The following is a 51,448-nucleotide window of genomic DNA, read 5'->3' as shown; positions in this document are numbered from 1 at the left end:
CTGTGAGTCGTTGTCTGCTCGGTTGCAACATCAAGAGGCAATAGGTTCCTCACTGACCTTTACTCTGCTCCCGAAAGCACATGTTCCGTCAACATCTTTGCAAACTGATTAAACTGGCCACTGATGCACAATGCGGGCTGATATTCGCATCTTTATTCAGTGCCTGTTAATAAATATATAGAACCTATGGCTCAGACGCAAAAAACGAAGGGGAGTAAAAGAGGCTTTTTTGTCACAAAATACAATGTGCAGCGGTGCGGGGAAAGCATTCGCCCGCAGGGTGCGGGCGAGTCAGGCACTGGTTTAGTTGCGGTGGTCAGTCAATCAAAAGCTTTAGCGGCGACGTAGCAGCAGGCCCGCCAACAGGCTCACGCCGGCAAAAATCGCTACCGTAGTGAGGGGTTTCTTCTTGACCAGATCGCTGACGCAGCTGACAGCATCGCCATATTTTTCTTGTAACGCACCGGCAACATAGCGGGTAGATCCCTCAGCCTGCAAACGCTCATCGCCGGTAACATCACCGGCCACTTCCTGCGCCTTGCCTACCACTTTATCCATCACGCCGTTGATTTTATCGCTGTTCATTCTGCACTCCTGTGTGAGGTTTGTTTCGGCACTTGCCTGGTGCAAATGCCTGCCTTGTCTCTCGATAGTAAGCCGTTGACGAACCGCTCATAAGGTCAATTTGCAGGGGATTGACCAGTGCATTTGCACCCTACTTTCCATTTTTGGACGATCGTTCACCGGCAAACAGCCCCCGCTCTCTGGCCCAGACGATGGCTTCGCTACGGCTGTGGACATCGAGTTTGGAATAGACCGTAGCCACATGATTACGCACCGTATTCGGGGCAAGATTGAGGCGCGCGGCGATCTTTTTGTCCGGCAGCCCCTCACAAATCAACCCCAATACGTCGCGCTCGCGGGCGGTAAGATCGGTGAAGGAAAAACCCGCCAGGTTAGGCTTATTGATACTTTTTACATTGGCCAGTTTTTCGAGCAATGTCTGGCTGAACCAGGAAGCGTCTTGCATCACTTCTTCGATGGCAGCCACCAGATCAAGCTCAGAACGTTTGCGTTCGGTAATATCCATCAATACCAGGAGATAACAGCGGGCATCCTGAAGGCTCACGGCATCCGCTGACGCCACGCAGTCTATGATTTCATTGCCCTTTTTGCGTATTTTGACATCCTGATTCTCGACGTTGCCGTTTTTTTCCAACGTGGCAAACAAGCGCCGGCATTCCCCTTGCCCATCGATAACATTGATCTCTTCGACCGTCTTGCCGATTAACTCCTCGGCGGCGTAGCCGGTGGTCTTCATAAAGGCTTCATTGACATCCAGCACCCGCTGCTTGTCCGCCGTGCACACCAGCGTGGGCACCGGACTTAGACGAAAGGACTTGGCAAATCGCTCTTCACTCTCGCGCAACGCCGACTCTGCCTTGCGACGAGGTTCGAGATCGGTAAAGGTAAACAGCATGCAATCTTCTTCATTGATGTCCAGCGGCTGGCCGGCGACGATCACCAGCTTGGTTCCGCCGGCCGGCAGTTTCAGTTCGGCCTGCATCTGCGGAATGGTCGCCCCTTCGCTCAGCAATTGCACCGCCTGCTCCTTGCGTTCCGCCTGTTCCAGAACATCCAGCGCATACACCGAAGTGCCCATCACCTGATCGCGAGTGTAGCCCGTCATATCGAGGAACCCCTGATTGACTTTGATATAGCGCAGGTCGCTCAGGCTACAGATCACCGCCGGTGCCGGGTTGGCGTTGAAGGTCTTTTCGAAGCGCTGCTCGGCACTGGCCCACTCGGTGGCGTCGCTCAGGATCAAAACCAGCAATTCAGGCTGCCCTTGACCATCGGTGATCACCAGGCTGCGTAAACGGTGAACCCACAGGTATTCCGATTCATTGACCGGCCGAACCTCGACCAGCACGTCGCTGAAGGTTTCACCGTTGGCGACCCGGTTAATCGGATACTGTTCCGGCGTCAAAGGGTGATTGTTGCGATAACGCAAGGCAAAGCGCTCGCCATACTCACGACCAGTCGCCCCCAATTGACTCAGTTTACTCAGCCCATGCATGCTCAGTGCCGCCTCGTTAGCCCACAGAATGGTCTGGTCGACCTCGGCCAGGATCACCCCTTCGGACAACCCTGAGATGATCTGTTGTAGCTGGCTACGGTTAGTTTCGTTGGCAAGGATGGACTGACTCATGTTTTCTCCAAAAGACGAAGTGGCCTGGCCGCCTGACGGCGATCGCAGTGCCAAATAGTGGCGCTGTTCCCAACAGCATAGTGCGTAACAGGTGCATTCGCGGGGTGTGAATGCACTAGCTTTATCGGTGCAAATGAACCGGGACGGTCAGTGGTGCCAAGCGGCAGACTGATTCTGTCGGCGCGGCCCTGTGCTGTGCGTACAACCACTTGTTTAGTCAATATAAGGAATAACAATGACCACTGTCTATGAATCCAATCGCTTTGCGTTTCACGTTTCATGGGGTTCGGTATTGGCCGGGAGTGCCATGGCGTTGGTGACCTATCTGATACTTAGCGTGCTGGGCACGGCCATCGGCGCTTCGCCCGTGGATCCGCTGCATGAGGGCAATCCTCTTAGTGGCTTTGGCATGGGCACCGGGATCTGGTTGTTTGTCACTACCCTGGTCTCGCTGGCGGCTGGTGCATTTGTCGCCGGCAGAACGGCGCCAAACCGTGGCGGTTTGCATGGTCTGTTGAGCTGGGCAGTGACCACATTACTGACAACCTGGCTGGTGATTTCGGTCGCGAGCGGCGTGGTCGGTCTGGCCGGTACCGCCGTCGGCAAGGGGCTCTCTCTGGCTGGCAACGGTATTGCGGCCGCAGCGCCGGGCATTGGCGAAAACGTCAAACAGCAGTTGGACAAGAATGGCATCAGCCTGGACTGGGGGAATTTGGAAAACCAGTTAACCACCACTCTTAAGCAAACCGGCAAGGCCGAACTGGACCCGTCCAAGCTGGAACAAAAGAGCGATAACGTCACTGCTGATGGTAAGCAAACCGCTACGGATGCAGCCACTGACCCAACCCAGGCGGCGGCAGAGCTCAAGCAATGGTTTGAACGCGTCAAGCAATCCGGTGAACCAACCCTGAATGCGGCAGATAAGGATGCGCTGGTGAATATCGTGGCGGCCCGTACAGGCAAGAGCCGTGCAGAAGCGACCCAGATCGTAGACAACTATGCCCAGGCTTATCAGCAGGCCGTTCAAAAGGTCGAGCAGCTTAAGGCGCAGGCCGAGCAAAAAGCCCGCGAAGCGGCAGAAGTGGCGGCCAAACAGGTATCACGCGCGGCATGGGGTTCATTGTTGATCCTGCTGCTGGGCGCAGCGCTCAGTTTTGGCATCGGCCGCATCGCCATGTCTACCCGTCGTCCTCTGGTTGTGAGCTGATGGAAAATGGATGTTTCAATGAATAGAAGGCTGTCAGGCATCTCATTGAACTATCGAAAAGTGGTGGGTGCTTCGGTCCCGGTACTTGTGATCGATTTCTTCAATGAAAAAAATGAGCGTTACACTCTGCGCTATAACTTGCCACCGGACACGCCGGAACGGACAGAGCGGCGTGTGTCATTGCTGCTGCACCTGCTTCGTAAACAAAGGCCGATGGATATCGGTGACGCGAAATCATAAACCCTGCTGCATAAACCAACCCGCGCCGGTAAGCGCGGGTTGGTTTTTATCCTGCTCGAACTCTGTCGCGAGTTCTACAAACACCAGACCGGTCGGGCGCCGACTGTCGCACTGGCATGTTTTGGTCCATGGCTTAGACACAGGGTTCGCATCCCGGCGGCGGTGTTTGAATACCAGGCCCCACCCCGCATCAAAATACGCTCGCCATAGTTACGAAGATAAACCTGGTCGCCATCTTCACTGCGGTGGTGTGGAATGATGCCAAGAATTTTTAGCAGGTTGGGGGCTGCAGCACCGCCTTTTAGTTCAATTTGATCAAACGCCGCGTCCATCAAGCCCGGTGGGTAGCCATTATCCTGCGGATCGCCGTTAAAGTTATGGATGCGGGCGTTAATCACCGGCACTCCGGCATTTCCGTCGCGTTTCGGTGTTGATGCGTCAAACTTCGCCGAATTTTCCGCACCGGGAGGTAGCAGCAAACCGGTGTCCAGATCTATCGCCCGCCAGCGCGCTTCCGTCTCGTCAGTCCACGGCATCGCCGCGTCATTGTCCGGCAAAATTTGGATTTCTCCCGCTATCAGCCTCAGCCCCAGCTGCCATTCCCACAGGTTGCCGCACAGATCGCCAATACCGTTAACGGAGCCGTCATGGTACCAGGCCGCAGGGCCTGACGCGCTAAGGGTAGTCGGCTGCCCCTGCTGCTCCCCTGCGGGCGCGCCATCCAGACGGCGGCCGATTTGATCGTGGTTCTGAACCGATCGGCCATAGTCGGTATTACCTTGCTCCAGCCATTGATGATGACGACACCAGAACATCAAGGCGGCCCATTCCGCATTGGTGCCAAGATGCCAGCCTGCGCCATTGCGAGCGGCCGCCTGCCGGAACGCCGCCAGATCAAGCCAACTGGCAGGTTCCTCATCAGGCAAACTGAGCAACTCACCGTGGTGTAGGCTGCCGGGATAACACCCGTAAAAAAATTCACTTTTCTCTTTACCATTGACGACAAACGCAGGATGCACCGCCTGCCCCAGGCCTGAAGCCACCTCATCCAACGTGAAGCGTGGCATGACATACATATAATTTGGTTGCCCGCTGGCGGTATATAGCACCGTGCGACGCCCCTGTGATTCAGATTCAATCCGGCTGCGCAAAGCGTCTTTTATAATAATCATTTATCCACTGGATCCATAAAAGTTAAAGACAGGATGGCTTTCACCACCCTGCCAGATTTTACGCCACCATCAACGCTGACTTTATCGGTTGCAGCAATCGGCCGACATCACAATCCAACAAATGGGCGCGTTGCAGCAGCTCCTCCGTTTTGGCGCCGATAACCGAATGAACGTAGGCATTGACCTGCTCCTGATTCATCTGGTTGTATCGCTCGGTAAAGGCCATTTCAATGCTGTCGCAAATCACCGCCCCGGCGTTACTGACATAATCGGGCAAGTAATGAACGCCCCGTGCCAATAAGCGTTGTTCAGCCTGAAGGTTGCCAAATGGCGAATTGGCGCTGCTGATCACCCAACGTGTATTCAGCAATTCAACGTTTTCTAACGTTAAAATGCCGGAAAGTGAGGCAATGCAAAGCACATCGCTTGGCTGCCATAAAAGTTGATCTTCCGTAACGCGTTGGACACCGTCCGGGAAAACAGCTGCGGGATTGATGTCGTACCCCACCACCTCACAGCCGAACAGCAGGCACTGTTTTGCGACCTCGGATCCCACTTTTCCCATGCCATGGATGGCCACTCGCGCTCGGGAAAGATGATTTAAGCGGAGTATCAACACCTTCTTGATTGAGCTCCAGACGCCATAACCGGTTGCGACCGAAGTATCCACCTGAGGGCTGTCCATCGCATTGAGGATCCAGGGGGTAAACTGGCGCAGATAGTCCATTTCCCGGTTACCGGTATTAATATCGCAGCCGGTAAACATGGTACCACCATAGCGATTGAGCAATTCACCAATCGCTTCCAGCACGGCAGGCTGTTCTTTAGGTGAGCGTTTACTGTTCACCACAATTTTCCCGCCGCTGAAACCGGTGTTATACAGGCCATGTTTCAGTGACATGCGCTGGGCCAACATGATCGCCTCTTCTTCCTGCAGTTGGCGCGAAGCATAGGCTCGCCAACGAATACCGCCATTGGCCGGCAACAGCTTTATTTGTGATGAATAGGCCAGGGTAAATGAAGTCTCGTCATCAACCTCAACCGTCTCAACCTGATAGTGATTACGCGTATTCAGCAATGCATTGGTTACTGACATAATTTGCCATCCTGTTTAATTGGATTTTTGCTCAACTGCTCCAACCGGTTCTAAATGTTGCCTTATCCCCCATGGTGTGGGGCGTCGTAAGAAGTCAGCCATGCTGATAACCTGAGCAAACTCCTGCTCGATCAAAGCAATCAGACGCAGCGCCATCAGCGATTGCCCGCCGGCGTCAAAAAAATCACAGTGATTTGAGTCGGGTCGCAATCCCGTGACGCTGGCCCAGATACGCCAGACGCTTTCCATGGTGGGATCAGATTTGTCCGTTGCGGCAGTCGCGTTTCTCTCGGCGTCCGGCCCATGCAGGTCATGCTCGCCCAGCCACCACTGGGTGGGATCAAAGGGATACATAGGTAACGCGATACGTGACGGCGGCGATGCCCACAGCCGTTGCCAGTTGATGTTGACGCTGGCGCGCCAAATTTTTTGCAATGCCTGCGACCAAACCGCACTTTCACTTTGTGCTTCATCGCGCCGGGGCAACGTGCGTACTGCCGTGGTAGCCCCTGCCGACTTAAGTTGCGCGGCCAGCGCCGTAAGTGTCGACCCTGGACCAACCTCGATAAACAACGTTTTGCCTCGCTGCGGAATTTGCTGCAACGCAAGGTGATAGGCCACAGGTTCTCGGGCATGACGAGCCCAATAATGCGCATCCATTTCCGACAAGCTAATCTCCGAGCCAAGCAGTGCGGAAATATAACGTGCAGCAGGTGCGCTCTCGTTTGGCTCCGGCGCGATAGCTGCCAAATCGTTTAGCGCCGGATCCATCAGGGCCGAATGGAAGGCATGGGAAACGGCCAAGGCTTTGCAACGAATACCTTCTGCGCGCAGTGCCTGTTCACAGGCACTGACTGCGGTTTGACTGCCCGAGAGCACACAACCGTTTTCGCTGTTTGCCGCCGCCAGTGAAATATCCGCATTGAGCCAGGGTTGGCACTGCTGAGCACTCAACTCCACGGCTAACATCATGCCCGGCGCAAGCGATGCCATCAGCCGCCCACGTTGGGCCGCAAATACCAACGCAGCCTCTGAAGAAAAGGCACCTGCGGCCCATGCGGCGGCAATTTCGCCGAGGCTGTGCCCCAGTACCCAATCGGGTTTAATGTCGTAATGCATCAACAGTTCGGCCAAGGCAATTTCAACCGCTATCAATGCCGGTTGCGTAACGGCAGTGTTATTGATGGTTTCCGGTGCCGCCTCGCCGTTAAACAGGCTGGAGATGTCCAGCCCCGCATGCTGATTGAGGATGCGCAGCTTTTCGGCCATCAGATCACGGAATACCGCATCTTGCGTCATCAATTCTCTGGCGATACCGATAAACTGGCTGCCCTGACCGGGGAACTGGAAAACCACGTTGAGACGCCCTTTACCGATATCTGCAACGTTTTCTTTCACGCTCAATATGCCCTCTTCATCGATTTGCAGCGTGCCGCGGTAGCGCAAAGACTTTCTGCCACTCTGCGCACTCCATGCCAGTTGAACACTGTCAGCCGCAGCCGGAAGCTGCAGGTAACGTTTGACCAAACGGTGCCAGGCCTGTTCGGACTGCGCACTGATCGGCACCACGTTGGCCATCAGTGACGAACTGGCTTCACGCCGCCTGGTCCTTTGTGGTGGTCGAGTCAGTATCACGTGCGCATTGGTTCCGCCAATGCCGAAGGCACTGACGCCAATGGCATGACGCCTGTCGTTTGCTGACCAGGGTTGCGCTGAGCCAAGAAATTCAAATGGGCTATCATTCAGCGGGATCGCCGGATTTGCGCGAGAAAAATTTATTTGTGGCGTGATCCACCCATGGCGGATTTGCAGCGCTGCCTTAATCAGCCCTGCCATCCCCGCACAGGTTTCCAAATGACCGACATTGGCTTTTACTGCACCGATTGCGCAAAAACCTCGTTGGTCAGTCCGTTCACGGAAAACGGTATTAAGTGCTTCAAACTCAATAGGATCGCCGGCCAGCGTTCCTGTGCCATGAGCTTCGATGGCGCGAAAATCCTCCGGTTCCAGACGCGCATCGTCCATCGCCTGCCTTAACAGACGTTGCTGACCGTGCAGACTGGTGGTGGTGAAACTGACTTTACGCGCGCCGTCATTATTCATCGCCACCCCCTGAATCACGGCGATAATTTCATCGCCGTCCGTCAGCGCGTCCTGCAGGCGCTTCAGGACCACCACGGCAACGCCGCTGCCGAATACCGTACCGCTGGCGTCCGCAGCAAAAGGCCGGCAATGGCCATCGGTTGAAAACACCATGCCTTGCTGGGAAAAGTAGCCTTCCCTTTGCGGGATCCGCAGCGTGCAGGCACCGGCCAATGCCAAACGGCAACGCCCACTTCGCAACGCCTGAACGGCCTCGTAAACCGCCACCAGTGAAGTGGCACAGGCAGCTTGCACATTGCACACCGGCCCCCCGATGCCCAGATGCCAGGCCACTCGACTGGTGAGGTAATCTTTGTCGCAGGCAATTTGCTGCTCGAATGCAGAAGGGTCCAACTGCTGAAACAGTGCCGATTGCTGCGCCTGACGTAAATAATCGGAGCTGCTGCAGCCGGCAAACAGCCCGGTATCGACAAGATCCCCTGGCGTCACGCCGGCATCTTCGAGTGCGTGCCATGCGCATTCCAGAAACAAGCGATGCTGCGGATCCATCAGTAACGCCTCGCGAGCGCTCAGGCCAAAGAAACCCGCGTCAAAGCGAGTCACATCACCAGACAAGGGGGCCGCGACGGGCACGTATTGCCCGTTATCAGCGGCAATATCCACCTTATCGACCCGAACCAATGACTCAACGCCATTGATCAGGTTATGCCACCAGCTATCGATATCTTCGGCCCCAGGAAAACGACAGGCCATGCCCAGCAAGGCAACCTGCTGTTCAGGGTTGTTCACCTGCTGCATAGCATCCTCCCGGTTAGAAACGTAATGCGCTGATATCCCAGCGAGGTTCACGTTCAGCCAGCAGATCGGCACAAATCTGTCCCATCAACGGGGTGAACTTGAATGCCCAACCGCCCGCCGAAACCACCAGGTTTTCGCCCCCGTGGCAACGGCCCCGAGCACTGTCGAGATAAAACTGACGTGAGGGATTGCTGGGCAGGACAGCCAAACAACTTGACGCCGAGTGTTGACGATCGGGCTCCAGGAAGGGCATATGACGACGGGCAAACTCCAGCGCCCGTTCCACATGGTGTGGGTTGGCTTGGTAACTCGGTGCGTTTTCCTCGGTTATAGGATCCACTTCAAAATCCGTGCCAAGCCGGTCTAGCCCATTGATCGACCAAGGGTTGGGCGGGAAACCGTAGAACAGATTGGTATCGCTCTCAACCGGAGCCTGGAAGGCAAACCAAAACGGGTCATTGGCTTCCAATCGTTGGCTACGCAACATGCTGATGCATGCCATTTCGAAGGTAGACAGTGCCAGTTCAATATCCAATTGTTGCAGCAGCTTTTTGCTTCCGGGACCACTGGCGACTAACACCTTGCGAGCGCGGTAGCGCTGTTGAGATGTCAGCACCGTAACGCCGCTGGCATCGGGTTCGATGGTATTAACCCCTTGCTGGAACTGAAACGTCACCCCGGCCTCGCTGGCCAGTGAGTACAGAGTCGTCAGCGTGCTTTTGACATCGATGACACCCCCATCCCGCTGCAAAAAGCCTTCGTAGTTACTGTCCAAACCGGTAAAACCGTACCGACGCTCAATCTCTGCCATGGTCAGCCGCTCATACGGCAGATTCATATCATTCATCGAGGTCATGGTTTGGCGGATCTGCCCTTCATTGGTCCAGACATCTGCATCACCAAACCACAAACTTCCCACGCGATGGATCAACTTTCTGTCGGCTTGATGCTCCAACTGCCGCCATAATTTGTCAGCCTCTAGCGTGAGACGGAATATTTCCAGTTCCGAGTATTGCAAGCGCCAGTGGCGTTCCTCCCCGCTGGTGCCGGCCAATTGCGTCAGCAGTGGATGTTGATCCAGCACCAGGACTTTCTGATCGCGGTGATCACGAGCATAATTCCAGGCCGTGGAAAGGCCTATTGGTCCGGCACCGATAATAATGACATCCCATTGGACAGACGTGTGCATACCTACCCCTTGCAATCGAGATTATTTAAATAGGGTGAATGTTATTTTTTAATTAAGCTTTTTATTTGGTCGATAGGCAAAAGCACTATCAACGTCAGGTATTTTTCTCGCGGGATATCCTGGTATATCTGTCGAACACCGATTTTCCCCATGACATCGCCACTGACACCTGCGGCAAACAGAGATTGCCATTGCCCTGCCCAGATAGCGCTGGAATTCCAGATGCCAGAGGTTTCAATTCTTCCTAACGGCGTTTCCGCAGTTTCGTGATACCAAGATACCACGCTGCCATCCGCCAATGAGGCTATTTTCCAACCGCTTCCGGTCATAGTGCCCAGATCACGCCCTTCCTCATCAAATAATTGGTCGGTGTGCGAATTGGCATCACCAACATTAGGGCCGCTCTTTGTTTTTGCATTGAAGGTTATATTTGCCATTTCTATGGCAGATATTACCGTCACATTGTTATATCCCTCATTTTTTTGCAGCGCGAGTTCAATATCCGCAGGTTTATTGCCGCTGAGTATTTTTTGACGAACTTGATCGCCGATCGTAATTAACTCGGACAATACATTATTATTGCCCTGTATAATTTCCATTATGTAATCCTTGGCTAAAGGTAAGACATCGTTGTTACGCGGTTAACGCCTCGCTTTGTTTAAACCACTCGCGTCCTTTTTCTCTTTCAACGTCGCTGCCTGCATCGGCGAACAACGTGACGACCTGCTGTCCCCGCTCCAGAGTCATCGCCAGTTTCCACGCCGTTTTCCAGTTAGCCGCGGAAGAGGCACCGATCTTGACGCCGGTGAGTTGGAAAAACTCATGCATTGCACATAAGGCTTCGCGGTAGGAAACCTGATTAAATGGCGGCTCTTGTGGCATCAGCTTGCTGATAAAAGGTTGGCGGAATCCGAAACCCAGGCCGCCAGCACCGGCAAATTTTGCTTCGCCATTAGGGGCAGAAAGTGTGCCATACGGCAGTTCTTGCGGGGTGCTTCCCCAGACAACCAGTTGAGGGTTGTCCTGGCGCAGTGCCGCTGCTACCCCTGATAAGGTTCCCCCTGTCCCCACCGCAGAAACCCAGCCGTCGGCATGCGTACCATTGAGTTGACGACGAATTTCTGCTCCGGTCTGGTACTGATGCATGGCGGTATTGACCAGATTAAGATGCTGCGACAAAAGCGTCCAACTGCTATCGTCGTGCGCAATCTGCTGGCTGCGGGCAATGACACCGAGCAGAAATTGATTACGATCCACCAAAGTGACAATGGCATTATCCCCTTCCAGCGTTTCGATCAGCGCTTGCGGCGAAGAGTCGGGAATGACCACCTGCACGGTAATGCCGCACATATCACCCAGTTTTGCCAACGCCTTCGCCATGTTGCCGCCCGAAGAGTCGAGTAATTTCAGTTCACCCCGGCTGAAATCATGCTGGTTGATGGCATCGCAAAATAACCCGAACGCCGTGCGATCCTTAACGGAACCAAAGGGATTTTTAAACTCGAACTTGGCGAGAATTGTCGCTTTGCCTTCGGGCGACGGCACCGGGGTCAGTGGCGTATTTCCCAACCCGGCGTAGAATTTCTTCAGTTGCGGAAACAGGGTAAAGGCTTTCTCTGTGTCCGGTGCACAATCCTGTGGATTAAACAGCTCAAAATTCATCAGATGTTCCTTCAAGACCATAACGTTAACAAAGGGCCAGCACGTTACTGCATTAGCTGACGTAAAAAAGCGGTGCTATCTTGCATAAAATAAAAGTGGTCGCCAGGGAAAAATCTCACTTGGCTGCCGGGGAGATCTTCTTGCCATTGCAACAGTGATAAGGCGTTAACCAGCGGATCCTGATCGCCGCCAAAAATGCGCGGACTGAGACCGGGTAAGGGTTTGGCAGCCAATTTTCCCAGTAATTGTAAATCCTGCAGGATCAGTCCGGTGACCATGGGCCGGGTGATGTCGTCGAGCACCAGAGAACCGCTGCGTTCACTGAAGGTCACGATGCTTTCCAATACGGCCAGACGTTGCTGCTCATGCTGTAAGCTCAGGAGTTCAGAGGGGACACGCTGCGCCGACAATACCGTCTCGAAATGAAAGCGCGAGCCAGCTAATGCCCCAGCGACCTGCATAGCCAGCAAAGCCCCCATGCTATGGCCAAAGATCACCATGGGCGCGATACCCAGTGATGAGCGCAAATCGTGACTGCAGGCCTCAATCGCTTGGGTAGCCGTGGTCCAAAACGGTACATTCTGGGCCTCTTCCCGCCCGGGATATTGCACAACAAACAGGTCTGTCTCGTCCGGCAACAGATCGCGCCAATGCTGATAAAAAGAGGTCCCCCCGCCGGCATGCGGAAAAACCACCAGCTGTTTCGTTACCGGCGTGGTGAGTGGACGGCTGAGTCTGAGCACGCAGCCGTTGCTTTGGCGTAATAGCGTCATGAGTTCAGTCCCGCGGTTTTCTCCGAACTGGCAAGGTGAGTTTGGCGTAGCATCTCTCGCAGCGTCAGGCGATCGATTTTGCCGATGCCTTTCATCGGGATCGATTCGACTATCAGCAACTTTTCAGGCGCTTTGAATGCGGCTAACCCTGCTTGCTCAAAGAAACGTCTTAACGCACCCAATGTCAGCGAGTGGTCGGGATGGGCGACGGTAACAAACAGGCAGGGCACTTCGCCATACAGCGCATCGTCCATGCCTACGCAAGCCGCCCGTATCACCGCCGGATGTTGCTCGGCCAATTCTTCTATCTCATTGGGGCAGAATTTCTCTCCCCCCCGGTTGATAGCATCATTGACCCGACCGTCAATAAAAACGTTACCCGCCTGATCAACGTGTGCCAGGTCACCGGTGCGGTAAAAACCATCGTGGGTAAAAGCGGTGCGATTGGCCTGTGGGTTTTGGTAATACTCGGTTAACGTGTAGGGGCCGCGGGTGATCAGTTCTCCTGACTGTCCCACCGGCAACGTATGGCCATATTCATCAACAATCAGCACCTCATCATGCGGACTGAGTGGCCGTCCCTGTGAAGTGAAACGAAGTTCGTCTTCATCGGAAATCGCGTTAAAGCACAGCAGTCCTTCACTCATGCCGTAACATTGCTGCAAGGTGATGCCGAGGATACTCGATGAAGATGCCGCCAGCTCTTGCGTAACTCGGGCACCGCCGACCTGGACATGCCACAGCGAAGTCATATTGTAAGGAGAGCGTTGTTGCAACTCACTCCATTGCGTCAGCAAGGCCGGCACCAGCGTGGTGTGCGTAACGCCACAGCGTTCAATGACCTCCAGCGCGGTTTCCGCTGACGGCATATCGGCGAGTGCCACCGCGCCGCCCCGCGAGAGCGTGCCCAGGATGCCGGGACAGTTGATAACGAAACCATGGGATACCGGCATAGCCGCGAAATACACTGAGTGGTTGTTCAAAACGAACACATCGCAACCGCACTCAATCATGTAGCTATATCCGCCGTTTTTACGGGCAATTGCCTTGGGTAATCCGGTAGTACCGCTTGAAAGTAACATGATTGCCGTGTCATCTGCAGACAAGGCAACGGCGTGGAGCTCGGGAGCCGGCGTCAAAGGGGCACAGAAATTTTGCAAATTGAGATAACGTGAGTCATGGTCGGTGTGCTCGTAATCCTCAACCAGCACAACATCGATATTCAGACCTTCATCAAACAAATACTGCAAGGTAGCCAGGGGATTGTAGCGACGGTTGCCGCGCTGTAGAGCGAATACTTTGGGTGCGGTTAAATGCAAAATGTGCCGCAGTTCTTTTTCTCGGTAAGAGGGTAATATGGGGACGGGGATGGCACCTCTCATCAGCGTAGCAAGCAAGATGATCACGGCTTCACGGGTGTTACGCAATTGGTAGGCCACCCGATCGCCCTTCTCTACGCCCAACTGCTGCATGCGCATTGCCGCAGAGGCAACGGCATTCTTCAGCCAACCGTAGTGGTAAACATCCCCATTTTCAAACAGGGCAGGACGTTGGGTATTTTGTTGCAGGGAACGCAACAAACGCTGATTGATCGAATCCTCAACACTAACCATAGCGACTCCATAATGAGTTAACTAACTGTTCGATTGGTATCTTCCACAATCGCAATTCGCTAAGTACACAGCCTGTAAGCACCTCGTCAGACGATGCTCCCACTCCTGCACTGACTCACAATGAAAACTAAAATGGACTCACAGCATTTTGTTTTTTTCTGCCCGCCATCAAACACTACGACCGACCGTCAGTCAATTAGTTTGACGTTAATTATTTATGGAATTTATGTTTCCTACTCTCGACAGGCGTAATAACTCCCATTGAATCAACCCTATGCTGACCACTCAAAAAATGAAATTTGCTTATGCCATTTCAGCAATAAGCTCATCTAATGAATAGTCGCGTGCACCCCATAATGAGAGCGTCGCGCTGCAGCGATTTTTGAGCTGCGTTTGCAGAGCAACGGTTTCAGCAGAAGTTAACGCCAGGTCCTGCCGCAATTGCCAACTTCCGTCTGCCTGCTGCAGGACATCTTCAGGGACACCAATCTCCGCCAACAGGGATAGCAAACCTTCAAAAGTGATCATGATGTTATCCAATAGCTAAATAGTATTGATAATTATTCATATTGACCGTCAGTCGGTCAATGAGTATTTTATCGCTACCCTGATTGCCTGCGCCCCACCGTCGCTGTCATCGATCAACGTCATTCACTAAGGTATAGGTCTTGATAAACATAAATGGATTCCGATCACGCCGTGGCTGCGTTTGGACGCTGGCGCTGGGATTGTCACCGTTCGCGGTTTCAGCCGCTGCTGAAGAATCAGTTTTGGTGACGGCCAACGACCAGGCGTCGGATGCCTCCCTGCCGGGGTATGCCGTCAAGCAGGTTGAGGTGGCGACAAAGACGCGCTCGCCGCTGACAGCCGTGCCGCAGTTCGTGTCGGCAGTTAATCGCCAACAGATGGACGTACAGTCAGCCGGGACCGTAAGCCAAGCACTTCGCTACAGTGCCGGTGTTTCCGTAGAGCGCTTCGGCGCCTTCTCCAGCGGCGTCGACTTTGGCAGAATACGCGGCTTTGAAGCAGATTATTATCTTGATGGATTGCGCGTAATTGGCAACACTGGGATTTGGGGGCCACAGATTGAGGCCTGGGGGCTGCAAAGCGTTGAAGTCCTGCATGGTCCATCGTCCACGCTCTACGGCCAGGGCGGCGCGGGTGGCGTAATTAATATGGTTTCCAGACGCCCTTCCGCCCTCGCGTCTAACCAACTGAAGCTCGATATAGGCAACTATCGCACCCGTTCACTTAGCCTGGACTCTACCGGCTCGTTAACCGATAACGAGCAATGGCTATACCGTTTTGATGGGTTGGCCGTGACCCGCGGTTCGCAAATCGAAGACACCAAACAGGAGCGTCTCTATCTGGCACCCTCCATCACCTGGCAGCCCAATGATCGCACCAGTTGGACCTTGCTGACGCATTATTTGCGTGAACCTAAATCAGGTTATTACAACACGTTGCCGGCTCAGGTCTTGGGGTTATTACCCAATCCTCGCGGAAAAATTGATACCGACAAGAATTACAGCGATCCGGCTCATGAGCATTCTACACGTACCCAGTACGACGTGACTTCTCTGTTTGAACTTCAATTGAACGATAGCTGGAGGTTAAAACAAAACCTGCGCTTCTCCCATGTTGATTCTGCAGTCAGACGCGACTTTACTCGAGCTATCACGGCGGACGAACGCAGTTTGACGGCAGTCTATCAAGACTCCCCCAGCCAGGCGGACAGTCTGGCGTTGGATAATCAAGCCATCGCTCAATTTTCTACCGGTGAATTAGACCATCAGCTGTTGACGGGTGTCGATTATCAAACCGGTAAGTTCGATAAAGATCTGTGGGTTTCACAAACTGTCTCCTTCGATCCCTGGTCCAGCCATTATCGACCTTCATTTGATCCCGTGCCGTCTTCTGAAACCTCAACCACGCAGCGTTTTAACCGGGTCGGTATCTACAGCCAGGATGAAATGCAGTGGCACGGTTGGCATTTGCTGTTGGGCGGGCGTCATGATTGGTCGCAAATGCGCACTAACAATAATTTGACCAGCACCCGGACACAAACCAATGACACTGCCTGGAGTTACCGCGCAGGGCTAAGTTATCCTTTGGAAAACGGTCTGGCACCTTGGATCAGCACATCGACCGCATTCGACCCGCTCACCGGTACCGACGCCAACGGGGCGCCGTTCAAACCCACCCACTCGACACAATATGAGACCGGGATAAAATTCCAGCCGCCTGGCAGCGCCATGATGACCAGCCTGGCGGTGTATCAATTGACCCAACGCGATGTGAACACCATCGATCCGTTGAATCCCAGCTACTACACCCAAACCGGAGAAGTGCGTTCGCGCGGCGTGGAGCTGGAGTCGCGGGCGGCCTTAACCGACAACCTAAACCTGATGCTTGCTTATGCCTGGGTGAATAATGTCGTGACTTCCGCAACCGATAACACATTGGGCCGTCATCCGGTCGGTGTGCCCGCCCAAACCGGTTCTCTGTGGCTAGATTATCGTTTTAACAAAGGACCGTTGCAGGGGTTGCTGGTCGGCGCAGGGACACGCTATCTGGGTTCCAGCTGGGCCGATGGTGCCAATAGCTTTAAAGTCCCCGCGACCTGGCTTGGCGACCTCTCCGTACGCTATACGCCGGGTGCCTGGGATCCCCGCTTGTACAATCTGGAGCTGGGCCTGACGGTCAACAACCTTACTAATAAATCCTATGTCGCCAGCTGCACCAGCGCGCCTTATTGCAGTATCGGCATAGAACGCACCATTGTTGGCTCCGTCAGTTGGTATTTTTAATGCGCAGGCGTCATTTTATTCAGACGGCGGCCGCGCTGGCGTTACTTTCCCCACTGCAGTCATTGCGTGCGCAGGCAGACAGCCAGGTAGTTACCGACATTGCCGGCCGCCAGGTTATTTTGCGTTATCCGTTGAAACGTATTTTTTTAGCGGAAGGCAATTTATTTTATACCGTGGCGGCGTTGAATCCTGCCTCGCCCGCCGAAAAACTGGTTGGGTGGCGTGATAATTTCCGCACCGCCGATCTGGACAGCTATCACCTTTATTGCCGCCATTTCCCGGAATTGGCTGAACTCCCGGCATTTTCCGGCGTGCAACAGATGCAATTCAACCTGGAAAGGTTAATTGCTCTGCGTCCGGAAGTGATGATCCTCAACCTGAATACCCGGCTGACGATAGAGGCCAACGGGCTGATGAGCAGGCTAACGGCGGCAGGGATCCCGGTGGTATTTGTCGATATGAGCATCGGCCTGATGAGCAACAGCGCCAAAAGCCTGGCCATTATGGGACAACTGTTCGACAGCCCGCTTCGCGCCGCCAGCCTGATCCGCTTTCGTCAACAACATCTCGATCATATTACCGAGACGCTGGCGCGACATGCGCCCCCACGTCCGCGGATAATGATGGAGCGCGCTGCGGGATTGTATGACGACTGTTGTTTGTCTTGGGGCAAAGGGAATTACGGAGAAATGGTGGATATCGCCGGCGGCTATAATTTGGCCGAAGCGTATATTCATGGCGTCTATGGTTCGCTCAGTCAGGAAACGGTGATCGCTTCCCGTCCCGATAAAATCGTAGTGACCGGCAGCAACTGGAGCCAATATTCGCCGAATGGCGATTGGGTTAACCTGGGGCCTGGTGCAGATCAGACGTTGGCAAGGCGGCAACTGCGAAAATTAATGCAACGACCTGCCTATCGTACTCTGGCGGCGGCACAACATGGCAAAGCCTATGCCATCTGGCATCCGTTTTACGATCATCCGTTCAATTTTGTCGCCATCGAACGATTGGCAAAATGGTTCCACCCCTCGTTGTTTAACGAGGTTGACCCCGAAACGACCTTTGCGAAGCTGTTTGAGCGTTATCTCCCGGTTCCCTATCAACCCGGTTACTGGGTATCGCTGGATCTTTCCGGGAGCGTGGCTAACGACAGCCCAGTAAACGCATAAACTCTTTCGCCAATGCCGCGCCCAAGACGTTACGATCGGCATCGGGGCAGACCATGGCGTTGTCCACCGCACCATGCATGCCGTGATACATTAAAATCGCCGTCAGGTGCGGATTCTCCAATTGCCAGGCTCCGGCTGCGGCACCGTCATTCAAAATCGTCAGGATTTGTTCCAGCACGGCATCACGATCCTGATTGCCCCGGGTGTGATAATGATGATCGTGATACAACGCGTCATGCAACTCCATGCCTTCCAGGTAAGTTGCCACACCGGCATCACACCAGGCACGTAAACGCGCGAGCCAGTCATCTTGTGGGCATTCGTCAATGGCTTGCTGAATTTGCTCAATAAAATGAGTGGTGAAACGGATACGCAATGCGGACAACATTTCGTTTTTGGACGGAAAGTAATGGTAAAAAGTCCCTTTGGCAACCTGCGCATCACGTACGATGTCGCTGATTGTGGTTGCTTCAAAACCTTTTTCAATAAACAGCTTTTGCGCCGCATCCATCAGCTCATCCAAACGCACTTCCGCAGGTTTGGTTCGCGGCTGCGATTCTTTCATTTTTTCTTTTGTTTTCATCTTCACGTCCACTTATAGCCCAGGGGCCATCCTAACCAATGTTGCCGCCATTGACCAGATGACCCGCGGCAGTGAAATCAATAATAACACTCCATTGACCGACGGTCAGTCATAATATAAGATGAGAATAGTTTTCACTATCATCATCGATGACTCAAGGAGCCACTCTATGTCCGGTATGCGCAGGATCTCGCTGGTCGCCGCCATTTGTCTGGGAACCTTTATGGCTTCGCTGGATATCAGCATTGTTAACGTCGCTTTGCCCACTATGCAGGAGTCGTTGCAGACTGATATGTCGGGTTTGCAATGGGTGGTTGACGCTTATGCACTCTGTCTTTCCGCGCTGATACTCTCCTCCGGTCCCTTGGGGGATCGTTTTGGGCGTAAACGTATTTGGTTGTATGGGGTAGCCTTGTTTATCCTTGGCTCTATCCTTTGTGCCTTCGCTACCAGCCTAAGCGTCTTGCTGGCCGGTCGGGTGATTCAGGGGATTGCCGGCGCTGCCGTCATCCCCGGCGCACTGTCTCTGCTGACGCATGCGTTCCCTGAAGAACAGCAGCGCACGCGAGCGATCGGTATCTGGTCATCGGTCAATGCCCTTTCCCTGGTGATCGGCCCAGTACTCGGTGGCGTACTGGTTCATACCACAGGTTGGCCGGGCATTTTCTGGATTAATATCCCGGTGGGGATCGTAGCGCTGGTACTGGGCAGTTGGGGGATCAGGGAGAGCGCGCATCCGGAGCATGCCGCTCTCGATCCACTCGGCCAGGGGTTAAGCATTCTTTGGCTTGGCGCCTTGACCTACGGCCTGATCGCCGCCGGAGAGCATGGCTGGCAAAGTATGCAGTCGCGTCTCCCTTTGTATGCCGCGCTAGCGCTATTCGTCCTGTTCATCTGGGTGGAAACCCAGGTTAAACGCCCCCTGCTGCAATTGAGTCTGTTTCGCAACGCCGACTTCACTGGCTATAACTTTGCTTCTTTCGTCCTCGGCTTTTCATCTTACAGCAGCGTCTTCTTTGTCTCGCTTTTTCTGCAGCAGGCTCAAGGGTGGAGCCCTGCCGCCACCGGTTGGCGCATGGCACCGGAGTTTCTTGCCATGGCGCTGGCGGCCTCCTGTTTTGGCCGGCTTTCTGCCCGACTCAGCGTCAACTCATTGATGATCGCCGGTTACGGCTTAATCGGCATCGCCTTGTTGCTGCTCACGCAGTTACAGGCGAATTCTCATTACGCCATCGTCGCGTTTTATTTGGCTTTGCTTGGTCTGGGTATGGGGTTGGCGATGCCAGCCACAAGCGCGTTGGTTATGCGCACCGTCGAGCCACAGCGTTCAGGTATGGCCTCGGCCACCATGAATGCGCTGCGCCAAACGGGGATGACGCTGGGTATTGCCCTATTGGGCACATTGATGAGCATGAAAGCGGTGAGCTCTTTGACCCTCGTCTTGCAATCGCAAGGCGTTGAGCATCCCTCAGCGATCGCCCGGGCGGCCATTATTGAACAGCAGCAAACTGCGAACACGCCGTTGAGCGCGGACCGCCTGTTGGATTTAACCCATAACGCCTTTGCCGGTGGTTTTGGCGTGGCGATGCTATGGGCCGGTTTACTCAGCATTGCCATGACCGTCTGGCTACTGATCATGCTTCATCCGCGTTTTCGTGTGCATGCCCCATCTCAGCCGGCCGCACTGAGCAAACCCCAAGAATAATTTGAGCGAGGATAAATGATGCGAACACAACCCGATCCGATCGAAGAACTGATCGCTTTTGCCTCACAGGTAGATGCCTGCATGGTGCCCCCATCGGTGTTGGCGTTTCAGTGCAAACGCCTGATGGATAACCTGGGGTGTCTTGCCGCCGGCTTCGAACAGAGCGGCGTTGATGCCGCTTTGACCCTGGCAAGGCGTTGGAGTGGCTGCCATGAAGCACGGCTGATTGGCTGCGAAGAACGGCTTGCGGCGCCGCAGGCGGCGTTCGTCAATGCGGTGCGCGCCAGAGCACTCGACTACTGTGACGTGCTGTCGCCCGGTTGGCACCCCAGTTCTTCTGACGTGCCGGTGGCACTGGCGGCAGCGGAGCTTTCTGGCGCATCTGGATTGGAGACTTTGGCCGCACTGGCCGTAGGGCAGGATTTTGCGCAACGCATCAATCTTGCGGCTCAGGCTAACGGCTTTTTCTATCGTGGCTTCGATTCCAATATCCTGGGCTTGTTTTCCGGCGTCGTGATCGCTTCTCGTCTGCTGCGCCTCGATCGTCAGGCCTTTACCGACGCCGTTGGGTTGGCATTTGACTTTGGTATCGGGACTTTCCAGCATTATCAGGATAAAACGCTGGCGGTACGCATCGGCCAAGGATTGGTGGCGCGACATGCTCTGGAAGCGGCTATGTTGGCACAAGCCGGCATCAGTGGCCCCAAGCGGGTGCTGAGCGGAGAAAACGGTTTTTTTAATCTGTATGCGCCAGGAGAACCCGATCTGCACCCTTTGACTCATCAGTTGGGCGTGTCATTTCTAGGCGAAGAGGCAACCTGTTTTAAACTCTACCCCCATTGCAGCATTTTGCTGGCGCTGACAGAGACGCTGTTGAATGCCGGCCCGCACCGGCAATTAGCCGATCCCGGCCAGGCAAAAATCATTTTGCACGCCTCGCCCACCATGCGTATGGTCTGCGGTGCGGAGTATGAACCGCAAAAAACGGCGGAAATCGACGCGCAATTCAGCGCGCGTTACGTGATAGCCAATGCATTATTGCGTGGGTGCGCCAGTGCGCGTGAATTCAGCGCCGAATACGCTACCGAACCCGCCGTCGTCGCGCTGGCACAACGCATCGAAGTGCATGAGCGCCCCACGTTCGACCGTTTCGACCGCTTTGAACTTCATATCACCCCCGACCGAGGCGAGACATTGAAGCTGGCGGCGGAGTTTGGCCGCGGCTGGCCGGAAAATCCCGCAGACATGCAGGATATTCGCGCTAAGTTCCTTCGTTGCTGTTCACAGTCTCCTTGCCGTGGATTACGTGACAATGCCCGGCATCTCATGACATGTATCGAGAACCTGGCCGAAGCCCCGTCATTGGACGAGTTATTGGCTACAAGCTGTAATTCTGTTGACGCAGAATAGCATTAGCATCACAGCCAAGTTTCCTGCGCAGCCGGCAGGGGGTCTATCAGGGCGGTTAACCGCCCCGTTTACAACTCAGTCCGCAATCTGCAGAACAATTTTCCCTATATGATCGCCGCGTTCCATCATGGCGTGCGCCAGCGGGGCATCCTCAAGCCGGAAAACCTGATGAATGACCGGACGACACTGACCCGCAGCCAACAGCGGCCAAACGTACTGGCGAAGTTCAGCAGCAATGTGCGCCTTTTCCTGCGGTGTTCTTGCCCGCATGGTCGAGCCGGTAACGGTCGCGCGCTTAAGCGCCATCGCCTGCAGATCGACGCCGTCCGCGATGGCTCCGCCAAGAAAACCTATCACCACCAGGCGGCCATCGCGTGCTAACGCTGTCAGATTCGGTTTGATGTAAGACGCGCCCATGATGTCGAGAATAATATCGACACCGCGCCCTTGCGTCTGGTTGAGGATGGCGGACGCAAAATCATGGGTGCGATAATTAATCGGCTTTCCCCCAAGGGAGGTTATGGCAGCACATTTCGACTCGGAGCCTGCGGTGGCGAAACACTCTATTGCGAACGCTTCGCACAACATCAGCGCGGTGGTTCCGATACCACTGGTGCCGCCGTGGACGAGTACGCTGTCCCCCCGTTTGGCGTTAGCCATTTGGAACAGATTAGCCCATACGGTAAAGAACGTTTCGGGTATCGCGGCAGCCTCGATAACGCTTATTCCTGCCGGAATCGGCAAGCATTGCGTCGAGGGCAACAAAGCGTATTCCGCGTACCCCCCGCCATTGGTCAGTCCGCATACCTTGTCGCCGATTGAAAACCCAGTGACGTTGTCACCAAAAGCCACAATGCTGCCAGCAACTTCCAGGCCAGGCACCGGAGTGACGCCGTCGGGCATAGGGTAATTCCCCTGCCGCTGTATAACATCCGGACGGTTTACGCCTGCGGCGGCAACTTTCACCAGGATCTCATCAGGGCCAGGCTGCGGCAGCGACGCCTTGCGTAGCCTGAGTACTTCAGGTCCGCCAGGCGTGGTTATTTCAATCTCATTCATATATTCAGGCAATGACATCGTTTTCTCGTCGTCAGATTTCTATTTCACCCTTGCGGATCGCTATTCTTATCGCTTGGGCGGTAGTGGCCGCCCCCAGACGCAGGCGTATCCGGCGCAGATGGTTCTCAACGGTTCGCTCGGAAAGTCCAAGCGTGGCGGCGATATCAGCCTGCCGACGCCCGGCGGCCGTCCAGGCCAGGACTTCGCGCTCACGCTCGGACAGCTTGCCAATCGTCCCATCTGCAGGGGTTTCTAGCCGTCGGCGCGAGGAGAAAAACGCCGCCGTACCCACCAGTGACATCGCCAGCCTAACTTGCGCGGAAGCCTCTATGTGCTCGCCGCCCAGGCTGATGGCCCCCTCCAGCCCCTGCGGGCCAAATACCGGGATCTGCAAACCATGGATCCCCGACCCGCGTGGGATGCGGACGACCTGATACAGTTCCCCTTTCTCCGCGCTGATTTTGCTCCAGAAAAAGGGATCGCCGCCCAGCAGCATATGTCGCGTCACCGGGCAGTGGCGTACGTAAGTTACTGCGTCCACGCTTTCACCGTTGCCGAACCAGTCGCCTTCGACCCAGTAAATATGTTCGACCAGCTCTTCTGTCGTTGCGGAGGCCGAGAACAGGACGAAACGGTCAAAACCGTAGGGTTTGGCGAAGGTTCGAACCCGATCCTGGATTGCCGATAGTGAACCGCTCTCCTCTATGGCGAGAGCGGTTGAAAAGGCATCCTGGGCAATGGGGTTGCTCATCGCGCCGCAACGTCGGCAAGCAATGTCTCTGCGGCCAACTTGCCGAGATTGTTGGAGGCCAACGGGCTGTCGCCGGTCAACAAACGACGGTCTTTATGGACTTTCCCCGTGATGTCGCTATTGAGGATCTTGACGCCCAGCTCGCGGAGGCGTTCGCCGACCAGCCAGGGCATTGGGCCCGGAATATAACCGATATCGATATTGGCGCCGGTATCCAGCGAGTCCGGGAAAACACAGATTTCGTAACCGCGGTACAAGAAGTCTTCCTTGTCCTCACCCAAGCCCGCCGCCAACAATCCGGCAGGCCCGTGGCACAGTGAAATCACGTAACGATCGTTGTCATGGGCCCAGAACAGCGCTTTTTTCACGTCTTCGCTGAAGGGAATGTCGTTAAGGACGCCGTGGCCGCCCGGGATAAAGACGCCGATATAATTACCCGCATCCAAATCTTTCACCACCTCAGTCAGCTTTTTCGGTTGCTTGAGCTGATGGCGATATTTCTCATAGGTGGCCTTGACCGCCGCATCCTCACCAGGGAATGCCCACATCTCAAGCTTTACCGGGTCGCCTGATGGCGTTGCAACATCGATTTCGAACCCGGCAAGATCCATGTGGTGCATGGGCAATAACATCTCCACAGGATGGTTCCCGGTAGAGAAAAACTTTCCGTTTTGCATCATCAGATAGCGTTCCTGAGACGCAATCATCAACACCTTCCACTTGCCGCCTTTATAAGGTGCAGGATAGTGGGCGCCGTCGAAGTCCGTCTTTGCCGACGTGTATTTACTCAAAGAGTAAGGTGACGGAAAGAACGCATTTTCTTCAGCGGCATCTGGGGCGGGATTACGATCTTCGGATGGTAAGTTAGTCATGATGATCTCCTTGTGTGCGATTTGCATTGCAGCTTTAGCTTAGGTAACTCAGCCTAAAGCCGCAATGAGGGATATCCCTCATTGGCTGCCCCTAACCCCTGTGGCGCTTCACTTAACCAGAATCCCCCATTTCTTCATGCGTGAAAGCAGCGTGGTACGTTTCAGCCCCAGGCGCTGAGCGGCACCGCGCGGGCCGGCAACCACGCCGTTGGTTTCCTTCAGCACCCTGATAATCTGTTGGCGCTCATCTTCCCCGGGCTGGCTGGGCTCCGCTTTGGCAACCGGGAGCGCCATCGAAGGCACCGGATATTGCAGTTCCGGCAGTTGCAGGTTCAGCACCGTACCACGCGTCAGCAGTACCGCACGTTCGATGACATTCTCAAGCTCGCGCACGTTTCCCGGCCAGGGCATTTGGCTCAGCAGGCGCAAGGTTTCCGCCGGGATGCTGTCGATGGTACGCTTCATTCGGCGTGCAATTTTGTAGGTCAGAAACTTCACTAACTGCGGGATGTCTTCCGGCCTCTCACGCAAGGGCGGAATGACGATCGGGAAGACGTTAAGCCTGTAAAACAGGTCACTGCGAAACTCGCGGTCGGCCACCATCTGTTGCAAATCCCGGTTGGTCGCGGCAATCAGGCGTACGTCTACCGAAATCACCTTGTTACCGCCAACGCGTTCGAACTCCCTTTCCTGCAGTACCCGCAGCAATTTCGGTTGCAGCTCTACGGGGATTTCGCCCACTTCATCCAGGAACAGCGTTCCCTTGTCCGCCAGTTCAAAACGCCCCATTCGCTGATTGGTCGCCCCGGTAAATGCCCCTTTTTCATGGCCAAACAGATCGCTTTCCAGCAACCCGGCCGGCATTACCGCGCAGTTCATTTTCACCATGCGCTGATCGCGTCGTTCGCTGAGGTTGTGAATGGCACGGGCTATCAGCTCTTTACCGGTGCCGGTTTCGCCGAGGATCAGCACCGAACAGTCGCTTTTCGCTACCATTTCTACCTGTTTTAGCACCGCGGACATTACCACGCTGCGGCCGACAATCTCGCCGAAGTCCGGGTTATTGCCGTTAATCTGCTCGGTCAGATACAGGTTCTCATGCACCAGGCTCTCTTTGAGCCGGTTAATTTCCTGATAGGCCAGCGCGTTATCCACGGCGATCGCGATACGCTCGGCGATTTGCTGCAGCACCCGCAGGTTGGCTGCGTTGAAGTTGTCCGGCTGACATTGCGCCAGCTTGAGTACGCCCAGGGTTTTGTTGCCGAAAACCAACGGCAGTACGCACAGCGTTTGAATTTGCTCATGCCACAGATCGAACAGTTGGCGCTCATAGGCCGCCAGCCGGTCGGAGTGCTTCAGATTCAACAGCAGCATTTCACCGCTTTGCATCACCTGTTCTGACAAGGTGCCCGCCAGCGCCACGCTGTACTGTTGACGCTCAACCACGTCATCCTGCAAATAGTGGGTGGAATAAATGGTGACCTGCTCGGTTTTATCAACGCAAAGCACAATGCTGATCGCATCGATTTTGAAGAAACGGTGAATTTCCTTCGAGATCTCACCGATCAAATCATCCAAATCGAGCTTCGACAACACCGCGTTGGTCACGTCGACCAAAATGCGATAATCATCTCGCTCATGGCGCAATTGCCGTTGACGGAGTTCCGCCTCCTCCCGCTGCTGGAGCTGCTCTGCCGCCAATGCCACCAACTCCATCAGTGTCTGCAACTGCACCAGGCTGGCGTCGCCGAACGGCTCTGAGTGACAACGTAATACCTCACAACCGCCGATCAGCGCACCGCCTGCATGCAGCGGCATCAGGCAATACTGGTTAAAGGGCAAATACAGCGCCAGAGCACCGATTTGCGGATAGCGTGCGTGCAGATCATCGCTCTGCCAACGCTGTGGCAGCGGGCTTTGTCGCAGCCGACTTACCGGGCCATTTGCCAGCAGGGTCTCATCCTGATAGTTCACCGGCCGTCGATGTGCATCCAGGCCATAAAAGCTGACCCGTTCGCTGTCGGGGTCAAACAGCACCAGCGTGATCTGGTCCGCCAATTGCAGGCGTTGCAGTATTTGACGCAGTTGCAGCAACAGGTCGGTGAAACTGCGCTGGCTCAGCAGCGTGCGGGTAATTTCCAGTAGTTCTTGTTTTTCTGATTGTGCATTCGACATTGTTTATCACTTGCCTGAGTCGCGATGAAGATTTGTGAGTCACATCGCAAAGTGTAACGCTGGCCGGCGGCGTTCTCCCCCGACGGGATCAACAAATCCGCGGCAAAGGCTCGGCATGTGGCAAATCCAACCGGCGGCTGATGCCATAAGCGCCCTGCAGTCTTACCTGTCGCCCAGCCGTCACTTTGCCAATCATCGCCGCGCCTGCGCCCAATGGGTGAGCACGCAAGGCGCAGAGCACGTCCTGTGCGGCTTGTGGTGCGGCCACGATCACCAGTTTTCCCTCGTTGGCAAAATTAATGGCGTCCAGCCCCAGCAATTCGCAAATGCCTCGCACTGCCGGGGCGATCGGCAACAGGCTTTCTTCCACCTCGATGCCCACGCCCGCCGCACGGGAGAACTCATGCAAAATGGCATTCACCCCGCCACGGGTCGCATCGCGAATCGCCCGTACGCCGTGAATGGCACGCAGTGGCTCAATTAACGGCGTTAACACCGCACAGTCGCTGATCACGTCCAGAGACATACCCAGCTTTTCGCGCAGGTTGAGAATAGTTGCCCCGTGATCACCCAGGGTGCCGCTGACAATCACGGCATCGCCGACGCGGATATTTTGCGCCGCCCAGTTCAGGCCTGACGGGATCACCCCGATACCGGCGGTGTTGATAAACACTTTGTCGGCTGCACCACGCTGCACTACCTTGGTATCCCCGGTCGCAATGCGAATACCAGCCTGCTGCGCGGTGGCGGCCATCGAGGCGACCACGCGTTGTAAGTCGGGCAACGGCAAACCTTCTTCGAGAATAAAGCCGCAGGAAAGATAGCGCGGCAGCGCGCCGCTCACCGCCAGATCGTTGGCCGTCCCGCAGATGGCCAGCTTGCCTATGTCACCGCCCGGAAAGAAAATCGGGTCAATCACGTAACTGTCGGTGGTAAACGCCAGCCGATCGCCCTGCTGCGTTAACTCGGCCAGGTCTAATCGGGCCTGATCTTCACGCTGATCCAACTGCGGGTTGGCAAAGGCCGGCAAGAAAAGATCGTCCAGCAATTGCTGCATTGCCGCACCACCGCTGCCATGAGCCATAGTAATCACGTTGTTCATGCCGGCATCTCCTCTGTTTCGCGGCGATATTGGTACCAGGCAGCGCAGGCCCCTTCGGATGAGACCATCAGGGCGCCAAACGCGTTTTGCGGCGTACAACCGCGGCCAAACAGCGGGCAATCACGCGGTTTGCACCGCCCGGTGAGCACGTCTCCGCAACGGGATCGAGGATCGTCAGCCACTTGCCGCCGCTGCGGACGAAAACGACGTTCAGCATCAAAAGCCTGATAGGCTGGCGTAAGGGCAATGCCTGAGTCGGCAATGGTGCCCAGCCCGCGCCATTCGCTGCCGCCACCCAGCACAAAAACCTCGCTCATCGCCTGCTGTGCCAGCCGGTTGCCCTGTTCCGGCACCACCCGCCGGTATTGGTTTTCGGTTTGGCTTTGTCGGCCAAGGAACTGTTCGACCAGCATCAGCACCCCTTGCAAGATATCCAGTGGCTCAAAGCCGGTCACCACCAGGGGTTTGCGGTATTGCCCGCTGATAAAATGATAGGGCTCGGTGCCTATCACCATGCTGACGTGGCCGGGTGCCAGAAAACCGTCGATGTGCACATCCGGCTGTTGCAGCAGGCTGCGCAAGGTGGGGATCAGGCTGATGTGCTGACAAAATACGCTGAAGTTGCCCAGGCCTTCCTGCCGCGCCTGTTGCAGGGTAATCGCCGTGACCGGCATGGTGGTTTCGAACCCCAGGGCAAAGAACACCACCTGCCGCTGCGGGTTATTCCGCGCCAGCATCAGGGCATCCAACGGTGAGTAAACCACTCGCACGTCGGCACCGCGTTCGCGAGCCTGCAGTAAAGATCCCTGCTGGCCTGGCACCCGCAGCGCATCGCCGAAGGTGCAAAAAATCACTTCGGGGTGCCCGGCGATTTCGCAGCAGGCGTCAATGCGTCCCATGGGTAAAACGCAAACCGGGCAGCCGGGGCCATGAATGAATTCGATTTGCGCCGGCAGCAGCTTGTCCAGGCCAAAGCGGAATATCGCATGGGTATGGCCACCGCACACCTCCATGATTTGCAGCGGCCGATCGGCGGTAAACGGCAACTGCGCGGCGCGCTGCCAGATATGTTGCAGCAGGTTCTTCACCCGCTGCGGATCGCGAAATTCATCTACGTAATCCATGGTTATCCTCCCCCGCCAAAAACAACGCCACGTCCTGTTCCACTTCCCCCATCGCCTGCAGTGCCGCCAGCATTTCCTCGGCCTCTTGCTGATCGAGACGGCTCATCGCAAAGCCCACGTGGATCAACACCCAACACCCCAGTATCGCTTCTTTGGGTTCATCCTCCCGGCAAACCAACGCGATATTCACTTCGCGCTGTACGCCGCAGACTTCGGCCCAGGCGTGCTGAGGCTGATGCTGGTCCAGCGCCACGATCTGCCCGGGAATACCTATGCACATAGCTGCCGCTCCAGCCAGGCCATCCACTGGTCCATCCCTTCACCCTGAGTCGCCGAAAGGGTAATTATCTCGATGTCGGGATTAACCTGTCGGGCATTGGCGATACAGGCGTCCAGGTCAAACTTCAAGTACGGCAGCAGATCGACCTTGTTCAGCAGCATCAGACGTGCGGCGGCGAACATATGTGGGTACTTGAGGGGCTTATCTTCCCCTTCGGTGACCGACAGCACCGCCACCTTATGCCGCTCCCCCAGATCGAAGCTGGCTGGGCAAACCAGGTTGCCGACATTTTCGATAAACAACAGGCTGCTGGGTTTGAGCTCCAGGCGTTGGGCGGCTTCATGAACCATTTGCGCGTCCAGATGACAGCCTTTGCCGGTATTGACCTGGATCGCCGGCACGCCGGTGGCGCGGATACGTTCTGCATCGTTGGTGGTTTGCTGGTCTCCTTCCACTACCGCGCACTCACGCGCCCCGCGGAGCCGCAGCAGGGTTTCGGTCAGCAGCGTGGTTTTGCCTGAACCGGGGCTGGATACCAGATTCAACGCCAGGATCCGTTGCTCGGCAAAATACTGGCGATTGCGTTCGGCCAGACGATCGTTTTTATCCAACACCCGGGTTTCTATTTCCAGCATTCGCCGCTGACTGATGCCCGGCGCATGAGTGCCCGCCACTCCCAGTCCATAATGCAGGTCCCCCTGCAGAGACCGCTGCGGGCGAAACGGGACCTTTGCTTGCCCTTCAATCGTCAGTTCCCCATGGGCACAACCGCAAGTGCTGCACATGTTCTTTCTCCTTTCAGTTATTCAATTTCCAGACGTTTTATTTGCAACCCATCATCGGCCTGCACCCGCAGGTTTCTACCGGCGCAGAGCGGGCAGACCAGAACCTGCGGGATCAACAGCTCGACGTCGGCCTGGCAGTCATAACACCAGGACAAGGCTCGTTGTTCGATCAGATGCAACTCGCAGCCTTCGGCCAGGGTGTCGCGACAGACCATGTCAAAACAGAACCGCAGCGATTCCGCCTCCACGCAGGAAAATGCGCCAATTTCGAACCACACCGCGGTAATACGTTTCGCCCGATGTTGACGAGCCTGTTGCTGCATTATTTCCATCGCATGTTGGCACAAGGTTATTTCGTGCATCCGGCCTCCGTCTGGGGTGATAAAACGTTTCGTCACCCTGCACTGCAAATATGGTGCCAAAACCTATTCGGCATATTTGTCGAGTGTCATGACGTCGACAGTAATTAGCTGACAGTCGCACCGCTCACTGTAGAGGTTAATTCCATGACTGATGCTTGAATTAAAAGGAAATAATAAAAATTACCGGAGTCTGGCACGCTTTATGCTTTAAGTCGTTCACCCGAAGCGTTTCGACAATGACCATCCATTTTGAGTGACGACAATGAGTACTATCAGTGAAGTAACCAGCCAGGCCGATTATATCGCCAACAAAAGCAACCGCCTGATGGCGCAGTGGCAAACCTACCACAGCACCTTAATCAAAGCGGTAACCACCACTAAAAAGAAGATTAATCATCAGTTTACTTACGGTCAGGACGACGATCTGCGTTTTGTGCTGTTCAACCACTTCACGGTGAGCATTCAATTAAGTGAGGGGTTTTATAGCCGTGATATCTGCTATCGCATTAATTTGGCATCGCCGCACGAAGCCGAGAATTTCGCCCCCTTCGCCCATGCCTCGCTGGATGAAGACGGCAATATTGACGGCGTAATAAATAATCGCGACATGCCGGCGGTATTTGAACATTATCTGGATAAGATCGCCGTTATTTACCAATGCCTGTTTGACTCTCTGCATGACGGCCATGCCATTCATGACGCACTGAAAAAAATAACCCTGTCCGTCTGACTGTCGGCGTTACTCACCGACAGAAAACTGTCGAAACGTCATTTTTTACTGACGATTTCGTCATAAATGACGAAGCAAGGAGTGTGCATGAACCGCTTTATTATTGCGGACCCCAAATTGTGTATTGGCTGCAATACCTGCATGGCCAGTTGTTCTGCGGAACATCGGCAACAGGGTTTGCAGGCATTACCCCGCTTGCAGGTGATACGTAACGCCCGCGATTCGGCACCGGTGATGTGCCATCAATGTGAGGATGCGCCCTGCGCGCAGGTCTGTCCGGTAAACGCCATTCGCCATCAGGATGATGCCATCGTCCTGAACGAGAGCCTGTGCGTCAGTTGCAAACTCTGCGGCATCGCCTGCCCGTTCGGCGCCATTGGCTTCGGCGGCAGTACTCCGTTGGCGATCCCCACAGACTGCAACACACCGCTGGCCCTGCCTGCCGCCAAAGCGCCGCGGTCGGTCGCCGCCTTCCTGGATTGCGTGCCCGGTGTCCGCGCCGTGGCGGTGAAGTGCGACCTTTGCGCTTTCACCCCCCTGGGCCCCGCCTGTATCCGTACCTGTCCTACCCAGGCCATTCGCTTGGTCAGCGACCACGACGTGCGTAACGCCAGCGAACAGAAAAGGCGCAATGCCATGCAGGCGCTCAGCGCCGAGCTGCCGTTCGCTACCGCCCCAGAATCCCGCAAGGAGCCGAATTGATGTTCTACGCCATTGCGCCCGATCCATTGTCGTTGCTGACTCTGGCATTAGTCGGGTATCTCCTGTTCGCGTTGCTGAGCTGGCTGCTGGCCCCCTGGCCGCGCATCAATGCCTTGCTGGGTGGCGGCAGCTTGCTGTGTGCCATCGCCACATTGCTGGCCGCGGGGCAAATGCTGTTGGCACCGCTGCACAGTGCCCGTTTGCCCTGGTTGAATTATGCGGTGGAAATCAGCGGCATTAACGCGCTGTTATTGCTGGTGATGGCTTTGTGTGGGATCTGTGCCGCGTTGTATCACATCGGAAGCGTCGCGAAGCTGAATGCCAGTGCACGTGGCCGGTTGGGCGGGCTGATCAATCTGATGCTGGCAGCGCTGAGCGCCGCCGCGATCGCCGATAATGCACTGGCCTTGCTGTTGCTGTTAGAACTGGCGGCGCTGTGCGGCTATTTCTTGATTGTCCATGCCCCGAACGCGAAAAGTCTGCGGGCCGGGCACAGCCAGTTTTTGCTGATGCGCCTCGGCACCCTGCTGCTGGTTATCGCTTTCGCTCTGATTTATACCCACAGCCACAGCCTGCAATTCAGCGTGATCCGCGCTACGCCATTGCCGGACGCACTGCGTAACGGCGTATTCCTGCTGGCGTTGGCCGGGTTTGGCATTTTTGCCGGGGTGATGCCGCTGCATGCCTGGGTGCCTCAGTCCCACAGCAGCGCGCCCGCCTCTGCCGCCACGTTGTTTTCCGGCGCGCTGATGAAGGTTGGCCTGCTGGGGATCCTGAAGATTGGGCTGGATCTGCTGGGTACGCCGCCGCTGTGGTGGGGATTGCTGGTCCTGCTGTTGGCTGCCGGCACCGCGTTTTTTGGCGGGCTGTATGCGCTGATGGAACACGATCTGCGGCGCTTGCTGGCTTACCACACGCTGGAGAATATCGGCATCATCCTGCTGGGCATTGGCGGTGCCATGGTCGGCATGGCACTGCAACAGCCATTACTGACGGCGTTCTCCCTGATCGGGGGCCTGTTCCACCTGCTGAACCACAGCCTGTTCAAAAGCGCATTGCTGTTGTCGGCGGGCACCATCGAACAACAAACCGGGCTGAAGGACATGGAGAAAATGGGCGGGCTGGCACGGCTGATGCCCTGGACCGCCATTTCTCTGCTGATCGGCCTGGTGGCCATGGCCGCACTGCCGCCACTGAACGGTTTCGCCAGTGAATGGCTGATCTATCAGGGGCTGTTCCACTTCAGTGCGGCCCCTGGCTTTATTGGCCATCTGTTCGGCCCGCTGCTGGCGGTGGCGCTGGCCATGACCGGTGCGCTGGCAGTGATGTGCGTCAGCAAAGTGTTTGGCGTTGCCTGTCTGGGAGCCCCGCGCTGCGCCGCTGCGGCCCAGGCCTTGCCGGCTAACCTCTGCCTGACGCTGAGCCATGCGCTGCCCGCGTTGCTGTGTCTGGCTTGCGGTCTGGGTGCGCCCTGGATCATCCCACTGTTTGCCCGGCTGATCGGCATGACGTCCGAACAATCCCTCTCCGTATCCGGCACTTTGGTTTCTACCCCGTTGATCGCCATTTTGTTGCTGGCGATGCCGCTGCTGCCGCTATTGATTGCTGCACGTTATCAGACCCGTCGCCAACCTCGCCGGGTACAGGGTAGCGCCTGGACCTGCGGATATGGTCATGAGGAGGCGATGGTCATCACCGCCACCGGTTTTGCCCAACCGCTACGGGTGATGTTCGCCCCGCTCTATCAACTGCGCCGCTGGCTGCCGGAATCTTTGACCAACCCGTTACATTGTAACGCCTTCGTTGCCTTCTGCCGCGGCCTGGCCGCAGTGGAGCTTGCGGTGCTGTTGGTGGTGGCTTTTGCCTGAGGAAATGACAATGACCTATCCCAATGTGTTACTCGGTCTGGCGCAGGCCTTGCTGTTACTGGCCGTCGCCCCGCTGTTTGCCGGTATCAGCCGCGTGCTGCGCGCGCGGATGCATAACCGTCGTGGCCCCGGAGTACTACAGGAATACCGCGATATCGCCAAATTGTTGAAACGTCAGAACGTGGCGCCGGCGGCTTCCGGCCTGGCTTTTCACATCATGCCGTACTTGCTGACCGGCACCCTGTTGGCCATCGCCTGTGCGTTGCCCATGTTGACTGTCGCCTCGCCGCTGCCCGCTATCGGTGATGTGATCACCCTGATCTATCTGTTCGCCGTGGTGCGCTTTGTTTTTGCCATTGCCGGTCTGGATACCGGCAGTCCCTTTACCGCCATCGGCGCCAGCCGCGAAGCGGTGTTGGGCATTCTGGTCGAACCCACCCTGCTGTTGGGACTGTGGGTGACCGCTCTGGTGGCCGGTTCGACCCAGTTAAGCGCCATGGTGCAGAGCCTGCTGGCGTTGCCACACCACGCCTGGCTGCCGCTGCTGTTGGCCGCTTTGGCCTGTGCGTTCGCCACCTATATCGAGATGGGCAAGTTGCCTTTTGACCTGGCGGAGGCCGAGCAAGAGCTGCAGGAAGGCCCGCTGACGGAATATTCCGGTGCCGAGCTTGGCATTCTGAAATGGGGCATCAGCCTCAAACAATTGGTGGTGCTGCAGCTGTTCCTCGGCGTGTTTCTGCCTTGGGGGCAAGCGGCACAGTTCACCGCCGTTCACCTGTTGGCAGCGCTGGTCCTGGCGCTGTTCAAGCTGCTGTGCGCGCTGACGCTGATCGCGGTTATCGAAAATAGCGTGGCGCGTTTGCGCTTCCTGAAAACGGCCCGTACCACCTGGGCCGGTTTTGGACTGGCTTTTCTGGCGCTGGTTTCCTGGCTGGTCGTCGGCTGAATAATGACAAAGGCAATCAATAATGACTAACGAACATCAAGGCCAGCACTATCTGGCGGCGTTGCAGCAACAATTCCCGGCGGCCATGCTGGCAGCCGAATGGCAAACCGCCGATCAGTTGACCGTCACCGTCAAGCTCAACGCGCTGCCGGAAGTAGTTGAATGGCTTTATTACCAGCAAGGCGGTTGGTTATCGGTGCTGTTCGGTAACGACGAGCGCACGCTGTGCGGCCATTACGCGCTGTATTACGTTCTGTCGATGGAGCAAGGCACCAAATGCTGGATCACGGTACGTGCCGAAGTGGATGCCCAAACGCTGGAGTTCCCGTCCGTCACGCCGCGCGTCCCGGCAGCCGTATGGGGAGAACGCGAAGTCCGCGACATGTATGGCCTGCGTCCGGTGGGATTGCCGGATGAGCGGCGGCTGGTGCTGCCTGACGACTGGCCGGACGATCTCTACCCGCTACGCAAAGACGCGATGGACTATCGTCAACGCCCCGCGCCCACCACCGATGTGGAAACCTACCCGTTCGAGAGCCTGGCCGGTGCCAAAGCCAACGTGGTGCCGATTGGTCCGTTGCACATCACCTCGGACGAACCCGGTCACTTTCGCTTGTTTGTCGATGGAGAAGACATCATCGACGCCGACTACCGCTTGTTCTACGTGCACCGCGGGATGGAAAAACTGGCCGAAACCCGCATGGGCTATAACGAAGTCACCTTTCTGTCGGACCGGGTGTGCGGCATTTGCGGCTTTACCCACAGCGTGGCCTACACCAGCTCGGTCGAAAATGCGATGGGCATTCAGGTGCCGGAACGCGCCCAGATGATCCGCTCGATCCTGCTGGAGGTAGAACGCCTGCACAGCCACCTGTTGAATCTTGGCCTGGCCTGCCATTTTGTCGGCTTCGATTCCGGTTTCATGCAGTTCTTCCGCGTGCGTGAACAGTCGATGAAGATGGCTGAAATACTGACCGGCGCGCGCAAAACCTATGGTTTGAACCTGATTGGCGGTATCCGCCGCGATATTTTGAAAGAGGACATGCTGCAAACCCTGAAGCTGGCCGCGCAAATGCGCAGCGAACTGGTGGATCTGGTGGATATCTTGCTCAGTACGCCCAACACCGAACAACGCAGCGTTGGGGTTGGGCGCCTTGACCCCCAGGTGGCTCGTGATTACAGCAACGTGGGGCCGATGATCCGCGGCAGCGGCCACCGTCGCGATACCCGTATCGACCATCCGTTTGCCGGCTACGCCAAACTGCCGGTGGAGTTGTGCGTGGAAAGCGGCTGCGACGTCTATTCCCGCCTTAAGGTGCGCATTCACGAAGTGTTCAACTCGCTCGGCATCATCGAGTTCGGTTTGCAAAGCTTGCCGGGCGGGCCGCTGGCGGTGGACGGCTTCACCTATATTCCGCACCGCTTTGCCCTGGGCTTTGCCGAAGCGCCGCGCGGCGATGATATCCACTGGAGCATGACCGGCGACAACCAGAAACTGTTCCGCTGGCGCTGCCGGGCCGCGACCTATGCCAATTGGCCCACTCTGCGTTACATGCTGCGCGGCAATACGGTATCTGACGCCCCGCTGATCATCGGCAGCCTGGACCCCTGCTACTCCTGCACCGATCGCATGACCATCGTCGACGTACGCAAGCGTCAGTCCATCATCGTGCCGTACAAAGAGATTGAGCGTTATGGCATCGAGCGGAAAAACAAGCCGTTCTAACCGGAGCCCATCATGCTGAAACTGATTAAGAAAGTGCTGAAGACCGGCCCGGCCACCGTCGCCTATCCGGCCCGGCCGTTGGCCATTGACCCGAACTTTCGCGGCAAGCCCGAATACACGCCGCAGCAGTGCATAGCCTGCGGTGCCTGCGCCAACGCCTGTCCGTCCAACGCGTTGAGCATGACTCCCGATCTCAACACCGGCACCTTGCGCTGGCAGCTGTTTCTTGGCCGCTGCATCTTTTGCGCCCGCTGCGAGGAGGTGTGCCCAACCGCCGCCATTCGGCTTTCGCAGCAGTTCGAACTGGCGGTGTGGCGTAAAGAGGACTTGTACGAACAGGCCGATTTCGCCATTTGCCATTGCCGACAGTGCGGCAAACCCTATGCGGCGCAAAAGGAAATTGATTATGCGATGGCGTTGCTCGGGTTGAGCAGCTCGGAGGCGGCTACTCGTCGTGCGCAGTTTGAGACCTGCCCGGCCTGCAAACAGCAGCAAAACCTGACCCAGGCCGATCGTATTGATATCGGCCGCCATTTGACCCGGGAGGTCATCTCATGAATTCACCATTGATTGGCCCACGCGATGAAAATGGCCTGCCGGTGCCAATCACCCTCGACGACAGCATCGCCAAGCTGAAAACCACCCTGCTGCAGGATATCCGCCGCTCGGCCTATGTTTATCGGGTGGACTGCGGCGGCTGTAATGGCTGTGAAATTGAGATTTTCGCTGCCATTTCACCACTGTTCGACGCAGAACGTTTCGGGATCAAAGTGGTACCTTCCCCCAGACATGCCGATATTTTGCTGTTTACCGGTGCAGTGACCCGCGCCATGCGCATTCCGGCGATCCGCGCCTGGCAGGCCTCACCCGATCCTAAAATCAGCATCTCCTACGGTGCCTGTGGCAACAGCGGCGGTATCTTCCACGATCTTTACTGCGTGTGGGGCGGCACCGATCGCATAGTTCCGGTCGATGTCTACATTCCCGGCTGCCCGCCGACGCCGGCGGCGACCATTTACGGTTTTGCCATGGCGCTGGGCCTGTTGGATCAGAAAATCAAAGGCCACCAGCATGACGAAACCGACGGTGAAGCTACGCGCCTGTTGCACCCGCAGCTGCCCCAGCCGCTGCGAGTGCTGCTGGATCGCGAAGCCCGGCGTATGGCCGGTTACCGTTACGGTCGCCAAATCGCCGACCAGTTTATGCAACTGCTGGCAGCAGATGCTCCAGAACCGGTCGAACAGCGTATTGCCGCCTATCTGCACCAGCAAGATGACCTGCGCCTGAATGAGATCGTCGGCAACCTGCAGGGCATTTATCAACGGGTGCTGCGTGGGGAGCTGCGGTTATGACAGCTTCCCAAGGTCAGGTGGTGTTTTACTCCCTTAGCCGCAAGTTTGTGCAGGAAAAAAAGGCCCCGCCGAAGGCCCAGGAGGTGATCTATTACAGCCTGGCGATCGGCCACCATCTGGGGGTGATCGACTGTCTGGAAGCCAAACTCAATTGCCCGCTGGCGGGGTTCCACGCCTGGATAGCGCAGTTGCCGGCAGGCAGCACCGCACGGCGCAAACTGGAAGGGGTCGATCGGTTTGGCGAAATCTGTATCGACAACAGCCATACCCACCTGTTGGCTACGGCGTTGAGCCGTGCGGCTCCGCGAATGAATGCGGAACAGCAGAGCTGGAGCCAAAAGCTGATCGCCCTGTTGCAATCGATTGAAAACGAACCCGCCATTTACCTGATGGTCCGGAGGCATGATGACTGACGTTTTATTGTGTGTGGGCAACTGCATGATGGGAGATGACGGTGCCGGGCCACTGCTGGCTGAACTCTGCGCCAGTCAGCCTCCCGCTGGCTGGCAGGTGATTGACGGCGGCGCGGCACCGGAAAATGACATTGGGCATATTCGCGAGCTGCGCCCAGACCGCCTGGTGATCGTCGATGCCACCGACATGGGGCTCGCGCCGGGAGAAACCCGGGTGATCGACGAAAAAGACATTGCCGCCATGTTCATCATGACGACGCATAACCTGCCGCTCAACTTCCTGATCAACCAACTGCGAGAAGACATCCCGGAAATTACCTTTATCGGCATTCAGCCCGAGGTGGTGGCGTTTTATTACCCGATTGGCGCGGCGGTGAAACAGGCGGTGACGGTGCTCCATCAACGCCTGTTTCACTGGGCAGACAATGGCGGTTATCCGCAGCTGGAGGTGACGAATGTCTGACGCGGCATCGTCATTTATGTCGACCTGCTGTCGACTCCGGCGCCATAAAAATATAACCCTCTGCTTTTTAAGCATTTTCAAGGTTGGCATGTTTTATGCCTAACCAGAGCCACAACCTCTCTTTTGCCATACCCGGATGAAGGGTAACCCAGGAGTTATTGATGAACCGGTTTATCATCGCCGATCCCAAAAAATGCATCGGCTGCCGTACCTGTGAAATTGCCTGCGTGATGGCGCACAGCGAAAGCCAGGATATTTCGGCGTTGAACGCCACCAGCTTTGCCCCCCGCCTGCACGTGATTAAAGGCGTCAACGTCAGCACCGCTGTGCTTTGCCGCCAATGCGAGGACGCCCCCTGTTCCAACGTCTGTCCGAACGGCGCCATCAGCCGCACCAACGGCATGGTACTGGTGATGCAGGAACGCTGCATCGGCTGCAAAACCTGCGTAGTGGCCTGTCCCTACGGCGCCATGGAAGTGATCACCCGTCCGGTGGTCCGCCAGAACGGCGCGATGATGAGCGCCACCACCGAGAAAGCCGAAGCCCATAAATGTGACCTGTGCATCGGTCGCGACAGCGGCCCGGCCTGCATGGAAACCTGCCCAACCAAGGCGTTGCACTGCGTCGATCGCAACATGCTGCAGGAAATGAACGCCGAGAAGCGCCGCCGCGCCGCGCTCGACACTATGTCGTCACTGTTTTAGGAACTGAACCGATGAAAAAAATCACAACCGTCTGCCCTTACTGCGGTGCAGGCTGCAAAATGAAACTGGTGGTCGATAACGGCAAAATCATTCGCGCCGAGGCGGCTGACGGCGTGACCAATCAGGGTGAACTCTGTCTGAAAGGCTATTACGGCTGGGACTTCCTGAACGACACCAAACTGTTGACCCCGCGTCTGAGTCAGCCGCTGATCCGGCGGCAGAAAGGCGGCAAGTTTGAGGCCGTCAGTTGGGATGAAGCGATTAGCTATACCGCGCAGCGGCTACAGCAGATTAAAGACCAGCACGGTGCCAGCGCCATCATGCACACCGGTTCCTCTCGCGGGACCGGCAATGAAACCAACTATGTGATGCAGAAGTTCGCCCGCGCGGTGATCGGCACCAATAACGTCGACTGCTGCGCCCGCGTCTGCCACGGTCCGTCGGTCGCGGGTTTGCAGGCCACGCTCGGTAACGGTGCCATGAGTAACTCGATTGGCGATATCGAAAACTCCAAGTGCCTGCTGATTATCGGTTACAACTGTGCCGACTCGCACCCCATCGTGGCTCGCCGGGTGCTGAAGGCTAAAGAGAAAGGCGCGCAGATCGTCGTGTGCGATCCACGCCGGATAGAAACTGCACGTATTGCCGACCAGCATTTGCAGATCAAGAACGGCTGCAACATGGCGCTGGTGAATGCGTTCGCCTACGTGCTGATTGAAGAAAACCTCTATGACCGCGATTACGTGGCGAAATACACCGAGGGTTTCGAGGCCTACCGGCAGCAGCTGGCGGACTATGCGCCAGAAGCGGTGGAACACCTGACCGGCGTTATCGCTCAGCAGATCCGTCAGGCCATGCGCACCTATGCCAGCGCCCCTTCAGCCACCATCATGTGGGGCATGGGCGTGACCCAATTCGGCCAGGCGGTTGACGTGGTCAAAGGCCTCGCAAGCCTGGCGCTGCTTACCGGCAATTTGGGCCGCGCCAACGTGGGTGTCGGCCCGGTACGCGGACAGAACAATGTGCAGGGTGCCTGCGACATGGGCGTGCTGCCCAATGAGTTCCCTGGCTATCAGGCGGTCACCGATGCGGCCGTGCGCGCCAAATTCGCCGCGGCCTGGGGAATTGACGCCGCAAAAATGGATCCGAACGTCGGCTATCGCATCACCGAAATCCCGCACCTGGTGCATGAAGGCAAAGTGAAGGCCTACTACATCATGGGGGAAGACCCCTTGCAGACCGAGGCCGATCTGAGCCTGGTGCGCAGCGCGTTCGAAGCGCTGGAATTTGTGGTGGTGCAAGACATCTTTATGACCAAAACCGCCGAACAGGCCGATGTGATTTTGCCGGCCACTTCCTGGGGCGAGCATGGTGGCGTCTTCTCCTGCGCCGATCGCGGGTTCCAGCGTTTCGAAAAAGCCATTGAGCCGCAGTACAACGTCAAGCGCGACTGGGAAATCATCAGCCTGTTGGCCAGCGAAATGGGGTATCCGATGCACTACGAGGATAACCAGCAGATCTGGGACGAAATGCGCGAACTTTGCCCGCTGTTTTACGGCGCCACTTACGAAAAAATGGGCGAACTCGGTCACGTGCAATGGCCTTGCACTTCGCTGGAAAGTCAGGGGACGCCGTACCTGTACCAGGGTAACCAGTTCACCACGCCGTCCGGCAAAGGCCAATTATTCGCGACCACCTGGCGTGCGCCGGCCGAGATCCCGGATGCCGCTTACCCACTGGTGCTCTGTACCGTGCGTGAGGTTGGGCATTACTCCTGCCGTTCGATGACCGGCAACTGTGCCGCCTTGCAAACGCTGGCGGATGAGCCCGGCTTCGTGCAGATCAATCCTCAGGATGCCGCCGCACTGGGCATTGCCGACCAGCAACTGGTGTGGGTTGCCTCACGCCGCGGCAAGGTGATCAGCCGTGCCAACTATAACGAGCGTATTAACCTGGGTGCGGTGTATATGACCTACCAGTGGTGGATTGGTGCCTGTAACGAACTGACGCAGGAAAACCTGGATCCGATCTCCAAAACGCCGGAAACCAAATACTGTGCGGTAAAACTGGAGGCGATTACCGACCAGCACTGGGCGGAAAACTATGCGCAGCAAAGCTACAGCGATATGAAAGCTCGCCTGCGCCGCGCCGCAGAAGACGTGATGTAACCCCGTCATACTTGAAGCTGCATCTGTGTTGGCTGCAAGCGCTCACCCCAGTCACTTACTTAAGTAAGCTCCTGGGGATTCCCGCTCTTGCCGCCTTGATGCAACTCCAATTATTTAGGGAATATTAGAGAATACCAGGGAATAAATTGACAGGAGGCTACTCAGGGTTGTGCCTCCTGACAATTTATAAAAACCCACAGAGGGTAATAAACCATGTCCTATCCGGGGCTGCTGCTGCGTATCAGCGGCAAAGTACAGGGCGTCGGCTTTCGGCCTTTTGTCTGGCAGCTGGCCAATCAGCTCAATCTACGTGGCGAAGTCTGGAACGACAGCGCCGGGGTGGAGATTCGGCTGGTGCACCCCGTCGACCTTGAGGTGTTGCTGCATTTGCTGTGCCAGCAGGCGCCGCCTTTGGCGCAGATCGACAACATTCGCCAACGGCCCTTCACCTGGCTGAAAAAGCCCGATGATTTTCGCATCCGCGCCAGCCAATGCGGTGCGATGACGACCCAGATTGTTCCCGACGCCGCGACCTGTCCAAAGTGTCTGCAGGAAATGAACGATCCGCAGGATCGGCGTTACCGCTACCCTTTTATCAATTGCACGCACTGCGGTCCGCGCTTCACCATTATTCGTGCCATGCCTTACGATCGCCCGGCAACCAGCATGGCGCCGTTCCGTCTCTGCTCGCCCTGCGCCCAAGAGTACCGTTCGGAGCACGACCGGCGTTTTCATGCCCAACCGGTCGCCTGTAGCGACTGCGGCCCTCAGCTGTTCAGTTTCACCGTTCAGGGGCAACCTCAGCATCAGGGGGAAGAAGCCCTGCAACAGGCGGTAGCCGCGTTGGCCGCCGGGCAGATTGTGGCCATCAAAGGGCTGGGCGGTTTTCACCTGGCTTGCGATGCTACCCAGACTCAGGCCGTAGCACGCCTGCGGCTACGCAAACGGCGCCCCGGCAAACCTCTGGCGGTGATGCTGCCGAATATCGACTGGCTGGCTCGCTGCACCAGTGGCATTGATCTGGCACGCGCGCAGACTTTGCTGGCGTCAGCTGCCGCGCCTATCGTGCTGATGCCCCACTCGGCCCATTCGCCGCTGTCTGAGGCTATCGCCCCGCAGTTGAACGAAGTGGGCCTGATGTTACCCGCCAATCCCCTTCACCATTTACTGATGCAGGAGATACAACGCCCCCTGGTGATGACCTCCGGCAATGCCAGCGGCCGGGCTCCGGCATTAACCCATAGCCAGGCTTTGGCTGATTTGGCCGGCATTGCCGATCTGTGGTTGCTGCACGATCGCGAAATCTTGCAGCGTGCCGATGATTCTCTGGTGCGCCTGCTGCCTGATGGCCATGAAATGCTACGTCGGGCGCGCGGGTTTGTTCCAGATGCCCTGCCATTGCCTCCTGGCTTCCCTGCACAACCCCCGCTATTGGCCGTGGGCGGGGATCGCAAAAATACCTTTTGCCTGCTGCAGGGAAATAAAGCCGTGCTCAGTTCACATTTTGGCGATCTGCAACAGGAAGATATTCAGCAACAGTGGCAGCAAGCCATGGCGCATTTTATGGCGTTGTACCATTGCCAGCCGCAGCGGTTGGCCAGCGACGCTCATCCGGGTTACGTCAGTCACCAATGGGCCGCCCGGCAGAGGCTGCCGGTGACCCCGGTGCTGCACCATCATGCGCATTTGGCCGCGTGCCTGGCCGAACACCATTGGCCACTGGAAGGCGGAGCGGTTATCGGCCTGGCGCTGGATGGGCTGGGGTACGGGAAGGACGGCGCCCTGTGGGGCGGCGAATGCCTGCTGGTCGATTACCGTCGCTGTCGTCATCTGGGGGGACTGCCTGCGGTGGCGCTACCCGGAGGCGATCTGGCCGCGCAGCAACCCTGGCGCAATCAGTTGGCGCATTTTTTACGCTTCGTGCCTGACTGGCAAAGCAGCCCACAGGCCGAACGGCTATTGACTCGGGCCTGGCGCCCTCTGCTCCAGGCCATTAACGCTGGCATCAATGCACCGCTGGCCTCCTCCTGTGGCCGTCTGTTTGACGCGGCCGCCGCCGCGCTGGGATGTGCGCCTGAACGGCAAAGTTGGGAGGGTGAAGCCGCCAGCATTTTTGAGACGCTGGCCCACCAAAGCGGCCCTTGCTCTCATCCGGTTACGCTGCCACGTTGCGAAGAGCAGCTAGATTTGGGCGTGTTCTGGCGGCAGTGGCTGGCCTGGCAAGCGCCAACCGCTCAACGGGCCTGGGCGTTCCATGATGCTCTGGCGCAGGGATTTGCCGGCCTGGCCAAACATTTTGCCGCCGAGCATAACCTCCGGCACGTGGCGTTAAGCGGTGGCGTACTGCACAACCGCCTGTTACGCCAACGGCTGCAGCATCATCTGGCCCCGCTGCAGGTGCTATTGCCACTACAGCTGCCGGCGGGCGATGGCGGGCTGGCATTTGGTCAGGCGCTGGTCGCCTGTGCGCAACATACCCCCATGGCACGTTTACCCTTCCAAACCCAACAGGATGTAACATGTTAAACCGCGAGTTTTTCCATACCCATACCCGCGCCTTTTGGCTGTTGTTGACGTTAGTGGCGCTAAACCTGCTGGCATGGGGGGCGGCCTTTGCTGCCTTTCATCATCACCCGGCACTGATTGCCGCCGCGCTGCTGGCTTACGGTTACGGACTGCGCCATGCGGTGGATGCCGACCACATCGCCGCCATCGATAACGTCACCCGCAAGCTGATGCAACAAGGCCAACGCCCAGTTTCCGTCGGGGCCTTCTTCTCTCTGGGGCATTCCAGCATTGTGGTATTGGCCTGCATCGCGATTGCCGCCACCTCATTGGCTTTTGGCGATCGCATCGGCTGGTTGCATCAGTATGGCGCCACTTTGGGCACGCTGATCTCCTCCCTGTTCTTACTGGTGATGGCGTTGTTGAACTGGCTGATTTTTCGCGACGTTTACCGTATTTTCCGCCGAGTGAAGCGCGGTGAAACCCTGGTGGAGCAGGACGTGGCCCTGCTGGTGAGCGGCAGCGGCGGCGTAATGACTCGCTTGTACCGCTTTGCTTTTAATCTGGTGAATAAAAGCTGGCATATGTATTTAGTCGGTTTTTTATTTGGCTTGGGTTTTGATACGGCTACCGAGGTGGGCCTGCTCGGGATCTCCGCTACCGGTGCCACATCCGGCATGTCGGTGTGGTCAATTATGGTGTTCCCGCTGCTGTTTGCCAGCGGCATGGCGTTGATTGACTCACTGGATAATTTTGTGATGGTCGGCGCTTACGGTTGGGCGTTCAATAAGCCGATCCGCAAGCTGTATTACAACATGACCATCACCGCAACCAGCGTGGTTATCGCTGTGGTGATCGGCGGGCTGGAAGGCCTGGGGCTGCTGGCCGATAAGCTGGGGTTACAGGGTGGGCTGTGGCGAGGCGTCGAGATGCTCAATGACAACCTGGGCAGCGTCGGTTACGCCGCTATCGCGCTGTTTGTGGTGCTGTGGATCTTGTCCGCGCTTAACTACCACCGCAAAAATTATGATTCGTTAAGCGTCTAGTACGTTTACGGCAGCCAGAGATGACCGGGCTGCCGCTGCATTAAGAGAAGGTTGCTCCCCCCTGGGGCATCGAAGCAGCATGGAGCGTACGTCGGCCGAGAAGCACGATAATCGTCATCACAATTCCTGCAGCAATGGCGATGCCGAAACCTGCGCGTGCGCCATAAACGTCGATGATCAGCCCCGCCAGCGCGGCACCCAGCGCCACGCCAATGCTGATGCCGGTGGTCATCCATGTCAGCCCTTCGGTGAGTCTGGACGGTGGTACCAGAATAGTGCCAAGGTTCATCACTACTACCATGGTGGGGGCAAAGGACATACCGGCCACGAAAATGGTTGCCATCAGGATGTAAACGTCCGCAGAAAGGAGCGGCAACACGGACGTTGCCGCCGTTAGCAGTACCCCAATAAAGAACTGACGCTCTATTGGCAAGGTCACCCTGATCGCGCCGAAAGCCAGACCGGCAACCATGGAACCGAGCGCGTAGGCAGCCAGGATCAAACTGGCGGCCGTCGGCCACCCTTGTGCGTTGGCGAAAGCGACTACCGCCACATCGATAGACCCGCCAATCACCCCCATGGCTAAAAGTGCCAGCACGATGGTGCCAAGGCCCGGGATACGCAAGGTCGAGCCGCGGTGCTCAGTGGTGTTTTTGATCACTTTGGGCGCCGTTTGCCGTTGCAGAAGAAAAGCCGTCACGCCAATCACCAGCAACATTATCGCGGCAAGGGGCCCGGCTTCGGCGGCAATGCCTGTGCTCAAGCCAATAGATAAAGGGGGCCCAATAACGAAGGTCAGCTCCGTCAGCACCGTATCCAGCGAGAAGGCGGTGTGGAGTTGCGGCTTGCCCCGAAAAAGCTGTGTCCATCTCGCTCTTATCATCGCCGGCATGCTTGGCATAGTGCCGGCCAGCATGGCGAGAATACACAGCAACGGGACTGGGGCACGCATATGCGCAGCGGTTATCAACGCCAGCAGCATGGTAATGCTGAACGCGGTGACCCAGGGAAGCACCCTGTTCTGGCCAAGCCGATCGACCAGCTTCGATACTTGCGGACCAATGAGCGCGTTCGCCAGCGTAAATATACCGGCTACCGCACCCGCCAACCAATAGTGACCGCTCTGCTGTACCAGCATGGTGATAATACCGATGCCGATCATCGCCTGCGGCAAACGGGCAACCGAGCTCGCAATCACTAACCCCCCGACGCCGGGCGTAGTCAGAAGTTCGCGATAGGGATTAGCCATAACATCTCCGGTTCGTTATTCGGCATCGTGGCGGTATATCCGTATCGATGCCTTGTGCCACAACAACAGCGCTGTGGATAAACGGAGCCACGGCGGCTCCGACTGTCATTTCAGCCGGACCATATTGGTTGAAAAAAAACGGAAGTAAAGGCCGATGTTATTGCCCGGAGAGTTTCCGGGCTCAAGGCTATCCAAGGGTTATCCTGGCAGGGTTCGGGCATCGGGCCCTATTGGCGGGATAAGTACTCTTCCAGCACCAGCGGATAACCTTCGCCGCTCGGCTCAACCGGGGTATCGGCAAACGCGCTGGCTTCGGCAACCCATTTGCGCTGCGGCGGCAGCCCCCAGGGCAGCAGCTGCTGGCGCTGATCGGGTGCAAGAATATTGGTTTCCAGCTCAATATCGATTATCTGATAAGGGGTGTTGTGCAGCTCGATACGATGCCCGTCCGGATCCCGCAGATAAACATACAGGACGTGGCCCATACCGTGCCTGCCCGGCCCGCGTTCAATGCTGCTGCCGAAGCCCAGATTCCCGGCAGTGTCGCAGGCACGCAGGATCTCTTGCGAATCGGGAATGGTATAACCGAAGTGATGCAGACGCGGGCCGGGGCCATGCAGGTACACCAGATCCTGCGTGTTGCCTTTGCGTTGTAAAAATGCGGCCCCCATTCCACCTTCATTGAAATAGATGTCCGTGGCGCGGAAGCCCAGCTCCGTCATGTAAAACTCTGCGGCCCGCTGCACGTGGGGAGTATGCAACTGGAAGTGATCCAGTCGTTGGGCGCTGCCGCCACGGTACAGATGCACCTGATGGTGCAAACGCGGCACCACGGGCATTGAGGCGCACAGTTCGATCAGCGTACCGGTCGGATCGGTGAAATGCAGGGTTCGCCCCTGAAAAGGCACTTCCACCCAACAGTTCTCCAACCCTTGGCGGTCGAAAAACAGCTTGGCCAACTCCAGATCTTTTTCACGAAAAACACGCAGGCCAACGCGTTCGCAGTGGGGCTCTGCCTTGCTGAGCTTGATAACCAGACTGTGGTGGCAAGCCTCTTCCAGCCCGCGCAAATAGAGCCGGTCCTCTTCCCGATGGGTCAGCACCATGCCGATCACCTGGGTGTAAAACAGTTCACTGGCGGCCAGATCACGCGAAGTCAGCACCAGATGGCTGGCGCGGGTAATGGAAAACGGCGGATCGTATTCGGTGAGGGGCAATGCGGTCATTGTGATTCCTTAGCGGGACCGTGGCCCCGTTTCCGTGGGATTCAGTAGCACATGATGACGGATTTAAGTTCGGTATAGGACTCGATAAACGCGCTGCCGAACTCGCGGCCAATACCCGAGGCTTTCATCCCGCCGAACGGCACCGCCGGATCCATAATGGTGTGCGAATTTACCCACACCATCCCGGCTTCAATCCGCCGCATCAAATCCATCGCCTTGCTGAAATCATTGGTCCAGATACTGGCGGACAGGCCATAGGACGAATCATTCATCAAATGCAAGAGTTGCTCTTCATCATCAAACGGCATAAAGCTCAGCACGCCGGCGAAGGCTTCTTCACGCATCAGCGGATCGTCCTGACCGGTGGCACGGATCACCGTCGGGGTCACATAGAACCCGTCACCGTCCAGCACCGTACCGCCACTGAGGACCTGATCATGGCTGTGCGCCTGATCAAACATTGCCTTGATGCGGTTAAAATGCGCCTGGTTAGCCAACGGACCGTACTGCGTGGCTTCGTCCATCGGCGAACCTATTTGCAACGCCTCTACCCGGGCGATGACCTGCTCGACAATCTCGTCGAAACGCGACGCATGAATATAAAAGCGTTCGGCAGAGGAACAGACCTGCCCCTGATGTACCAGCCCGGCGAGCATAATGCCGTCCACCGCTTTCTGGCTATCAACGTCGGCAAGAAACGCCGCCGGGTTTTTCCCCCCCAGCTCCAGGGTGATGCGGGTCAAATCGGCTTTTATCGCCGCCTGGCCGATGGCGATACCGGCCGGAACCGAACCGGTGAAACTGACTTTATTGACTCGTGGGTGTTCGATCAGCCACTGTCCCACCTGGCGTTCGCCGTTGACCACGTTGAACACGCCGGCCGGCACCCCGGCCTGATGGGCCAACTGCGCCAAACGCAGCAGGGTCAAAGGTGCAAACTCACTGGGTTTGACCACGATGCAACACCCGGTGCACAAGGCGGCTGCAATTTTCCAAATGGCGATCATCACCGGGAAATTCCAGGGAATAATGGCCGCCACCACGCCCACCGGCTCGCGGTAAGTCATCGCGGTATATCGCTCGCCGTTGAAAGAAGGGATTGACGGTGCAAGGGTTTCACCGTGCAGTTTGGTGGCCCAACCGGCGTAATAACGAATGAAAACGCAGGTATGGTCAACCTCAAACAGCCTGGAAGAGCCGATCAGCTTGCCGTTGGTCAGGGTTTCTAACTGGGCGATCTCCTCTCTGTGGGCCTCGAGCAGATCGGCAAAGCGTAGCAGTATCTGCTGACGCTGGGCCGGCAGGCTTTCCCCCCATTTGCCCTTCAACGCCCGGTCAGCCGATTGCATCGCCTGCTCCACTTCGTCGGCCGTGGCGCAAGCCACACCGGCGATCGCCTGACCGTTGGCCGGATTGACCACCGGCAAGCGTTGTCCGCCCGCTGCCGGGATCAATTGTCCATCGATAAACTGCCCATGTTCCTGCGCCAGAAAGGCGGAAACCTGTGGAAGCACTTTGATATCAGCCATCGTAATCCACCTCGTTTGTCGGAAAAGAGTCCTTTAACGCCCTCAGGCGTCGTCAATCACTGGGTTACTCAGGGTACCGATGCCGGCAATCTCGACCTCCACCCGATCCCCTGCCTTCATCCAGACCGGTGGCTGTCGGAATGCGCCAACGCCACCTGGCGTACCGGTCACCAATACATCGCCCGGCAGCAGATCGGTAAATGCCGAGCAATACTCGATCAGCGCCGGGATCGAGAAAATCAGGTCATCGACACAGGCCTGTTGCATCACCTGCCCGTTGAGACGGGTTTCCAGCGTTAGCGCACGCGGATCGGGAATGTCGTCGGCACTGACCAGCCAGGGGCCAAAAGCCGCGGTGTGGCGGAAGTTTTTACCGGGAGTGAATTGCGAGCTGTGGCGCTGCCAGTCGCGCACGCTGCCGTCGTTGTAGCAGGCGTAACCGGCGATATGCTGCATGGCATCGCGCTGGGCAATGCGGCGCCCCCGTTTACCAATCACCACGGCCAGCTCGCCTTCATAGTCAAATTGAGTCGACTCCGGCGGAGCCAGCAGCGGCTGCTGATGCCCGACCTGCGAGGAAGGCAACCGCAAAAACAGCGTTGGCCTATCGGGTTCAGCACGGCCGGTTTCCAGCAGGTGCGGGCGATAATTGAGCCCCACGCAGATAATTTTGTCCGGGTTGGGCACCGGCGGCAACCAACTGACCTCGCTGGCCCTCAGGGTGGCCGGCGCATTCACAAACGGCTGGAACACGTTAAAACTGCCGGCGGCTAGCGCGCTGCGCACGTCCGGATAAGGCAATGACAGGCTGCAGTCGACAATCTCGTCGTTTCCGCGCAACAGGCCATAGCCTGCACGCCCCTGGCTAATAAAACTGACGATCTTCATTTGGCCTCCGGGTGCGCTGCCTCGCCGTTGAATGCGGTGCTGTCGGCCTGTTTGATGATCCGCTGCACGGTGCTTTGGTAGTGCTGGCTGAGCAGTTCGACGGCGCGGTCGGCGTCGCGTGCCAGCACCGCATCCATGATGGCCTGATGCTCACCGTCGACATCCCGCGGTGCATCCATTCCTTCCAGCTCATAACCGAACCGCAGGCGGCGATAGCGCTCCGACTGGTCGAACAGCAAATCGGAAAAGCGCAGCATCCACGGCGAATTACAGGCCATCAGCAGGCTGCGATGAAAGCTGTAATGGAGCAGGCTCCAGTTCGCCGAGTGGTCTTCGTCATCCATGCGTGGGCAGCGTGTCAGTCGGTGAAAGGCGGCGATAATCCCCGCTTCCCATTCGGCATCGCCGTTGGCAATCGCTAACCGCAATGCATGGGTTTCGATCAGTTGTCGATTGGCGGTAATGTCTTTCAGTTCGCTGAGCGACACCTCACTGGCACGAAAACCGCGTTGCTCGTGGGCGGTCACCAGCCCTTCAGTCACCAACCGCGACAGCGCCTCACGCACCAGCCCTGGGCTGATGTCCAGTTCAGCGGCGATATTGCCGATCACCAGTTTGCTGCCCGGCGAGTATTCACCGTTGATAATCCGACGACGGATCAGCGCCACGGCGGCACCGCTCAGGCTTTTGAAAGTACCGTTCTGCAATTGCAGGTTCTCTGTCTGTTTGCTGTTCATTCGCTGTTTTTCTCGTTGTACGGTTATAACAACGCTGGATAGGCGCCGCCGTCCAGGTGCATGTTTTGTCCGGTAATAAACCCGCTCAGGTCGCTGCACAGGTAAACGCAGGCGGCACCGAATTCGGCAGGCATGCCCATGCGTCCGGCGGGAATGGAGTCAATCTGGCGCTGACGCGCCTGCTCGAAGGTGATGCCGCTCTGTTTCATGGCCACCTGCGCCATCTGCTGCTGGCGAGGAGTATCAAAACGTTCCGGCAGCAGATTATTGATGGTGACGTTGTCGGCAATACATTCGCGGGATAGCCCTTTACAGGCGGCCGTCAGACCGGCGCGAGACGCAGCGGAAAGCGTCATGTGCGCACGCGGCGTACTGACCATGGCCGAGGTGATATTGATGATGCGACCAAATTTCCGCTCGCGCATCCCCGGCACCAAAGCACGGATCAACATCAGCGGTGCCAGTAAGTTCCCCTGCAGCGCCGACAGCCAGGTCTGCTCGTCAAACTCAAAGAAGTTCCCCGGCGGCGGCCCGGCATTATTGTTGACCAGAATATCCGCGTCTGGGCAGGCGGCCAGCAAGGCCTCGCGCCCCTCCGGGCGGGTGATATCACCGGCGACGGTGAACACGCGCCCGCCGGTCTCCGCTTTCAGCCGCTGCTGTGCAGCCAGCAAGCGTTCCTCGTCACGGCCATTTATCCAAACGCTGACCCCTTCCCTGAGCAGCGCAGCGGCGCAGGCATAACCCAAGCCACTGCTGGAGGCGCATACCAGAGCGCGTTTATCAGCCAGTTTCACATCCATAACTGTTTTCTCCTTCTTGCGAGGCAGCCCATGACTGAGCCGTGCGATGTTGCATAAATGTCATGCTATCGACAAAAAATAGTGACATCAACAAAAAATCTGTCTCTTATACTCCTCTCCGCGCCCACCAGACGTAGAAAT

At 56.7% G+C, this 51,448-nt stretch carries 46 protein-coding genes; 19 read left to right on the top strand and 27 right to left on the bottom strand.

All coding sequences use genetic code 11. The features are described from left to right. Window positions 1–333: 333 nt before the first annotated feature. Complete coding sequence (locus H5P17_RS22475; RefSeq protein ID WP_020826921.1) at window positions 334–585, bottom strand: CsbD family protein; 252 nt, start codon at window positions 583–585, stop codon at window positions 334–336. 130 nt (window positions 586–715) lie between these two features. Beyond that, window positions 716–2,212, bottom strand: a complete 1,497-nt coding sequence (locus H5P17_RS22470; RefSeq protein ID WP_182825328.1) for a PAS domain S-box protein — start codon at window positions 2,210–2,212, stop codon at window positions 716–718. Between the two features lie 235 nt (window positions 2,213–2,447). Here H5P17_RS22470 and H5P17_RS22465 point away from each other — a divergent pair, with 235 nt between their 5' ends. Further along, on the top strand, window positions 2,448–3,419 hold the full coding sequence (locus H5P17_RS22465; RefSeq protein WP_182825326.1) for a hypothetical protein: 972 nt from the start codon (window positions 2,448–2,450) through the stop codon (window positions 3,417–3,419). Between the two features lie 18 nt (window positions 3,420–3,437). Further along, complete coding sequence (locus H5P17_RS22460; protein ID WP_182825324.1) at window positions 3,438–3,659, top strand: hypothetical protein; 222 nt, start codon at window positions 3,438–3,440, stop codon at window positions 3,657–3,659. A gap of 74 nt (window positions 3,660–3,733) precedes the next feature. On the opposite strand, the gene H5P17_RS22455 is transcribed toward H5P17_RS22460, so the two are convergent. The 9 genes from H5P17_RS22455 to H5P17_RS22415 form a co-directional block, all read right to left on the bottom strand. Continuing rightward, complete coding sequence (locus tag H5P17_RS22455; protein ID WP_182825322.1) at window positions 3,734–4,831, bottom strand: hypothetical protein; 1,098 nt, start codon at window positions 4,829–4,831, stop codon at window positions 3,734–3,736. Between the two features lie 58 nt (window positions 4,832–4,889). After that, window positions 4,890–5,927 carry a Glu/Leu/Phe/Val dehydrogenase dimerization domain-containing protein gene (locus H5P17_RS22450; RefSeq protein ID WP_122079359.1) on the bottom strand — a complete coding sequence of 346 codons (1,038 nt, stop codon included), beginning with the start codon at window positions 5,925–5,927 and terminating at the stop codon, window positions 4,890–4,892. 15 nt (window positions 5,928–5,942) lie between these two features. Next, the gene (locus H5P17_RS22445) at window positions 5,943–8,828 is read right to left on the bottom strand and encodes a type I polyketide synthase (RefSeq protein WP_182825320.1); all 2,886 of its coding nucleotides are present in this window, start codon (window positions 8,826–8,828) and stop codon (window positions 5,943–5,945) included. 13 nt (window positions 8,829–8,841) lie between these two features. Next, window positions 8,842–10,017 (bottom strand): FAD-binding oxidoreductase, encoded by a 1,176-nt coding sequence (locus tag H5P17_RS22440; protein ID WP_182825318.1) that lies wholly within the window; start codon window positions 10,015–10,017, stop codon window positions 8,842–8,844. A 41-nt stretch (window positions 10,018–10,058) separates the two neighbouring features. After that, window positions 10,059–10,616, bottom strand: a complete 558-nt coding sequence (locus tag H5P17_RS22435) for a hypothetical protein (RefSeq protein WP_122079357.1) — start codon at window positions 10,614–10,616, stop codon at window positions 10,059–10,061. Window positions 10,617–10,650: 34 nt separating this feature from the next. Then, the gene (locus tag H5P17_RS22430) at window positions 10,651–11,679 is read right to left on the bottom strand and encodes a pyridoxal-phosphate dependent enzyme (RefSeq protein ID WP_182825316.1); all 1,029 of its coding nucleotides are present in this window, start codon (window positions 11,677–11,679) and stop codon (window positions 10,651–10,653) included. 44 nt (window positions 11,680–11,723) lie between these two features. Next, entirely contained in the window at window positions 11,724–12,452 is a 729-nt protein-coding gene (locus H5P17_RS22425) for a thioesterase II family protein (RefSeq protein WP_182825314.1), read from the bottom strand. Then, complete coding sequence (locus tag H5P17_RS22420; protein WP_122079355.1) at window positions 12,449–14,065, bottom strand: AMP-binding protein; 1,617 nt, start codon at window positions 14,063–14,065, stop codon at window positions 12,449–12,451. Before H5P17_RS22420 ends, H5P17_RS22425 begins: the two co-directional genes overlap by 4 nt. Before the next feature lie 303 nt (window positions 14,066–14,368). Next, window positions 14,369–14,593 carry a hypothetical protein gene (locus H5P17_RS22415; protein ID WP_220496941.1) on the bottom strand — a complete coding sequence of 75 codons (225 nt, stop codon included), beginning with the start codon at window positions 14,591–14,593 and terminating at the stop codon, window positions 14,369–14,371. Window positions 14,594–14,838: 245 nt separating this feature from the next. On the opposite strand from H5P17_RS22415, the gene H5P17_RS22410 reads away from it, so the two are divergent. Both H5P17_RS22410 and H5P17_RS22405 read left to right on the top strand, forming a co-directional pair. Then, window positions 14,839–16,875, top strand: coding sequence for a TonB-dependent siderophore receptor (locus H5P17_RS22410; RefSeq protein WP_182825312.1), 2,037 nt, complete (start codon window positions 14,839–14,841; stop codon window positions 16,873–16,875). Then, window positions 16,875–18,044: an ABC transporter substrate-binding protein gene (locus tag H5P17_RS22405; RefSeq protein ID WP_182825310.1), complete on the top strand. Its 1,170-nt coding sequence runs from the start codon at window positions 16,875–16,877 to the stop codon at window positions 18,042–18,044. Before H5P17_RS22410 ends, H5P17_RS22405 begins: the two co-directional genes overlap by 1 nt. Here the strand turns inward: H5P17_RS22405 and H5P17_RS22400 are convergent. Then, the gene (locus H5P17_RS22400) at window positions 18,019–18,627 is read right to left on the bottom strand and encodes a TetR/AcrR family transcriptional regulator (RefSeq protein ID WP_182825308.1); all 609 of its coding nucleotides are present in this window, start codon (window positions 18,625–18,627) and stop codon (window positions 18,019–18,021) included. The two genes, H5P17_RS22405 and H5P17_RS22400, sit on opposite strands and share 26 nt — an antisense overlap. A gap of 169 nt (window positions 18,628–18,796) precedes the next feature. On the opposite strand from H5P17_RS22400, the gene H5P17_RS22395 reads away from it, so the two are divergent. Further along, entirely contained in the window at window positions 18,797–20,332 is a 1,536-nt protein-coding gene (locus H5P17_RS22395) for an MFS transporter (protein WP_182825306.1), read from the top strand. An 18-nt stretch (window positions 20,333–20,350) separates the two neighbouring features. Then, entirely contained in the window at window positions 20,351–21,742 is a 1,392-nt protein-coding gene (locus H5P17_RS22390) for an MmgE/PrpD family protein (protein ID WP_255477980.1), read from the top strand. 75 nt (window positions 21,743–21,817) lie between these two features. Here H5P17_RS22390 and H5P17_RS22385 read toward each other — a convergent pair whose 3' ends face one another. From H5P17_RS22385 to hypA, 9 genes are all read right to left on the bottom strand, one after another. Beyond that, on the bottom strand, window positions 21,818–22,801 hold the full coding sequence (locus H5P17_RS22385; RefSeq protein WP_220496942.1) for an NAD(P)H-quinone oxidoreductase: 984 nt from the start codon (window positions 22,799–22,801) through the stop codon (window positions 21,818–21,820). A 31-nt stretch (window positions 22,802–22,832) separates the two neighbouring features. Further along, window positions 22,833–23,552, bottom strand: a complete 720-nt coding sequence (locus tag H5P17_RS22380; RefSeq protein WP_182825302.1) for a PA1136 family autoinducer-binding transcriptional regulator — start codon at window positions 23,550–23,552, stop codon at window positions 22,833–22,835. Continuing rightward, on the bottom strand, window positions 23,549–24,424 hold the full coding sequence (gene hchA / locus H5P17_RS22375; protein ID WP_182825300.1) for a glyoxalase III HchA: 876 nt from the start codon (window positions 24,422–24,424) through the stop codon (window positions 23,549–23,551). The genes H5P17_RS22380 and hchA overlap by 4 nt, the downstream gene beginning before the upstream one ends. Window positions 24,425–24,532: 108 nt before the next feature. Beyond that, entirely contained in the window at window positions 24,533–26,599 is a 2,067-nt protein-coding gene (flhA, locus tag H5P17_RS22370) for a formate hydrogenlyase transcriptional activator FlhA (RefSeq protein ID WP_182825298.1), read from the bottom strand. 88 nt (window positions 26,600–26,687) lie between these two features. Next, on the bottom strand, window positions 26,688–27,701 hold the full coding sequence (gene hypE, locus H5P17_RS22365; RefSeq protein WP_182825296.1) for a hydrogenase expression/formation protein HypE: 1,014 nt from the start codon (window positions 27,699–27,701) through the stop codon (window positions 26,688–26,690). Further along, complete coding sequence (gene hypD / locus H5P17_RS22360; RefSeq protein ID WP_182825295.1) at window positions 27,698–28,825, bottom strand: hydrogenase formation protein HypD; 1,128 nt, start codon at window positions 28,823–28,825, stop codon at window positions 27,698–27,700. The genes hypE and hypD overlap by 4 nt, the downstream gene beginning before the upstream one ends. Further along, window positions 28,809–29,105, bottom strand: a complete 297-nt coding sequence (gene hypC, locus H5P17_RS22355; RefSeq protein ID WP_182825293.1) for a HypC/HybG/HupF family hydrogenase formation chaperone — start codon at window positions 29,103–29,105, stop codon at window positions 28,809–28,811. The genes hypD and hypC overlap by 17 nt, the downstream gene beginning before the upstream one ends. Then, window positions 29,096–29,890, bottom strand: coding sequence for a hydrogenase nickel incorporation protein HypB (gene hypB, locus H5P17_RS22350; protein ID WP_044551149.1), 795 nt, complete (start codon window positions 29,888–29,890; stop codon window positions 29,096–29,098). The genes hypC and hypB overlap by 10 nt, the downstream gene beginning before the upstream one ends. 17 nt (window positions 29,891–29,907) lie before the next feature. Beyond that, window positions 29,908–30,252, bottom strand: coding sequence for a hydrogenase maturation nickel metallochaperone HypA (gene hypA / locus H5P17_RS22345; RefSeq protein WP_182825291.1), 345 nt, complete (start codon window positions 30,250–30,252; stop codon window positions 29,908–29,910). 262 nt (window positions 30,253–30,514) lie between these two features. Between hypA and hycA the strand changes: the two genes are divergently transcribed. From hycA to H5P17_RS22280, 13 genes are all read left to right on the top strand, one after another. Continuing rightward, a complete protein-coding gene (gene hycA, locus H5P17_RS22340; RefSeq protein ID WP_020826910.1) occupies window positions 30,515–30,982 on the top strand; it encodes a formate hydrogenlyase regulator HycA in 468 nt (155 codons plus the stop codon). Window positions 30,983–31,069: 87 nt separating this feature from the next. Then, window positions 31,070–31,684, top strand: coding sequence for a 4Fe-4S dicluster domain-containing protein (locus H5P17_RS22335; RefSeq protein WP_182825289.1), 615 nt, complete (start codon window positions 31,070–31,072; stop codon window positions 31,682–31,684). Further along, entirely contained in the window at window positions 31,684–33,552 is a 1,869-nt protein-coding gene (locus H5P17_RS22330; protein ID WP_182825287.1) for a proton-conducting transporter membrane subunit, read from the top strand. The genes H5P17_RS22335 and H5P17_RS22330 overlap by 1 nt, the downstream gene beginning before the upstream one ends. 10 nt (window positions 33,553–33,562) lie before the next feature. Then, the gene (locus tag H5P17_RS22325) at window positions 33,563–34,498 is read left to right on the top strand and encodes a respiratory chain complex I subunit 1 family protein (RefSeq protein WP_304621584.1); all 936 of its coding nucleotides are present in this window, start codon (window positions 33,563–33,565) and stop codon (window positions 34,496–34,498) included. A 22-nt stretch (window positions 34,499–34,520) separates the two neighbouring features. Continuing rightward, window positions 34,521–36,224: an NADH-quinone oxidoreductase subunit C gene (locus H5P17_RS22320; RefSeq protein ID WP_182825283.1), complete on the top strand. Its 1,704-nt coding sequence runs from the start codon at window positions 34,521–34,523 to the stop codon at window positions 36,222–36,224. Window positions 36,225–36,236: 12 nt separating this feature from the next. Next, complete coding sequence (locus H5P17_RS22315; RefSeq protein ID WP_182825281.1) at window positions 36,237–36,782, top strand: formate hydrogenlyase complex iron-sulfur subunit; 546 nt, start codon at window positions 36,237–36,239, stop codon at window positions 36,780–36,782. After that, window positions 36,779–37,576 (top strand): NADH-quinone oxidoreductase subunit B family protein, encoded by a 798-nt coding sequence (locus tag H5P17_RS22310; RefSeq protein WP_182825279.1) that lies wholly within the window; start codon window positions 36,779–36,781, stop codon window positions 37,574–37,576. The genes H5P17_RS22315 and H5P17_RS22310 overlap by 4 nt, the downstream gene beginning before the upstream one ends. Then, on the top strand, window positions 37,573–37,989 hold the full coding sequence (locus H5P17_RS22305; RefSeq protein WP_182825277.1) for a formate hydrogenlyase maturation HycH family protein: 417 nt from the start codon (window positions 37,573–37,575) through the stop codon (window positions 37,987–37,989). The genes H5P17_RS22310 and H5P17_RS22305 overlap by 4 nt, the downstream gene beginning before the upstream one ends. Continuing rightward, window positions 37,982–38,452, top strand: a complete 471-nt coding sequence (gene hycI, locus H5P17_RS22300; protein WP_182825275.1) for a hydrogenase maturation peptidase HycI — start codon at window positions 37,982–37,984, stop codon at window positions 38,450–38,452. Before H5P17_RS22305 ends, hycI begins: the two co-directional genes overlap by 8 nt. A gap of 161 nt (window positions 38,453–38,613) precedes the next feature. Then, entirely contained in the window at window positions 38,614–39,156 is a 543-nt protein-coding gene (hydN, locus tag H5P17_RS22295) for an electron transport protein HydN (protein WP_044551128.1), read from the top strand. An 11-nt stretch (window positions 39,157–39,167) separates the two neighbouring features. Then, window positions 39,168–41,324: a formate dehydrogenase subunit alpha gene (fdhF, locus tag H5P17_RS22290; protein ID WP_182825273.1), complete on the top strand. Its 2,157-nt coding sequence runs from the start codon at window positions 39,168–39,170 to the stop codon at window positions 41,322–41,324. Between the two features lie 213 nt (window positions 41,325–41,537). After that, entirely contained in the window at window positions 41,538–43,850 is a 2,313-nt protein-coding gene (gene hypF / locus H5P17_RS22285; protein ID WP_182825271.1) for a carbamoyltransferase HypF, read from the top strand. After that, on the top strand, window positions 43,844–44,875 hold the full coding sequence (locus H5P17_RS22280) for a HoxN/HupN/NixA family nickel/cobalt transporter (RefSeq protein ID WP_044551123.1): 1,032 nt from the start codon (window positions 43,844–43,846) through the stop codon (window positions 44,873–44,875). Before hypF ends, H5P17_RS22280 begins: the two co-directional genes overlap by 7 nt. 40 nt (window positions 44,876–44,915) lie before the next feature. Here the strand turns inward: H5P17_RS22280 and H5P17_RS22275 are convergent, their stop codons facing one another. The 6 genes from H5P17_RS22275 to H5P17_RS22250 form a co-directional block, all read right to left on the bottom strand. Next, window positions 44,916–46,124, bottom strand: a complete 1,209-nt coding sequence (locus H5P17_RS22275) for an MFS transporter (RefSeq protein WP_182825269.1) — start codon at window positions 46,122–46,124, stop codon at window positions 44,916–44,918. A 227-nt stretch (window positions 46,125–46,351) separates the two neighbouring features. Further along, window positions 46,352–47,350: a VOC family protein gene (locus tag H5P17_RS22270; protein ID WP_182825267.1), complete on the bottom strand. Its 999-nt coding sequence runs from the start codon at window positions 47,348–47,350 to the stop codon at window positions 46,352–46,354. Window positions 47,351–47,391: 41 nt separating this feature from the next. After that, window positions 47,392–48,879: an aldehyde dehydrogenase family protein gene (locus H5P17_RS22265; protein WP_182825265.1), complete on the bottom strand. Its 1,488-nt coding sequence runs from the start codon at window positions 48,877–48,879 to the stop codon at window positions 47,392–47,394. A 42-nt stretch (window positions 48,880–48,921) separates the two neighbouring features. Further along, window positions 48,922–49,767: a fumarylacetoacetate hydrolase family protein gene (locus H5P17_RS22260; RefSeq protein WP_182825263.1), complete on the bottom strand. Its 846-nt coding sequence runs from the start codon at window positions 49,765–49,767 to the stop codon at window positions 48,922–48,924. Next, on the bottom strand, window positions 49,764–50,504 hold the full coding sequence (locus H5P17_RS22255) for a GntR family transcriptional regulator (RefSeq protein WP_182825261.1): 741 nt from the start codon (window positions 50,502–50,504) through the stop codon (window positions 49,764–49,766). The genes H5P17_RS22260 and H5P17_RS22255 overlap by 4 nt, the downstream gene beginning before the upstream one ends. 23 nt (window positions 50,505–50,527) lie before the next feature. Beyond that, window positions 50,528–51,307, bottom strand: coding sequence for an SDR family oxidoreductase (locus H5P17_RS22250; protein WP_182825259.1), 780 nt, complete (start codon window positions 51,305–51,307; stop codon window positions 50,528–50,530). Window positions 51,308–51,448: the final 141 nt, after the last annotated feature.

Source organism: Serratia sp. OS31 (assembly GCF_014164835.1).
GTDB classification, from domain to species: domain Bacteria; phylum Pseudomonadota; class Gammaproteobacteria; order Enterobacterales; family Enterobacteriaceae; genus Serratia; species Serratia liquefaciens_A.
The sequence above is the reverse complement of the archived record's forward strand: the minus strand, read 5'-3'. Positions and strand labels throughout refer to the sequence as shown.

Bases quoted from the DNA above. Each gene is read 5' to 3' on its own strand.
- hypB (WP_044551149.1), bottom strand. From the start codon at position 29,890: ATGTGCAGCACTTGCGGTTGTGCCCATGGGGAACTGACGATTGAAGGG.
- H5P17_RS22325 (WP_304621584.1), top strand. From the start codon at position 33,563: ATGACCTATCCCAATGTGTTACTCGGTCTGGCGCAGGCCTTGCTGTTA.
- H5P17_RS22435 (WP_122079357.1), bottom strand. From the start codon at position 10,616: ATGGAAATTATACAGGGCAATAATAATGTATTGTCCGAGTTAATTACG.
- hycI (WP_182825275.1), top strand. From the start codon at position 37,982: ATGACTGACGTTTTATTGTGTGTGGGCAACTGCATGATGGGAGATGAC.
- hypD (WP_182825295.1), bottom strand. From the start codon at position 28,825: ATGGATTACGTAGATGAATTTCGCGATCCGCAGCGGGTGAAGAACCTG.
- H5P17_RS22470 (WP_182825328.1), bottom strand. From the start codon at position 2,212: ATGAGTCAGTCCATCCTTGCCAACGAAACTAACCGTAGCCAGCTACAA.
- hypC (WP_182825293.1), bottom strand. From the start codon at position 29,105: ATGTGCATAGGTATTCCCGGGCAGATCGTGGCGCTGGACCAGCATCAG.
- H5P17_RS22440 (WP_182825318.1), bottom strand. From the start codon at position 10,017: ATGCACACGTCTGTCCAATGGGATGTCATTATTATCGGTGCCGGACCA.
- H5P17_RS22380 (WP_182825302.1), bottom strand. From the start codon at position 23,552: ATGAGCAACCCCATTGCCCAGGATGCCTTTTCAACCGCTCTCGCCATA.
- H5P17_RS22390 (WP_255477980.1), top strand. From the start codon at position 20,351: ATGCGAACACAACCCGATCCGATCGAAGAACTGATCGCTTTTGCCTCA.
- hydN (WP_044551128.1), top strand. From the start codon at position 38,614: ATGAACCGGTTTATCATCGCCGATCCCAAAAAATGCATCGGCTGCCGT.
- H5P17_RS22265 (WP_182825265.1), bottom strand. From the start codon at position 48,879: ATGGCTGATATCAAAGTGCTTCCACAGGTTTCCGCCTTTCTGGCGCAG.
- H5P17_RS22255 (WP_182825261.1), bottom strand. From the start codon at position 50,504: ATGAACAGCAAACAGACAGAGAACCTGCAATTGCAGAACGGTACTTTC.
- flhA (WP_182825298.1), bottom strand. From the start codon at position 26,599: ATGTCGAATGCACAATCAGAAAAACAAGAACTACTGGAAATTACCCGC.
- H5P17_RS22395 (WP_182825306.1), top strand. From the start codon at position 18,797: ATGTCCGGTATGCGCAGGATCTCGCTGGTCGCCGCCATTTGTCTGGGA.
- H5P17_RS22420 (WP_122079355.1), bottom strand. From the start codon at position 14,065: ATGGTTAGTGTTGAGGATTCGATCAATCAGCGTTTGTTGCGTTCCCTG.
- fdhF (WP_182825273.1), top strand. From the start codon at position 39,168: ATGAAAAAAATCACAACCGTCTGCCCTTACTGCGGTGCAGGCTGCAAA.
- H5P17_RS22415 (WP_220496941.1), bottom strand. From the start codon at position 14,593: ATGATCACTTTTGAAGGTTTGCTATCCCTGTTGGCGGAGATTGGTGTC.
- H5P17_RS22330 (WP_182825287.1), top strand. From the start codon at position 31,684: ATGTTCTACGCCATTGCGCCCGATCCATTGTCGTTGCTGACTCTGGCA.
- H5P17_RS22425 (WP_182825314.1), bottom strand. From the start codon at position 12,452: ATGACGCTATTACGCCAAAGCAACGGCTGCGTGCTCAGACTCAGCCGT.
- H5P17_RS22315 (WP_182825281.1), top strand. From the start codon at position 36,237: ATGCTGAAACTGATTAAGAAAGTGCTGAAGACCGGCCCGGCCACCGTC.
- H5P17_RS22305 (WP_182825277.1), top strand. From the start codon at position 37,573: ATGACAGCTTCCCAAGGTCAGGTGGTGTTTTACTCCCTTAGCCGCAAG.
- H5P17_RS22405 (WP_182825310.1), top strand. From the start codon at position 16,875: ATGCGCAGGCGTCATTTTATTCAGACGGCGGCCGCGCTGGCGTTACTT.
- H5P17_RS22430 (WP_182825316.1), bottom strand. From the start codon at position 11,679: ATGAATTTTGAGCTGTTTAATCCACAGGATTGTGCACCGGACACAGAG.
- H5P17_RS22270 (WP_182825267.1), bottom strand. From the start codon at position 47,350: ATGACCGCATTGCCCCTCACCGAATACGATCCGCCGTTTTCCATTACC.
- H5P17_RS22475 (WP_020826921.1), bottom strand. From the start codon at position 585: ATGAACAGCGATAAAATCAACGGCGTGATGGATAAAGTGGTAGGCAAG.
- H5P17_RS22260 (WP_182825263.1), bottom strand. From the start codon at position 49,767: ATGAAGATCGTCAGTTTTATTAGCCAGGGGCGTGCAGGCTATGGCCTG.
- H5P17_RS22280 (WP_044551123.1), top strand. From the start codon at position 43,844: ATGTTAAACCGCGAGTTTTTCCATACCCATACCCGCGCCTTTTGGCTG.
- hchA (WP_182825300.1), bottom strand. From the start codon at position 24,424: ATGACTAACTTACCATCCGAAGATCGTAATCCCGCCCCAGATGCCGCT.
- H5P17_RS22445 (WP_182825320.1), bottom strand. From the start codon at position 8,828: ATGCAGCAGGTGAACAACCCTGAACAGCAGGTTGCCTTGCTGGGCATG.
- hypE (WP_182825296.1), bottom strand. From the start codon at position 27,701: ATGAACAACGTGATTACTATGGCTCATGGCAGCGGTGGTGCGGCAATG.
- H5P17_RS22320 (WP_182825283.1), top strand. From the start codon at position 34,521: ATGACTAACGAACATCAAGGCCAGCACTATCTGGCGGCGTTGCAGCAA.
- H5P17_RS22455 (WP_182825322.1), bottom strand. From the start codon at position 4,831: ATGATTATTATAAAAGACGCTTTGCGCAGCCGGATTGAATCTGAATCA.
- H5P17_RS22450 (WP_122079359.1), bottom strand. From the start codon at position 5,927: ATGTCAGTAACCAATGCATTGCTGAATACGCGTAATCACTATCAGGTT.
- H5P17_RS22310 (WP_182825279.1), top strand. From the start codon at position 36,779: ATGAATTCACCATTGATTGGCCCACGCGATGAAAATGGCCTGCCGGTG.
- H5P17_RS22465 (WP_182825326.1), top strand. From the start codon at position 2,448: ATGACCACTGTCTATGAATCCAATCGCTTTGCGTTTCACGTTTCATGG.
- H5P17_RS22400 (WP_182825308.1), bottom strand. From the start codon at position 18,627: ATGAAAACAAAAGAAAAAATGAAAGAATCGCAGCCGCGAACCAAACCT.
- H5P17_RS22250 (WP_182825259.1), bottom strand. From the start codon at position 51,307: ATGGATGTGAAACTGGCTGATAAACGCGCTCTGGTATGCGCCTCCAGC.
- hypF (WP_182825271.1), top strand. From the start codon at position 41,538: ATGTCCTATCCGGGGCTGCTGCTGCGTATCAGCGGCAAAGTACAGGGC.
- hycA (WP_020826910.1), top strand. From the start codon at position 30,515: ATGAGTACTATCAGTGAAGTAACCAGCCAGGCCGATTATATCGCCAAC.
- H5P17_RS22275 (WP_182825269.1), bottom strand. From the start codon at position 46,124: ATGGCTAATCCCTATCGCGAACTTCTGACTACGCCCGGCGTCGGGGGG.
- H5P17_RS22460 (WP_182825324.1), top strand. From the start codon at position 3,438: ATGAATAGAAGGCTGTCAGGCATCTCATTGAACTATCGAAAAGTGGTG.
- hypA (WP_182825291.1), bottom strand. From the start codon at position 30,252: ATGCACGAAATAACCTTGTGCCAACATGCGATGGAAATAATGCAGCAA.
- H5P17_RS22335 (WP_182825289.1), top strand. From the start codon at position 31,070: ATGAACCGCTTTATTATTGCGGACCCCAAATTGTGTATTGGCTGCAAT.
- H5P17_RS22385 (WP_220496942.1), bottom strand. From the start codon at position 22,801: ATGAATGAGATTGAAATAACCACGCCTGGCGGACCTGAAGTACTCAGG.